The organism is Marinicellulosiphila megalodicopiae (genome assembly GCF_045862395.1).
In the GTDB taxonomy this organism is placed as follows: Bacteria; Pseudomonadota; Gammaproteobacteria; order Pseudomonadales; family Natronospirillaceae; genus Marinicellulosiphila; species Marinicellulosiphila megalodicopiae.
Map to the genome: position 1 here is coordinate 3,402,617 of NZ_AP023087.1, position 57,671 is coordinate 3,460,287.

The 57,671-nt window shown below is 36.0% G+C and carries 41 protein-coding genes and 1 tRNA gene (2 of these 42 running past the window's edge); 10 read left to right on the top strand and 32 right to left on the bottom strand.

Annotated elements, in window-relative coordinates; translation table 11 throughout:
* The 10 genes from TYM08_RS14555 to TYM08_RS14600 all read right to left on the bottom strand — a co-directional run.
* A protein-coding gene (locus TYM08_RS14555) for an McrB family protein (protein ID WP_422379876.1) crosses the window boundary here: on the bottom strand, window positions 1–1,057 show its start. It extends 1,388 nt beyond the left edge of the window; the window shows 1,057 of its 2,445 coding nt (coding positions 1–1,057); its start codon is at window positions 1,055–1,057; its stop codon lies off the left edge, out of view.
* A 14-nt stretch (window positions 1,058–1,071) separates the two neighbouring features.
* Window positions 1,072–1,980, bottom strand: coding sequence for a hypothetical protein (locus tag TYM08_RS14560; RefSeq protein ID WP_422379877.1), 909 nt, complete (start codon window positions 1,978–1,980; stop codon window positions 1,072–1,074).
* The gene (locus TYM08_RS14565) at window positions 1,980–3,671 is read right to left on the bottom strand and encodes an AAA family ATPase (protein WP_422379878.1); all 1,692 of its coding nucleotides are present in this window, start codon (window positions 3,669–3,671) and stop codon (window positions 1,980–1,982) included. Before TYM08_RS14565 ends, TYM08_RS14560 begins: the two co-directional genes overlap by 1 nt.
* A 3-nt stretch (window positions 3,672–3,674) precedes the next feature.
* Window positions 3,675–5,915, bottom strand: a complete 2,241-nt coding sequence (locus tag TYM08_RS14570) for an AAA family ATPase (protein ID WP_422379879.1) — start codon at window positions 5,913–5,915, stop codon at window positions 3,675–3,677.
* 74 nt (window positions 5,916–5,989) lie between these two features.
* A complete protein-coding gene (locus tag TYM08_RS14575; protein ID WP_422379880.1) occupies window positions 5,990–7,132 on the bottom strand; it encodes a restriction endonuclease subunit S in 1,143 nt (380 codons plus the stop codon).
* Window positions 7,133–7,219: 87 nt separating this feature from the next.
* Entirely contained in the window at window positions 7,220–8,293 is a 1,074-nt protein-coding gene (locus TYM08_RS14580) for a PDDEXK nuclease domain-containing protein (protein WP_422379881.1), read from the bottom strand.
* Window positions 8,293–9,870 carry a type I restriction-modification system subunit M gene (locus TYM08_RS14585; RefSeq protein ID WP_422379882.1) on the bottom strand — a complete coding sequence of 526 codons (1,578 nt, stop codon included), beginning with the start codon at window positions 9,868–9,870 and terminating at the stop codon, window positions 8,293–8,295. The genes TYM08_RS14580 and TYM08_RS14585 overlap by 1 nt, the downstream gene beginning before the upstream one ends.
* Window positions 9,871–9,916: 46 nt before the next feature.
* The gene (locus tag TYM08_RS14590; protein WP_422379883.1) at window positions 9,917–13,342 is read right to left on the bottom strand and encodes a DEAD/DEAH box helicase family protein; all 3,426 of its coding nucleotides are present in this window, start codon (window positions 13,340–13,342) and stop codon (window positions 9,917–9,919) included.
* A 49-nt stretch (window positions 13,343–13,391) separates the two neighbouring features.
* Window positions 13,392–14,852: a sigma-54 interaction domain-containing protein gene (locus tag TYM08_RS14595; RefSeq protein WP_422379884.1), complete on the bottom strand. Its 1,461-nt coding sequence runs from the start codon at window positions 14,850–14,852 to the stop codon at window positions 13,392–13,394.
* Window positions 14,853–15,738: 886 nt separating this feature from the next.
* Window positions 15,739–17,079, bottom strand: a complete 1,341-nt coding sequence (locus TYM08_RS14600; protein ID WP_422379885.1) for a hypothetical protein — start codon at window positions 17,077–17,079, stop codon at window positions 15,739–15,741.
* Window positions 17,080–17,210: 131 nt separating this feature from the next.
* Here TYM08_RS14600 and TYM08_RS14605 point away from each other — a divergent pair, with 131 nt between their 5' ends.
* Window positions 17,211–17,420, top strand: a complete 210-nt coding sequence (locus tag TYM08_RS14605; protein ID WP_422379886.1) for a helix-turn-helix domain-containing protein — start codon at window positions 17,211–17,213, stop codon at window positions 17,418–17,420.
* A gap of 70 nt (window positions 17,421–17,490) precedes the next feature.
* On the opposite strand, the gene TYM08_RS14610 is transcribed toward TYM08_RS14605, so the two are convergent.
* The 15 genes from TYM08_RS14610 to sdhC form a co-directional block, all read right to left on the bottom strand.
* On the bottom strand, window positions 17,491–17,787 hold the full coding sequence (locus TYM08_RS14610; protein WP_422379887.1) for a hypothetical protein: 297 nt from the start codon (window positions 17,785–17,787) through the stop codon (window positions 17,491–17,493).
* Window position 17,788: 1 nt separating this feature from the next.
* A complete protein-coding gene (locus TYM08_RS14615) occupies window positions 17,789–18,973 on the bottom strand; it encodes an Arm DNA-binding domain-containing protein (protein WP_422379888.1) in 1,185 nt (394 codons plus the stop codon).
* Window positions 18,974–18,983: 10 nt separating this feature from the next.
* The gene (locus TYM08_RS14620) at window positions 18,984–19,193 is read right to left on the bottom strand and encodes a hypothetical protein (protein WP_422379889.1); all 210 of its coding nucleotides are present in this window, start codon (window positions 19,191–19,193) and stop codon (window positions 18,984–18,986) included.
* 366 nt (window positions 19,194–19,559) lie between these two features.
* Window positions 19,560–20,387, bottom strand: coding sequence for a hypothetical protein (locus TYM08_RS14625; RefSeq protein ID WP_422379890.1), 828 nt, complete (start codon window positions 20,385–20,387; stop codon window positions 19,560–19,562).
* Window positions 20,387–25,327 carry a tyrosine-type recombinase/integrase gene (locus TYM08_RS14630; RefSeq protein WP_422379891.1) on the bottom strand — a complete coding sequence of 1,647 codons (4,941 nt, stop codon included), beginning with the start codon at window positions 25,325–25,327 and terminating at the stop codon, window positions 20,387–20,389. The genes TYM08_RS14625 and TYM08_RS14630 overlap by 1 nt, the downstream gene beginning before the upstream one ends.
* A gap of 327 nt (window positions 25,328–25,654) precedes the next feature.
* Entirely contained in the window at window positions 25,655–26,152 is a 498-nt protein-coding gene (locus TYM08_RS14635; RefSeq protein ID WP_422379892.1) for a chalcone isomerase family protein, read from the bottom strand.
* Between the two features lie 110 nt (window positions 26,153–26,262).
* Window positions 26,263–27,138 (bottom strand): succinate--CoA ligase subunit alpha, encoded by an 876-nt coding sequence (gene sucD, locus TYM08_RS14640; protein ID WP_422379893.1) that lies wholly within the window; start codon window positions 27,136–27,138, stop codon window positions 26,263–26,265.
* On the bottom strand, window positions 27,138–28,304 hold the full coding sequence (sucC, locus tag TYM08_RS14645) for an ADP-forming succinate--CoA ligase subunit beta (RefSeq protein ID WP_422379894.1): 1,167 nt from the start codon (window positions 28,302–28,304) through the stop codon (window positions 27,138–27,140). Before sucC ends, sucD begins: the two co-directional genes overlap by 1 nt.
* A gap of 89 nt (window positions 28,305–28,393) precedes the next feature.
* Window positions 28,394–29,833: a dihydrolipoyl dehydrogenase gene (lpdA, locus tag TYM08_RS14650; protein ID WP_422379895.1), complete on the bottom strand. Its 1,440-nt coding sequence runs from the start codon at window positions 29,831–29,833 to the stop codon at window positions 28,394–28,396.
* 108 nt (window positions 29,834–29,941) lie between these two features.
* Window positions 29,942–31,147, bottom strand: a complete 1,206-nt coding sequence (odhB, locus tag TYM08_RS14655) for a 2-oxoglutarate dehydrogenase complex dihydrolipoyllysine-residue succinyltransferase (protein ID WP_422379896.1) — start codon at window positions 31,145–31,147, stop codon at window positions 29,942–29,944.
* 9 nt (window positions 31,148–31,156) lie between these two features.
* Window positions 31,157–34,003: a 2-oxoglutarate dehydrogenase E1 component gene (locus TYM08_RS14660; protein WP_422379897.1), complete on the bottom strand. Its 2,847-nt coding sequence runs from the start codon at window positions 34,001–34,003 to the stop codon at window positions 31,157–31,159.
* Window positions 34,004–34,118: 115 nt separating this feature from the next.
* Complete coding sequence (locus TYM08_RS14665; protein ID WP_422379898.1) at window positions 34,119–34,823, bottom strand: succinate dehydrogenase iron-sulfur subunit; 705 nt, start codon at window positions 34,821–34,823, stop codon at window positions 34,119–34,121.
* Window positions 34,824–34,834: 11 nt separating this feature from the next.
* Window positions 34,835–36,607: a succinate dehydrogenase flavoprotein subunit gene (sdhA, locus tag TYM08_RS14670; RefSeq protein ID WP_422379899.1), complete on the bottom strand. Its 1,773-nt coding sequence runs from the start codon at window positions 36,605–36,607 to the stop codon at window positions 34,835–34,837.
* A gap of 2 nt (window positions 36,608–36,609) precedes the next feature.
* Window positions 36,610–36,960, bottom strand: a complete 351-nt coding sequence (gene sdhD, locus TYM08_RS14675) for a succinate dehydrogenase, hydrophobic membrane anchor protein (RefSeq protein ID WP_422379900.1) — start codon at window positions 36,958–36,960, stop codon at window positions 36,610–36,612.
* Window positions 36,950–37,336 carry a succinate dehydrogenase, cytochrome b556 subunit gene (sdhC, locus tag TYM08_RS14680; protein ID WP_422379901.1) on the bottom strand — a complete coding sequence of 129 codons (387 nt, stop codon included), beginning with the start codon at window positions 37,334–37,336 and terminating at the stop codon, window positions 36,950–36,952. The genes sdhD and sdhC overlap by 11 nt, the downstream gene beginning before the upstream one ends.
* A 441-nt stretch (window positions 37,337–37,777) precedes the next feature.
* On the opposite strand from sdhC, the gene TYM08_RS14685 reads away from it, so the two are divergent.
* The 4 genes from TYM08_RS14685 to TYM08_RS14700 all read left to right on the top strand — a co-directional run bounded on the left by TYM08_RS14685 (window position 37,778) and on the right by TYM08_RS14700 (window position 41,457).
* Complete coding sequence (locus TYM08_RS14685; RefSeq protein ID WP_422379902.1) at window positions 37,778–39,049, top strand: citrate synthase; 1,272 nt, start codon at window positions 37,778–37,780, stop codon at window positions 39,047–39,049.
* Window positions 39,050–39,102: 53 nt separating this feature from the next.
* On the top strand, window positions 39,103–39,921 hold the full coding sequence (locus tag TYM08_RS14690) for an MOSC domain-containing protein (RefSeq protein ID WP_422379903.1): 819 nt from the start codon (window positions 39,103–39,105) through the stop codon (window positions 39,919–39,921).
* 159 nt (window positions 39,922–40,080) lie between these two features.
* On the top strand, window positions 40,081–41,268 hold the full coding sequence (nhaA, locus tag TYM08_RS14695; protein WP_422379904.1) for a Na+/H+ antiporter NhaA: 1,188 nt from the start codon (window positions 40,081–40,083) through the stop codon (window positions 41,266–41,268).
* A gap of 113 nt (window positions 41,269–41,381) precedes the next feature.
* Window positions 41,382–41,457: transfer RNA gene (locus TYM08_RS14700), tRNA-Glu, on the top strand.
* 129 nt (window positions 41,458–41,586) lie between these two features.
* On the opposite strand, the gene TYM08_RS14705 is transcribed toward TYM08_RS14700, so the two are convergent.
* Entirely contained in the window at window positions 41,587–42,873 is a 1,287-nt protein-coding gene (locus tag TYM08_RS14705) for a hypothetical protein (RefSeq protein WP_422379905.1), read from the bottom strand.
* Between the two features lie 384 nt (window positions 42,874–43,257).
* Between TYM08_RS14705 and TYM08_RS14710 the strand changes: the two genes are divergently transcribed.
* From TYM08_RS14710 to TYM08_RS14720, 3 genes are all read left to right on the top strand, one after another.
* Window positions 43,258–45,591 carry a DUF1588 domain-containing protein gene (locus tag TYM08_RS14710; RefSeq protein WP_422379906.1) on the top strand — a complete coding sequence of 778 codons (2,334 nt, stop codon included), beginning with the start codon at window positions 43,258–43,260 and terminating at the stop codon, window positions 45,589–45,591.
* A 20-nt stretch (window positions 45,592–45,611) separates the two neighbouring features.
* A complete protein-coding gene (locus TYM08_RS14715) occupies window positions 45,612–46,967 on the top strand; it encodes a DUF1552 domain-containing protein (RefSeq protein ID WP_422379907.1) in 1,356 nt (451 codons plus the stop codon).
* A 71-nt stretch (window positions 46,968–47,038) separates the two neighbouring features.
* Complete coding sequence (locus tag TYM08_RS14720) at window positions 47,039–47,431, top strand: DoxX-like family protein (RefSeq protein WP_422379908.1); 393 nt, start codon at window positions 47,039–47,041, stop codon at window positions 47,429–47,431.
* Window positions 47,432–47,457: 26 nt separating this feature from the next.
* Here TYM08_RS14720 and TYM08_RS14725 read toward each other — a convergent pair whose 3' ends face one another.
* From TYM08_RS14725 to aroA, 4 genes are all read right to left on the bottom strand, one after another.
* A complete protein-coding gene (locus tag TYM08_RS14725; RefSeq protein WP_422379909.1) occupies window positions 47,458–48,444 on the bottom strand; it encodes an adenosine kinase in 987 nt (328 codons plus the stop codon).
* A gap of 164 nt (window positions 48,445–48,608) precedes the next feature.
* Complete coding sequence (gene ppa / locus TYM08_RS14730; protein WP_422379910.1) at window positions 48,609–49,136, bottom strand: inorganic diphosphatase; 528 nt, start codon at window positions 49,134–49,136, stop codon at window positions 48,609–48,611.
* 14 nt (window positions 49,137–49,150) lie between these two features.
* Entirely contained in the window at window positions 49,151–49,708 is a 558-nt protein-coding gene (locus TYM08_RS14735) for a DJ-1 family glyoxalase III (protein ID WP_422379911.1), read from the bottom strand.
* 56 nt (window positions 49,709–49,764) lie between these two features.
* Entirely contained in the window at window positions 49,765–51,063 is a 1,299-nt protein-coding gene (gene aroA, locus TYM08_RS14740; RefSeq protein ID WP_422379912.1) for a 3-phosphoshikimate 1-carboxyvinyltransferase, read from the bottom strand.
* A gap of 221 nt (window positions 51,064–51,284) precedes the next feature.
* On the opposite strand from aroA, the gene TYM08_RS14745 reads away from it, so the two are divergent.
* The gene (locus TYM08_RS14745) at window positions 51,285–52,709 is read left to right on the top strand and encodes a hypothetical protein (RefSeq protein WP_422379913.1); all 1,425 of its coding nucleotides are present in this window, start codon (window positions 51,285–51,287) and stop codon (window positions 52,707–52,709) included.
* Between the two features lie 43 nt (window positions 52,710–52,752).
* Here the strand turns inward: TYM08_RS14745 and TYM08_RS14750 are convergent, their stop codons facing one another.
* A complete protein-coding gene (locus TYM08_RS14750; RefSeq protein WP_422379914.1) occupies window positions 52,753–55,512 on the bottom strand; it encodes a CHASE domain-containing protein in 2,760 nt (919 codons plus the stop codon).
* 176 nt (window positions 55,513–55,688) lie between these two features.
* Here TYM08_RS14750 and TYM08_RS14755 point away from each other — a divergent pair, with 176 nt between their 5' ends.
* On the top strand, window positions 55,689–56,324 hold the full coding sequence (locus tag TYM08_RS14755) for a hypothetical protein (protein WP_422379915.1): 636 nt from the start codon (window positions 55,689–55,691) through the stop codon (window positions 56,322–56,324).
* 97 nt (window positions 56,325–56,421) lie between these two features.
* Here TYM08_RS14755 and thiI read toward each other — a convergent pair whose 3' ends face one another.
* Window positions 56,422–57,671, bottom strand: partial view of a tRNA uracil 4-sulfurtransferase ThiI gene (thiI, locus tag TYM08_RS14760; protein WP_422379916.1) — the 3' portion only. The gene runs 208 nt beyond the window's last position; 1,250 of the gene's 1,458 nt are visible here — the last part of the coding sequence; its start codon lies off the right edge, out of view — the gene reads right to left on this strand; it ends in the stop codon at window positions 56,422–56,424.

The window sequence follows — 57,671 nt, forward strand, 5'->3', positions numbered from 1 at the left end:
GGATTTGGTTGAGTGGCGAATTTTTCATCGAATGAATACCATTATTATTTTTAGTTTCAGAATCAATTAAGTTATCAGTTGATTCTTCATTTGTTATTTTTAACTTTTCATATAAATACCAAATAAAAGTATTAACTAATATTGGATCATTATTGGGTACACCATGTTCAGTTAACTCTCTCTTTAATGCTATATTTCTATCTATCCAATTACTTGATTGAGGAATATTTAATGAATAGCTATGATTTAGTTCATCAATAAATTTTCCCAATGCATCGTTATTTAATATTGTTGAAATTTCATCTGGATTTATTGCTGAAAAAACCCTGTTAATTACACTTCTTTTTATAGTTGTAAATTTACTGTCTTTTTTAGCTTGATTTGCCCATTTGTAAACATAACTTAAAGTTTCCGTTGTAGGTAACTCTAATATTCTTTTAGTAATATCAGGGAGTTCTGGCAATAATTTATTGTATTCTTTTTCACTTAAACTACCGGGGCTGACTGAAGAGACTCCGTTTTTAACTGTTTTCCATAAATTCTTTATAAACGGTAGGTCAAATTCTTCAGGCTGATTATTCTTATATTTTAAAACTTGTTCATAAACCTGATTATATTGTTTAATCCACTCTGAACTTGGGTTTTTTATATAAATTTCAAATAGTTCAATAAGACTTAAATCATCATTAACTTTATCAATTTTATATCCATATTTATCAACATAATTAATAAAAATATCAATATTATTTTTGCTCCATTGATTTGATACTAATACTTTATCTCCGCCATTGGTAGTTAAAATATCATCCGAATTTTCAAAAAATCGTTTTTTTGCATCATTACTATTGGTTTTTCTTATTTTATGCTGATCTTGGGAAATGAGACATTCATTATTAGAAAGCTTCTTTTTTGAAAACTCATTTAGTATCTCTTCTAATTTTGGATTATTATCTTCAATGTACTTCCTAATTACAGCTAAAACCAATTGACCTTTACCATACACTGCATTATTAAACTTATATTTTGAATTATCTTTACTATTAGATTGGTTTTTCATTTTTATTCCTGGTTTTATATATTTGTAGTTGATCGAGAAACCACTTCAAAAGTATTATTTTCTACAAATTGATCCCATTTTTTATAAAAAATTTCACTTTTCAATAATACAGCATCATCAGTTTTGAACTCCTCACCTTTAATGCCTATACCATGCCCTAACATAACACCTCCATGTTCAGTTAATACACACCTATTATGAAATTCATCACTATTATCATTCTCAGTTAATTCATAAACATCTATAGTAAAATTTTCAACACATTCACTAAGACCTTTAATAATTTCATCGCTTACGTAGTCTGCGTTTGGGTTATCTCCCTTTTTACTTTTTTGAAAATAAACAATTACTTTAGGTAATTCGTTATTAATCCTACCCATTTTAATATCATTAATAAGTATCTGGATTTGTTTAATGAAATCTGAAGTCCAGCCATATGGATCTATAATTACTATTTTCTTAGTTGATAAACTAAATAAATTTGAAATTACAGATGAAATCCCATCACTTGTTCTTTGTATACTTTTCTGATCTTTATGATGCCATAAGCTTTCTAGATCATACATTGAACTTAAAGTGACGCTTCTTTGAATCCCTAATGAGGTATTAGTTAGAACAACACCAAAGGGTTTTTGGTTACTTTCATGTACCACTTTTTTTACCCAATCTTTTTCATTTGAACAATTACCGCTTCGTAAAACTAATGATTTAATTAAATAATTCACCATTTCAATATAACGTTTGTTTTCATCTGGTCCATTTTCTAATAAATATGTTCTTAATTTATTAGGTTTCCCTTTAGGGAAACTGCTGAAAATTCTAGGGCTACCTAATCCATATTTATCAAAAAACTCACGAAAATCTCTTGTATTCTTAGACCATTCAATAATTATTTCAGGTTCAATTGCATATTCATAAATCATTACATCAACTCATCTCTGCGCTCTGAAAAAAACCCTTTTGGCCAACGATCTATAAACTCTCCATCATCATCAATTCTTAATTTTTTAACCTGCACACCATTTTCAGATGGATCTAAATAAACAATCGATACATCTTTTGTAGAAACTGGTTTAATTCCATCAGGTAACTCACCATCTGTTGTTTGGCGTATTCTTTTAAGTAGTCTTAATATTAGGTGTTCGCTGTGGGTTTCTATTAGAAATGATTTGTTGTTTCTGTTTTCTAGAAATAGATCTGCTAGCTCTACTTGTAAACGAGGGTGTATGTGTAATTCGGGTTGTTCTATGCTTACAAAATTTAGGTTGTCATATATGGATGCAACCAACAACGGGAGCATTTGAGATATTCCTGTGCCTAATTGATTTGAAAACAAATAATGTCCAGTTTGTTTTTCATAGAATCTTACTATTTGTTTGTTTAGCACATTATTATTTGTTGGTGTTTCTAAATTTATGCTTTTTGCCAAACTATCGGACTTTAATTCATAACCTGTTTTTAATTTATTTTCACCCAGCCAATGAGAGCACTTGGACAGTAATTGTTCTATTTTATTTTCTTTATTGGGTGATTTGTATATTAAATCCCATGCAGCTGTTCCATCAAACCATGCTTTTTGTTCAATGTTTGCATTAGGCAAAAAATTGCTATCAGGAATTATTCTTATTGGTCCAATCGCTGCATTTTTCTTGAGTATTTTTTTCAAATGATCGAAAGGTTTTAAACAGGTTAATGTAAATATATTATTTAACATTCGATAATTGACATATATTTCATTAGGCTCTAATTCTGAACCTTTAAAAGAGTTTGAAAAATCACATAATGTGTTTGGAATAGATCCAAAACCTTCACATTTTATAGGGATTGGTGGAATAAATAATTCAAATATTGAAGTGGTTTTATTTTCTTCAATGTCAATTTTAGTATTATTATCTGGTAACATTGCAAGTGAATGATTCTCAAGGGCTTGTTCAAATTCACTTAAATCAATTCCTAACTTCGTAAACTTATCAGCTTTACTTATTTTTGATTCCGGATAATCGAAAAAACTTTCTTTCATATCTGCCACTGTCCATTTACTCATGCTTTGTTCAAATTCATTTAGCAAAAGATTATGGCGTGTATTTAGTTCAATAATTTTAGTGTCTTTACCATTAGGTGAGGATTCAATACGAGCATAAAATTTATTATTCAACCAAATTCTAGCGTTTTTCACAAAAGCAGTTTCAGATTGTTTAGACCAAGCTATTTCTAGTTCGATTTCAAACGCATTAATATCAGCGGCCACATCATTAAGTTCAATTGTTTTTTCCACACCAAATAGTGATGATAAATAGTCATAATCTTCATCGTCCGCCCCAAAAATATCAATATTACTTAATTCTGCTTTTAAACTAATTCTTATAGTCTTATCAAGATCACCACCATTAACTAATGACTGGAATCCACCAATTCTATTATTCCCTGAAGCGTCCAAAGTCTGAGGGTCGCAATGGCCTTTTTCTAAAATCTGTTGTACGTAAGCCAAAGCCATCAAAATAGAACTTTTACCCACACTGTTTGGGCCTACCAATACAGTGACTTGGGATAGATCTATAGTTTGAGTGTCTTTGAATGATCTAAAGTTTGTTAATGATATTTTTGTTAGTTTCATTTTTTATATACCCAGCTCAGTAATTATTTCTTCATCTATACATTCGACCACACCTGCCATCATATTGTAATGTCCAATTTGACCCGCTTTATCGAAAATATCTTGAAAAACTTGAAGATATACTTCATTTGTTTGTGTACCTTGATTTATGTATAAATCATCATGTATCGAATGAGACCCATCGTTTGTCCATGAAAACAGGGATTGGCAAATAATTTTTTCGCGCCCATCAAAAAGATCACATATTTCATCTTTTTTCATCCCACCCCACATCGTAAAATAGTTTTCTAAAATTCTGCGTAATGTATTCTGTAGGTTAATACTTGATACATTTGATGATGCTACATCTTCCCACAACAATTCATATGCAGTTTGTATTGGATTGGTCTCGCAACGTAAAACTATTGAACCTTCACCTGTTTTTTTAACCTGCCAGAAACTCTCTTCACTTAAAAGATTTCCGGGTTTTCTTTTTTGATTAAAAGAAATTTCTTTATGAAAATACACATTATGCGTGAGAATGAATAACTGTTTAATCTGTGAGTTTTTATTCCTAACTTCTTCCATAACACCTTTTATTAAACTACTCACAATATATAGAATATCGCTATCTAATGATGAAATAGGATCATCAAATACCACTATGCGACTTGATGTTAAACCAGTTGATGACTGTGCACCTTTTATTAGATAGTAAAAATATAAAAATGAAATAAAAGTCTTTTCACCTTCACTGAGTGAATGACTTGCATCATCACCATTGGAGCGAATAATCCGATAGTGTTTGCTTTCATCAGTTTCACCAAGTGAAAATGAATGAAAACCAAACTTTCTCAATAAATCGTTAATGGCTTTTATCGTTGGTTGAATTGAAGTAGTTTGTTTTTCTAATTCTTTAACTTGATTTTGTAACAAAAGAAGTCTTCTTTCTGTATCTTCAAGGCCTTTTTCCATTCCAGAAATAGTTGCATCTAAGCGCTTTTTTGAGTTTGTGTATTGTTTCAAGTCTGCACTTAATTCATTTAGAATAAAGCTCCAAATCTGAGCAATTAACGTTTGTTTCTCACTCTTTATATTTGTTATTGTTGTATTATGAGTGTTGGTAGCTGTATTTGCTTCAGTTACAAATTTTTGTAATTTAGTTAATATTGGTTCAATTTTTTCTAATTCTATTTTTCTACTCGGTTCTTCTAGTTTTTTTGCCAATTTATCCTGGTTATTTTTTAAGCTTTGACGGAGTAATTGAACCTGAGAATCAAATAATTCTGAATTCAGAAATGTATTATTTAGATCTATATTTTTTTGTATATCTGTTATTAATTGATCATATGCACTTTGGTAATTTGATTGTAAATTTTTGATTATTTGAATGTCATCATCATATGCTTCGCTAAAGAATTCAGATAAATTATTAGCAAAGTGCTGATCCGTTGATTGCTGGCAAAATGGACAGGTATCTTGTTCATGATATTTAAGTCCTTGCTTCACCCAATCACTATTGCCTAATCGTTCAATTAATGAAGCAATGTCAACATCTTGATTTCCGACAATAACTTTTTGAAGTATTAAATTCGACTCAGTGTTAATAATTTCATCAGCACACAGCTCTTCAAGTAACGATTCAGAAGTAGCATTTTCTAAAAACACGGTTTGCGCTTTTTCTTTTATAGTCTCAAGATCGTGTAATTCAGCAGTATTGATTTCAACTTCGGATAATACTTTTAGTTTAAATCGTTCTTTATTACCACGTACACTTGATTCTGCAAATGCCTTTTCAAAATATGAGTCATGTAACTCTTTTTGTTTCCAGCATTTTTCTTTTAATACTGGCTCTAAGTCGGTTAACTCTTTTCGTTTGCCTAAAATACCATCATCACCGTCCAATTGAATATTTAAGCTAGTGATTTTTTCTTCTTCTTTTTCAATTTTAGGTTTTAATTGAGCAATTTTTCGTTCAGCTTCAACCTGATTTTCACCTAAAGTGAATACACCTTGCAAAGGCCCATCTTGATTAAAGTTACTATCTACAAAATCTTGGTTGTAAACCATCGTCTCAAGCTGGACTCCACCATTCCAAATTAACTGGCAATGCTCATGCCCCATCAGTTGGGCAATGACACGACTAATGGTTGTTTTTCCTGTGCCATTAGAGCCAAAAATATAATTGATGGCACGAAGATCGCTGAGTACTGCCATTTCCTGATACGTGGCAACAGGTGGGTTGATTTGAATTTCGCTAATCATAATATTCCCTTAGATACAGTTTGAAAAAATTTAGCAGGATTAAATTTCAACATCCTGATAAGAATACTGCCAGTTTAAAGCTCTCCTCGAAAGGCTTTTTGATTTAGGCAACTGAATAAACTTTCACTCTCATGAAGATCATTTTCAACTTTCCCTTTCATTACAATAATTGCTCTTACTATTTTTGAAAGCTTTTTTTGTCGACTGTATTCAGGAAGACAAAATTCAAAACTAGCCAATTCTGCTTGATTTAACTTCGGGATACTTGCTCTATCAGGAAGTGTTTTGGTGTAGGTTGTAAATATATTTGATAATAGAAGTAACCAAATAAATTCCCTAGTTGTTTTTCCTTCAATTGGTTTTATTGGATACATATCTGCAGAACAAAGACCAATACTATTAGCCAGAGCACATTTTTTTAAGTAAGGTCGTATTTTTGAATAAAGCACATAACTCTCATCAAATAGAAATTTTTTACTTATTAGCTTCTCCTCTCTTGCTGTTAGAGCAGGTAATAATCTACCCGTTCCTTTCTCAATTCGATCCGGCCCAAAATGTAGTAAATCAATATATTCTGGCCCTCTAGGGTCAACCATTTTTGCATCCAAAGTTACGACCTCACCAAATCTAGTCATTTTATCTTTTGATAAATCACCAAACATTTCCAAAAACACTGAGCGTAAAAAGTCGTCGGCTAGTTGAATGGCTTGCTGGCGTTTTCGGCGGATTGAATCTGCTTTGTCGAGAATGGCTGCGATTCTTTTTTGTTCGGCTAGTGGGGGGAATATTATTTTTGTTGATTTAATCATTCCTTGATTAATATTTGGTTGAGCACCGCCAAATGCATTGTTAATAAATTCAGGAACTTTATTTAACAATGCATAATATACATATTTAGGAAATGCTTTTTCTTCATCTGGAATAATATTGCATACTGCTTGATTAGTAGCGGCATCTATCCCTAGCAATGCCATTCGGCCAACAGTTGCGCCATACATTGCTAATAAAATCGCACCACTCTTTACTAATTTTGCACTGCTTTTTTCTATAGCTTCTGGAGTAATAAATTCCGATGCTTGAGTCACAACATTTTCTCTTAAATCACCAGACTTGATCCATGGAATCGACCCATTATAAAATTCACTTTTATTTCTAGAAGGAGTACCACCACTTCCTGTAGAACAGAACTCTTCAATAGCAACTAAAGGCCAACTCATAGCAAAACCTCCAATTCATCAATCCCATTCTTCAACCCCTGAATGTCCATTTCAAATTCCATCACCCCAATCAAACTATCTTTAAATTTATTGCTCATCTTCGTCCCCTAATTCTTTTGCTAATTCTTGTTCTATCACTTCAATACTCGGCAAGCTTGTTTTTAAATTGTCTGGTAGGGCTTGGGTGAGTTGGTATTCTGACACTCCGATGGGTGTCTCAATGCCTTTTAATGCATATTCGGCAACGAGCTTGTCTTTTTTACGGCAAAGCAATAAACCTACGGTGGCTTGGTCGTTGTCTTTTTTTAATTGGGCGTCTACTGCGTTGATGTAAAAGTTGAGTTTGCCCGCGTGCTCGGGTTCGAATTCGGTGGTTTTTAATTCGATTACCACGTAACAATGCAGCTGGGTATGGTAAAACAATAAATCTAGGTAGAAGTCTTTTTCTCCCACATTTACGGGTACCTGTCTGCCCATGTACGCAAAGCCAGCGCCTAATTCTAATAAGAATTGAGTGATGTGTTTGACCAACCCTTTTTCAAGTTCTCGCTCGTTGTAATTGTCCGTTAAACTTAAAAAGTCAAACACATAAGGGTCTTTAAGGCTTTGTTTGGCTAAATCCGATTGTAGCGGTGGTAAGGTTTGTTCAAAGTTGGTGATTGCATTTGCTTTACGCTGGTATAAACCCGATTCAATTTGATGAATTAATACGGTTCGACTCCAGCCTTGTTTTTGTGTGTTTGTGATATAAAAATGCGCTTCTTGATCGCTTTGGCATTTACTGATGATGGCGATATTGTGACCCCAAGGAATTTGACATAATTGGGCAACAGCTTGTTGCCCAATTAAAGGGGAGGCTGACCAAAATACACACCACTGGCGTATGTATTTTAAATTACGCACAGAAAAGCCTTTAATATCAGGGAATTCATGCATTAAATCTTGGCTGAGTTGGTTTAAAAATCCGTCGCCCCAGGTACTGCTTTGTTGTTTTTCAACAATTTGCTCACCTAACTGCCAATAGAATTGTAACAACTCTTGGTTCACTCGCACCGATGCTTGTAAACGTGTTTGCACAAACGTTTTTTTAAGTTGGGTTAACCAACTTTTATAGTCTTTGTCTTTTGTCAAATGTGAGGGGGTAATGTTTGATGAAGGCATTACAACATTGCCTCTAATTCATTCAAATCTTTTAAAATATCATTTTCCAATGCTTTTAATTTTTTCAAAATCACTTTAGGCGATTCAAATACTTCTTCTGTATAAACCACTTCTTTGTAGCGGTTAATCGAAAGATCGTATTTATTGCTGACGATGTCTTTTTTGTCGACTACAAAAGCCTGTTGTTGTTTGTCACCAAAGGCTTTGTTTATTTTATTGGCTGTCGCGTTGCTTTCTACTAACTTGCGATATTGTTTCCACTTTGAAATAGCGTCGGGTAAGTCGTTACTGTTTTCGCCTTTTAGTTCAGTTCTTTTATCGTCAAGAGAAAACCCATCGGCTTGTAAATCGTAAAACCAAACTCGCTCGGTGGTGCCACCTTTGGTGAATAACATGATGGCGGTGCTGACACCTGCATAAGGTTTGAAGACACCGCTAGGTAAACTGATGATGCCTTCGAGTTGGTTGTTTTCGATTAGCTCTTCTCGTAGTTGTTGATGGGCTTTTGATGAACCAAATAATACGCCGTCGGGTACGATGACTGCGGCGCGGCCACCAATTTTTAACATGCGTAATATTAATGCTGTGAATAATAATTCTGTTTTTTTGGTTTTAACGGTGCGTAATAATTCGGGTGCGACGTCTTCGTCGTCTAGGCTGCCTTTAAAAGGTGGGTTGGCTAAGATTAAATCAAACCCTTCTTTGGCTTCGTTTGGAAATTTTTCGCTAAAGCGCTGGCTTAGGGTGTCTTGATAATGAATGTCGGGTTCTGCTACGCCGTGCATGACTAAGTTCATGGCGGCTATTCGTAGCATGGTGGCATCAAAATCAAACCCGTGAAACATGTCGGTGTCTATGTGTTTGCGATGGGGAGTTAACAGGTCTCCTGTGTAGATGGTTTGTTTGGATTCTACGCCTTTGTCGTCTACTGTGGTTTCTTGAATGGTGCCGTCTTCAGAGCTGTATTTTTCGAGCATGAATTCGTACACAGTGCTTAAGAAACCAGCTGTACCACAGGCTGGGTCACAAATACGATCGGTTGCGCTTGGGTCCATTAAATCGACAATTGCACGGATGATGTGGCGTGGTGTACGAAATTGACCGTTGATGCCTGCGGTGGTTAATTTACTTAATAGGTATTCGTATAAATCGCCTTTGGTGTCGCTTTTGTCTAAGGGCAATTCGTTAATCATGCTTACGGCTTTGACCAAAAGTGAGGGTTTTTGCAACATGAATTGTGCGTCTTTCATGAATTCGCCAAATAACGAATCACTGGATGCGGTTTGTTTGAAGTATGGAAATAATTCGTCGCGTACCACTAAAAAAAGCTGATCGGCTGATTCAACATGTATCAGGTTCTGCCAGCGTAAATGTTGCTGGTCTTCTGTAAACCTAGAATTAAAAGATTGCTTTGTACGTGCTGCGCGTTTTTCGTCTGTGGTTTCGTTCATGTCTAATAAACGGGCATACATTAAAAACGTGACTTGCTCGATGACGGTTAATGGATTGGTGATACCACCGGTCCAGAACTCTTCCCATAATTTGTCGATTTTGCTTTTTAGTTGGCTTGTAATCATTTACTTCTCTTCTTTTTAATGTGGCTTAAATAAGCTTAATTTTAATTTAGTCGGTGACTTGAATGTTTGATTCTTTAGTGCCTGTTTTTACAGCAAATCCTGCTACAAAATCGGCGATTAAATGTGCGTGTTCGTCTTTAAACAAACCGTCGATACCATCTCTATGTAAGGTGGTAAATGGCGCTTCGTATAATCGGTGTATGCTGATTTGGCCAGTATCGCATATTTCGTTTTTTAGTAGGGCTAAAAAGCGTTGTTGAACTGAATTTAAGCCAATGTGATGCTTTTGAATAAAGTCCTGAAATTTCAAATCAATTGCGGTGCTGTCTAAACCTACTATTGTGCGTAATAATTGATCGACATCCGCAATGGATTGAGGAAAAAACTGTTTAAGCATGGATAAATCAATTTGAGCGTTTTGCATGTGAAGCAACGAGTTTAACTGATCAAGTTCTGCTTGGGTCACTGGGTCGCCTGCTCGAATTTTTTGTAAAACTGGGCTGTCAGCAAATAAGGGTTGAAGTGTTTTTTCAACTTGCTGTCTGTATATTTCATAATCAACATTACGAATATTACTTTGCTTTTCTTTGATTTCGAATTCGTGTTCATTCTCTGGAATGTCGATTATTTTTTCTAGGTAATCGATATTGATGGTGTCTTTTTCTCGAAGATGAATGATGTCTCTTAGTGCAATTCTTGTTAGTTCTATTGTTTGGAAGTCTGCGGTTTCCCAAAATTCATCTTGTTGTACTTTTTCGATTGTTTGCGCTTTTTGTCTGACTTGATTTAAGTGCATGGACATTTTGCTGAGTTTATTTTTTGCTAGTGTAGTTAACTCATTGTATTGATCTTTATTTTGAAGCTGGGCTAATTGTGTCTGGGTCATTTCAATGTCCCACTTAATGGCTTCGGATTTACCCTGTACATTACTCCAACGCATTAGAGGTGCGACGTCTTCTAATAATGCTTTTTTAGTTGATGGGGCGAATTGTTTAAGTAATTCTATATTTTGATAGTTTTGTTTTATGCGCCAGTTGTCTTTAATGGCAATGCAATTATCATCAAGGGCGTCGATGTCGTTTTTGATTAAATCGATGACTGCATAAAACTCTTTTAATTTTGCTTTATGTAACGCAACATCGGCAAAGTTAACCCTTGCTTCAAATAATTTTTGGCTGATTGATTTAACGGGTCTTGCATCGTCGTCTTCGTGATCTAATGCAAAGTAATCGAAATTATTCCAGTGATCAAAAATTAAGAATTTCTCTTTGTCTTTTCCTGGGCCAAATAAATCTTTGCATAAACGTGTTCCACGACCTACCATTTGCCAAAATTTCACTTTTGATTTGATGGGTTTTGCGAACACTAAGTTCAACGCCTCTGGTACATCGATACCGGTGTCTAACATGTCAACGGATACCGCGATGGTGACTTTTTTAGGGCTGTCTTCTGTTAATTTAAAATCATCAATTAATTCTTCGGCACGTTCAAATTTTGAGTGAATGACCTGACAAAAATTACTGCCGTATTCTGGGTACATTTCTGAAAATAATTTGGCAAGAATTTCTGCGTGTTTGATGTTTCTTGCAAAAATAATGGTTTTGCCTAACGTTTGGCCGTCTGCCATGCATAAACCGCGAGTCATTAGATTTTTTAGAATTTCGCGGTTTGTGCCTTTGTTGTATACAGCTTCGTCAATTGTTTTTGCATCAAACTCTAAGTCGTTTGGATCGATGCCTTGATCTTCTAATGCGGCGATTTGCTCATCGTTTAATGATTTACCATTTATACCGTCACGTAAAAATTGCGTGGTAAAACTTACGACTTTAAAAGGGACTAAGTTTTTGTCGGCTACTGCTTGGTCTAATGGGTAGTTAGCGGTTGGCATTTTGTAGTCACAACCAAATAACTCAGTTGTAGAGCGGCTGACCATTTCAACGGGAGTTGCGGTTAACCCTACTTGAATAGCATCAAAATATTTGAAGATGTCGCCAAACACATTATAAATTGAGCGATGAGATTCATCGGCAATGATTAAATCAAAATAACCCGGGTCAAATTTTTGCATTATTTTTAGCATACCCGGATAGGTTGCTATGTAGATTCTTGCATTATGCATGTCGTGTTTTTTAGATTTACCGACCACATAGACTGGTTCTGAAAGAAATTCTTTATAAGCGTTGCCTGCTTGCTTGCGTAATTCTTTGCGGTCACATAAAAACAATATGCGTTTTGTCCAACCTGCGTCTAACATACGTTTGGTTAGTGCGATGGATACACGGGTTTTACCTGTTCCGGTTGCTTGCACTACTAAGGCTTTGCGGTGATTGTTTGTGAATCTTTCACAGACACGGGTGATGGTTTCTATTTGGTAATCACGCCCTGCAATTTCTGTGTTGATTGGAGTTGTGAGTAAGTCTTTACGGTGCTGTCTTTGGCGAATTAAATATTGCAAACTGTCTTTGCTATAAAAACCATAAAGTTTTCTTGAACCGTATTCTTGCGCGTCATCTAAAATGTAGATTTCTTTGCCGTTTGTATAAAATACAACTGGACGTTGACCACATTGTTTTTCTAGTGCGTCGGCGTAAATTACGGCTTGTTGGCGGCCTTTTTCTGCGCTTTCTCTTGTGCGCTTTGCTTCAATTACGGCTAATGGTTTTCCGTTGTCGTCCCATAGAACGTAATCGCAATAACCGATGCCTGAAGGTGTGGGTTGGTCGCTTACTTTATATTCTCTACTGACTTGCTCTGTACTGGCTTCGCTATTAATTAAGTCGATATCCCAACCTGCGCTGTGTAAGTCGGTATCAATTAATTTACGACGTGTTTCAGCTTCATTTAATTCTAAATGACTGATGGCTTGCTGGCTGACATGTTGGTTATTTTTAAGATTGGCTTGTTGCTCAAGTTCACTTAATTGCTGTTTGAGTTTTGAGTTCTCCAATGCCGCTTTTTGCTGAGCCTTTTTGATGGAATCAAGTTCAACTAAAGCACTTTTTAAACGCTTATTATGCTCGGCGTCTTGAGTGTCTGTGTTTTTTGGTTGATCTTGTAAGGGAGTAACAAATGGCTTTAAGTCGGCTGCTGTGCCTTTTTGCGTGGTTAATAATAACCAGCAACTTAATATGTGTGCTTCTTTAAGTAACCACAAAGGATCACCTTGCGTGATTTTACCTTCATGTGCTGCTCGGTTGCCTCTTTTTCGAATAGCGTGAAGTTTGTCTAAAATAGCGCGATCGCCAACTGATGCTTCAAAGTCATTACTTTGCAAACGATCTATAAAATTTTTACCTGGCACTAGTGGCAAATTAAATAATGTATACACTTCACCAACTAATTGCTCAGCAAAGCAGCGCAATTTAATTAGTGCACTTTGAGGGTCACTATTTACATACGATTCTGCATGGCCACATAAATTTGCCAAGTCTTCCCAGTGAGGTCGTATGTGTTCGAAGTTTATTGATTTCATAAATTTTATTCTTTTCATATCCGCCCTATTGCTAGGACTGTGCCAAAGTTTATTTTACTTCGTATTTTTCAATCCAATTGCCCAGTGTCTGGTAGTTTGGAAGTCCTAATAATTTTGCTGCTTTTGTTTTGTTTTCGTTTGATATTGCCATTGCGCGGGGAATATAGTGTTTGACTACTTCGCCCATTACGCTATGTAAATCAAGGCCTTCAGCTATTTCACGTCCTAAAATATCCGATGGTTTGTCTTGTATGATCAACATTGCATTTTCAATGTCTTTTAATGATATTTCTTTGGTTTGCGACCATAGTGCTGCTCGCATTAATGTTGATTGTAACTCTCGTACATTACCACGCCAATACTGTTTTAGGATAAAATTTCTTGCTTTAACAGAAATTTTCTTACTATTGTGATTGTGCATTGTTGAGTAGATATCGGCCAAGAGTTTATCGGCTAATAACGTGAGGTCGCCTTTGCGCTCTCTAATAGGTGGTAATTTTAATACACCTACAGCAACTCGATAGAATAAATCTTCACGGAATCGGCCTTGTGCGACTTCTTGCATTAAGTCTTTATTGGTTGCAGCAATGATTCTGACTTTTACTTTTTCTGTTTTATTATCGCCAACTTTAGTTAACTCGCCCGATTGTAACACTCGCAGTAATCGAACTTGTACGGATTCGGGTAATTCTCCAAATTCGTCTAAAAATAATGTTCCGCCATTTGCTTGCTGGAAAAACCCTTGTTTGTCGGCAATTGCCCCTGTAAACGCGCCTTTTTTGTGTCCAAATAATAGAGAGTCAATTAACTCTTCGGGGATGGCTCCGCAGTTTACTGTGATTAGGTTTTTGACGTTACGGTTACTTGCGTTGTGGATGGCGGTTGCGAATAACTCTTTACCAGTGCCGGACTCACCATATATTAATACTGGAAAATCAGTACCGGCTAGAATGGCGGCTTTTTCTTTGAGCTCTATTAACTGTGCATTTTGCGTCACAATGGCATCAAAGGCCGATAATCGATCGACTTCACCAAAAGCTTGTTTGGATAATGTACTGAGGGTTTTGGGAATGAATTCGGCAGAAATCTCAAAAGGTACTTCAACTTGCTCGATGCCTTGCTCTCTGCTGACTTGATAAAAGGTGACATCGTATTTGGTTTTACCTAACAAAATCCAAATTGCCTGCATCGCTGGAGTGCCTGGGCTTAATAAAACCGCGATTTCTTCATTGGCTTCACTTAATTGAGATAACAATTTGTCAGCGGCTAAGTAAATATCGTTAAAGTCAGTAGGTGTCTTTAACTTAGCTTGTTTGATGTTTAATTTGGATTGAGTGTTAGCTGCAAGCCATTCTTTATATGGCTTGGTTTGTTCTGGGGGGTAGTTAACCAGTAGATTCAAATGAGTAAATTGCATATTAGCAATCAACTTACCGATAGGCCCTGCTTGATCTAGGTCTTCGGTCATAAATCTTAGATCTGTTGCGCCAATCCAACTTACCAATTGCATACTCAGTCCCTATGCGAATTCATTGTTTTTTAGGAGGGGGATTGTAGCAAAGTGGATTGATAGAACATAGTGTTAGTAATAAGTTGAACTTTATCCAAGATTTAATGAAGTACTTACTTTGGCATTCAAATTAAGTCAGAAACGTTACTAAAATACATAACAAACCCGTCACATACATGTTTAATGTGTGAGTCAAATTATGTTTTGTCGGGTGTTCTAATCACTCCAAAAATTAATATTTTATTAATCATCTTCAACACCTCAAACATTATTGAAAAATTAAAACATCAACTATATTTAAACCGCCTCAAGGCGAGGCTAGTTTAAATTTTAGAAGAACGTTATGGACAAGGTAAATTCACTATTATATTTTTTTAAAGGCAGCCGTATACAAGAAGGTGAGCGAGTTATTGAGTCAGCAGATTTTAATAACCGGTTATTCGGTAAAAAGAAATTTTGTACTGGTGACAAATAAACATGTAATACTTTACCCAACAGGCAGTGCTACTAATGAAATTCAAATTCCCTGTAAAGCCATTACAAACTAGTATTTTGAAGAACGTAAAAATATCGATTTCATTAAAGTTGAGTTTAATGGTGAATTAATTGTATTTGAAACTAAAAATCAGAAGCTTGTTTAGAGTTACTAAACGCGATTGAGGTATATCGTCAAAACCGGGAAACAAAGCGATTCCGATGTTGCCCTAAGAAGATGCAATTCCAGCTTAAGGTTATGATTAAACTTTGGCAGAGTACGACATTGAATGATGCGGAGTATGCTATTGAGCGTGAGGGGATTTTGAGTTGTGTTTAGTTTGAATTTAGATCTTGGATGGATATGAATAGAACAGCCTTAAATAAAGGCTGTTCATTTTAAACTTTTGATTTACTCAATAAATGTCAAAGTACTATCTGGTGCGTATATTTGAAAATAAACTTCAGGATATGCAGTATCATCTTCGAGTGTTATTTCAATGTTATAAGTACCTGACTCAAGGAGGCTTGCTCTAATATAATCATGAAATTCTCCAGATGTTCCAGAATATGAATATGCATCACCTGTAATACTAACTGAGTAATAACTTTCCAAATTTTGAATAATAAAAGTTGCTTCAAAAGTATCGACGGAAGATTCAAGGTTTAATTCATAGTTTAATGTTTTTCTATTTTCATTAAAAAACATTGATTCCTCATGAGTTATGTTACTTAAACATTTACTTATATCGGGCGCTTTCTTTAGAAACGTAGCACCAGAAGTAATATCAAGCAATGGCTCTTGATCATTAAATGTATATTTAATTTCTAGATAATAATCGCATTGGCTAGTGTTTTTTAAATGAAAGTCCAAAGCTTCAACTGTAAAAATATCATTATTTTTCATAACTGAATAACCCATGTTATCAATTAATTGCACTAAATAAACATCTGAATTTTCTAATTCAATTTTATAACTGATTGCTTCACCCTCATTAGTTACCAGTTCAATCACAAACCCCTCACCTGAAGCACTATCAACATTCAGAGTGTAGATTTCCTCACCTGTAATAGAATTAATCGCTATATCATAGCTATGCTGTCCATATACTGAAAAACAGGATTTAAATTCTATTGAACTGTCGTCACTATCAGTGTAATTAGTTGTGTATGTACCAGAAATAGTGCATTCATAAGTAACAAAGACAGTATCTACACCATCAATTACTCTAATCTCATCTGATAAATAATTCTCATCCTGTTTATATGTTTCAACTGGTATTTCTGAACTTGTATCTGTATCTGATTGTACTGGAGTATCAAATCGTTCTGGAGAAAACGCATTAGATTGATCTAATTTTTCTTGGAGAAGAGTAAGGAATTCTTCTTCAATATCCTTCATGTCACTAACCGTCATAAATTTTGAATTTTGCTCTCCAAAATCTACAATCAACGAAAACTCATCAAAATATTGGCCATCATAAACCGTCAAAGTCACTTTGTGCTCGCCATAAATTTCAACATCTGAAATAAGTAATTCATTTCCAGTTCCGATTTCATCCCCATCAATTGACCAGCTAAAAGAAAGTTCTGCTATTGCAGTATTCGTATCAGATGAAGTGGAAAGCAGTCGACTACTTTGAATTGAAAAACTGGCACTTGGTGGCAGATTTTCTAGTGATTCGTCTGAGTTGTTAAATTCATCTAAACAGCTGGTTTGAGTTAGTAATATCCCTGTGAATATTGCTGCCATTTTTATATTTTTTAATTTCATTGTTTGTATCTCCTATTTTTAAAATTCCAATGCCATAAATGGGTAATATATGCCGTGGAATGATATGCGTTTACTGATGATAGTTCTACCTTTTTTTGAGGTATAACTAAATGATTGATGAACGTATCAAGTTGTTTGGACAAAAAGTCCGTGAAGCTCGTAAGTCACAAGGATTATCACAAGAGGCTTTTGCACATTTAAGTGGAATAGATCGGAGTTATATGGGAAAAATTGAACGCGGTGAGAATAATATTACCTTGGCGAGAGCCTATGAAATTAGTGACGCCCTCAATGTCACTCTAAATATGTTGATCGAATAAGTCCTCACCTTAAACACAGTAACAATAGATTGTAAAACGCACTCCGTACGCTTTACAGCCTTAGTGCCCATCAGCTACCAATCAACCATGGCATCTCAAGTTTATGAGCATTGCTGGTAAGTAGCTGCTTTAATTCATCCACTAATTCATTTAAAAACTGATCTTGTACTTCAATTGTTTCTATCAACCAAAAATCAATTAACCACTTTGAAACTGCATTAATGAGAGTTGTATCTGAATAGCCGACTAAATAACACGATAGTGGTGAGTCGACAATTTCTACGCGAGCAATTAATTTAATAGCTGTTTCTTTTACAATTCGACGATTTTTCATTTTTGATTCAATTATGATATTTGAAATATACATATTATTTCCCCTCACCCAAGCTGTTTTTGATGTTAGCTTCAATTAATTTGTTAAATGCCTGTCCGTCTGTTCTTAGTGCATTTGGCACGTAACGCGAATAGATTCGAAATAACATTTCAGTTGTACTGTGCCCTAGCTGTCTTGCTATCCATTCTGGGCTTTCACCAGATGCAAGCCATAATGAAGCGGCTGTGTGTCTGGTTTGATAAAGTCTTCTAGGTGAGTACCCAAGTAACTTTAATGTTGGCAACCAAATTCTATTGTGGATATTGGTATTTGATATAGGGGTATCGATACTTGTACAAAATACAAAATCATCAAATTTCTTCATTGTTTTTTTATGATTGAGTAATGCCTCATAAACTAAGTCGCACATATGAATTTCACGAAACGCATGTTCATTTTTTGGATCGCCTACCCCATATACACCTAACGCTTGCTCTACAATGATTTGCCTATTTTCAAAATCAATATGCTTCCATTGCAGGCCGTTAACTTCACCTGATCGCATCCCTGTAAAGAAGCGTGTTATGAAATAATCTTTAAAATCAGGTCTTACGATTTCAAGAAACTTCGTAATATCTGATAAAGACAACGGCTGGATATCCGGCTTTACTCCCTTTAAAGGCTTTACCGATGTTAAGTTAAATTTAAAATTAAAACGCTCTGCTGCTTCCGTCATAATTGACTTCATCAACGTAATGTTTTTATTTATAGTCGCAGCAGCCAAAGGTACCCCAGACTTATTAGGCATTTGAGTCAGTTTATTTCTGTACATGAGCACATCAGTTTTTGCAATTTGATCTAAGTGCATGTCACCAAATTCTGGAATTAAATATTTATAAAAATTCCCATTAACTGTGCCGACATAAGTTCTTCTCCAGCTTGGCGACATTTCGAATATCCATTGCTCTGAAAACTCTTTGAACGTTGGTATTTCATTGGATGATTTCTTTGCTAATTGCAAAGATTTAGCCTCCAATTTATCGGCCATTTTCGATTTAGGAAAATATTTTTTATAATCAAAGGTTTCCAAGGTAATTTCAGCGTCTATTTTTTTCAAAATAGATTCTGCTCTTTTTTTATTAGCAGGTGTACTTTCTAACTTTGTTAACTCGCGACAGCGTTGGTTTTGAAAGTTAAAATCAAATACTAATCGCCCGTTTCTTTCAGTGATTTTAGACATTACAAACTCCTTATTGAAGACCAGCAATTAAATCGCTAACAGTGTTTCCGGCTAACATTGTTTCTTCAACCTTCTCCCAGATATAAAGCGTTTTACGGCCACCAAAAGGGCGTATATAATGAACGCCTTCTATTAGTACAGAATCCTTCAAAGTACTGCGAATGGTTCTTGGTTCGTATTTTATTTTTTCGGACAGTTCGTTTGTTGTTAAATAAGTCATACATGCTCCAATAAAGTTAAGTTATATTTAAGCTCTTTAATGTTGTTTTAAGCTTGTATATAAGAATATATGGAGATTAATGGTTATTACAGAACTCAATTTTTGAGGGTTTTGGAGCGGAAATTTTGCAAGCTTTCAATGTGATTTCTGAAATTATCTTTCTAAAATTTGTTAACTATAATATTTTTTCTGAAAAGAATTCTTTTGAGGAGTAAGTATTTATTGTGAAAAAAGCGTTAATTATCAGGAAATTTTAAGTGTGAATGGCTCGCACTTTAGTGATTGGGATTTAAGTGTGAATGATTCACACTCTAGTGAAAAGTGAGTGCGTGGTTCAATAAAATTAAAGGATGCGCTCTGTAGTATTTAGTATATGATTGTATTTTGCTCATTCACTATTGATGATTTGTGAAATTTAATTAGTTCACACATACCATCACTTTTTTGTATGTAATAAATATCTAAAAGGCAATCTTCAATACCAGAAGTCAGAAATTTCTTATAATCACTCTTGGAAACCCTTAAATCCTTTTTCTGAGGTGTTAATAAATGGAGTCTACAATCAGAATTTCTCGTACCATCAAATGTTGCTCCAAGTATTTTTTGGACAACTGAATCAATATCTTTGGTTTTGTCATATAGTATTGCATGTTTCTTTTCAGTTGCAGTTATTACATTTTTTTCATTATCACTATTGAATACAGTTATAGTGTTTTCATGAATATAAGTCTGAAGTTTAGAAACTTGTTTTTTACCTATTTTTGTTATTATTTCAGTTTCTATATCTGAACAATCAATTTTAGATTTTAGATTATGTTCTCTTTTTTCCAAACTAAGTAAAATTTTATAAAAATCATCTATAACTGTATTAAAAAAAGATTTTAATGTAACTGCTTCTTTCGAGACAATAGGAAGGTTTTTGTTATTTTGTTCGTCATCAATAATAAATGCAAAGAATACCGTAATAGAGCCATTATCTCTTATATGGTAAGACATAATATTGAATTTTGAATAAAATGTTCTTTTTAAATTGTGCAGCTTAATATACTTCATGATTTCAGCGTCAAAGAAATCATGAAAGTTTGAGCATATCTTATGTTTCTTTTCTTCTTCAGTGCGGTTTAACATGCCATCAGGGATATTAAGGTCTTCAATTGTAGTGAAACTAACAAGGTTTTTTCTAACAATTTCCATTAAATACTTCCTATTGATTCTTTATGACTAAAAAATAGTAAAATTAAAAAATTAAGTTCCTTGAGTGTATCAACAGAAAACACAGGTGTCACCTCTGTTTCAACTTGTATTGCAGACCTAGGGCGTACATTATTGTACAATGATTTTTCACCACCAATTTTTCTAATTTCACAATTTAAGTTTTTACTCCATTTTTTAATCTCATTATCGGTAAATGCCCTAGGTTGGAATATTATAAACCTTGGTTCATCTGAATGAATCTTTTGTATATATTGAATAAATTCAATTGAATGATCAATACTTTCAAAGTGCCATTTTCCATCTTTACGTAAACATAACTGCCAAATACTACGCAATTCTTTTAGTTCACGATCTGATAATTCAGTTAGATTTCTTAGAACTGGTGTATAAATTGATTTAGAAATATTAAAATTAATGTTGATTTTAGTTGTTGCACTATTGTTTTTCATGAATTTTATAAAATTGGTCAGTAGTTCAAGTGAAAAACCGGTAATATGATGAATTAAGTCTACAGAGTAAGCTTTATTTATTAACTCATTTACTTTAATAGCTGAAATTAAATCAAACTTTAATTCAAAATTAGATATTGAATTATTGAATTGAATATCTTTATATTTAGACTCATGCCAATTATCAAAGCAACGGATAAATAAATCTAAACTTGATAGGTCTGGATTAACATTTTTATCCCTTCTACGCCATTGTCGAATTAACGGCTCATTAACTTTTAATAGAAATGCAATTTTTTTGTCAGAAATCTTATGATAAACAACCTTGTCAAATACTCCATGACTATAAGTTTTCAATGTAATTAATGGCGATTTATGACCAAAAAAAGAAGAGGTTTCCCAAATATCTTTAGGTGTTTTGGCCATTGCTATTTTTTTAGTGATTGCATAATGCCTAAACATGTGGAGATGTACATTACATGCTAAAAATAAAGAACATTGATTAGTAAAGTTGATCAATAAGGGCTCAATTTCCTTACCCATGATTGAGAAAAATGGAGTTATTTTTTTTGAAGGTGGCCCATTTATTAATGATATTTCCTTTAATGATTGTATGCATTTTGTTGTTAGGTTTTCAAAGTTTATAAATCGATTTGACTGCGTGGTTTTTACCTTTTTCAACTTATTGTAGCGAATATGAATTAATTCATTTTCAAAATCAATATCTTGTTTTGAAAGATTAATTAGTTCATTGCTTCGCATTCCAGTTTCACAAAGCAATAGAGTAAATGCAGTAAAAACACTACTATTCTTAAACTTCTCTTGTAATATTTTAATTTGACTTGTAAAGAGAGTATCAATTTTTACATCTTTTGATATAGAAGCGGTATTAAAATCAAAATTTATATCTACACAATAAAATTCTTTTTTATAAAATTTATGAAATTCTCTAAGAATTAAAGAAGAATCATTTAATTTTGAACGTTGCAGTATATCTTCATATCCATCCTCAATACTTTCTGCATTTAAATTCGATATTGCTTTAAACTGAAAAACCTCTGTTATATTTTTATAATGAAAAAGGAGGTAAGTTATAATTCTTCCAATGCTTTTAGTTTGTACGGTACCATTTTGTAGAAGTTCTAATCCCCAATATGAAAATACACTTGGCCAATAACTTCGCTTGTTAGCTTTAAATTCTTCGAATACATCCCTTAATTTATTTTTTTTATCAACATCTTCGATTTTTAAACGATTTATTTCTTTTACCTTCAAAAAAAAGACAAGGTTGTCTTGGGCCAATATATTTTCTACTGATTCTAATGGTTTACTTTGGTTATGCTCACTCTGATTAAATTCATTATTTTCAAATAGGCATTGTTTCGAAAATTGTCTAATCCAACCAATTGTTTTTACATCTTTAATTGTCGTCCCCTTTAAATACGACTGGTACATCCCTGACTTTCTGTAGAGAATTCCGTTACTAACAGTTTGTTTAAGTTCTTTTATTGAGCGAGGTAGGTTTAAATTTACAAATTTTGATTGATAATGAAGCCAGGTTCGAATTGAATTTGAAATTTGCTCTAATGATACATCCACTAACAATGGATATAAGTAATAATAATGCAATAGCCACCCTTCTGAAGGTGACCATCTAAATTTTTTAGATTCAAAAAAAACGTTATTCTCGATAATTTCAGGTCGCTTTAAAATCATTTTTTTAAATGAGGTAATATCAATTTCTTTTATTCCATGAACCAATGCTGAAATATAAATAAAACTCCAGGCTTGAGCGGTACTTTTAATTTTTTCGATATTGTCTATTCGGTTAATTGCTTCTTCAATAATTACATAATTTTGAACAAAATATGAGCTATTTAGCGATATAAGTGAACGGGTCCTTGAAGATGCTTCATATCCTAAAGTTGGCAAGTCTAGGTTCCACCCTCGTTGATTAGAGAATCGTTTTAGCAATTTTTTTAAAGAGATTGAAAGCCTGTGTTGATTATCGTAATTACTACAATTATCAAAGCACTTTTTAACTTGGGACGCCTTGGGTTGTTGCTTATTTGTTATATTATTAGAATTCAGAATTATTTTTAAATTTAATTTTCTCTCTTTTTCCTTTTTTTTGTAGAGTGAAAGTCTTAATTTAGGACCAAACTTTTTATTAAATGGGATATGTTTGGTTTGATTTGATGATACCTCAAGGATACTTTGGTTAGCCCTGCAACCTACTGTAGCTCTAAGGCTAATATCTTTAACAAATTTATTTAATATCGGTTTAATTATAAGGGTTAACTGTTCAATACTTAACGGCGAAAATTCCGAAATTGGGCCAGTATCATTGCTATAATGGCCAAGTTGAAAATTTACATATAATCTATCTAATCCTTCTTTTATCAAATATGAAGACAAAATATGGCGTGAGATATTTGAAGCCACACTTACTCTAGCGAAGTACTCATCAACTTTCTTTTTAGGTATTTCACAAATATTAAAAGTATTATCAAACATAAAAAATTGAGGGATGTTACAAAACTCAAGATTCATCGAAGATCTGATTTCATCTGCAAGATCTTTTTTGATTAAGCCAATTCGCGCTGTTAAATTGTCGAGATGATTATCGTAAGCTTTACGTATCTTGGTAGTAATATCGGGTAATGCAACTACCCTGGAAACATGGCTTGCATCAACAATTTTATCACAAATGAATAAAGCATTATCTTCAATAAAATCGATCCTTCTAGCGAACATACTATTAACAGGTCTATGCCCACTAATGAGTGAAAGTTGCATAATAGTAAATAGACTATATTCAAGATGGTACTCACTTAAATCACTCGCATTTTTAATTTGTTTGGCTTTCGTATTTAACTCACCTCTTAACTTAGAAATCCACTCACTCACTTGTTTAGTATCATTGTTCTTTTTGGAGCCTACTATTGAATTTAAATGATCGGATAATTCAACTGATGTATTAAATTCTGTAAGCTCATTCATTACCTGTTGAGATCTTTTGTAGATATGTTTATTTTCAAAGCTGGCGTAATAAATACCATCATGAATTTGAAATCTATGAAAAGGTGTTACGTGGTACGAAAAAATCTCATCCTTAAATAGATGTAAATGTCGATAAAACTGGTAATCTCTGATGGTGCTTAATGTTGGAAATCTATCTATTTTAAGACTTATCTTAGCTATTTCATTATTTAGCTGTTTTTGTTCAATATTTAATTGATCACTTAAACTCTTTTGTAAGTCAGTATTTAAATGGCATTGTAATAAATCAATGAATTCCCATGGCACACATCTTAATACCCTAGAATATGACTTGCCTAACTTTGAGTAATGTACAAAATACCTATCCATGCAGATATATGCATTTTCATAAGTATTGGCAGGTATCTCAACTATAGATGATACAAAATAAAGCTTGTCATAATCCCTGATATCCACTCCTGTTAGCAAAGAAACTAATATTGCTAGCTTTTCTTTGGTTGGGTCTTCGACAAGGTAATCAAACAATAGCTTGGCATAAGCTAATGGCAGTGTATGTCTATGGCAATCGGGCTGAAATAGTTGAATGGGCTCAAGTAGGTTACCTCCTTTAAATACTGAAAAGTCTCTTTTTGAGGTTGTTTTTGAATTGCCATCGTCGTTAGGCGTGTGAGAACTGGTATTGCTTCCATTGTCGACGATTATTTGGCTTATTTCCTCTGCATTATTCGGCGCTTTTCTCTGCGGGGTAAAATCGTTATTACTTCGTTTTTTTGGAGTTTGATTTTTAGATTTGTCATCAAATTTAGGCGCAATTGATGGTGTCAGCTTTTTTCCCATCAAATATTGGTTTATTGAAACCAGATCAATGAAGTTAATTGCCCAAGATTTAATATCCTTATCATTACTCTTTTTTTTGATATTGTTCAATAATTCACATAGTTCAATACAAGACAAACTTCCATCTGATTTTTTACTGCATTCTGTTAGTAATAATTTCCCTTCCAATGAGTTAGTGGTAGTACGTAATCGCCTCAATAATTCTGCGAAATTTTCTCTTCTTTTAGCATTAAATAATTTGGTGGTTTCTGATTGAATTTCATCGATATAAATACAAGGAAAAATCAAATGACTCAACAATGCAATGTAAACATCTTCTTGAGAAACCTTAGCTCCTTTTGTAAGAAATTCTAAAGTATAAAAGAAAGCATCATAGACCACTGAGTTTTTTACTATGACTTTTTTAGCGTTTATATAACCTGATATATTTATGGCAACTAACTCTTCTTTAAGTAGAAGAATATGTTCACTATTACTTGTTGATTTCTCAATCAATACATCAAAAACATTAATTAAAACACTTTTGAAATCTTCAAAATTAGGTACATCGGAAGGTGCATCCATTAAGTTAAAAAAGTTAATTAGATTAGGGCCAGCCGTATCGTTGTTAATGTAAAATGTCTTTGTCATGGAATCCTTGGTGACTATTAATTGATCAAATCGTAATGAATTTATATCACGCCGAAGGGGATTGTGCATTAATTATTTGTGACAGAATTTCTCTGTCGTGACAAAACTAATGCACATTATTGTCACGTAAATAATATAGTAGTTAATTAGTTGAATCCTTGATATTAAAGGCCTTAATTAGGTTGTTGTGCATTTAGGTGGATTAGCGGATATTAATGCATTTTGGTATAAATCTCCTTCGGAGGGGCGTATTCTATCCAAATGAACTAAGGGTGGGCGGCAGGATTATAGGCAGTTTCTGGTTTGATTTAAAGCGAATAAGTTGTTTTATTTTTGACTGATTAATTTTTGTCTTAATTTGGGCTCACTAGTATTACTAGACAGCCATATACTTAAGAATGCATCACTGAATTGTGTGTCGTTTATTTCGCCAATTAATTTACCATTATAATAAAACGATCCAATTCCTGTTTGTTGTTTATGAAAGGATAAATTATCGTTTTTGTTTATTTCTGGCAGGATTGTTTCAATTTTTTCACGCCACTTTGATATGGATTTTTGATCAAAATTTAGATGCTCCCACTGATTCACTGTGGCATCTACAATTCGATGTTTTGGTATATTTCGCAAATACGTAATGGATAATGTTAGCTCTTGATTGAGCGATTCAAATTTTTTATTTTTAGTAAATAAGCTACTATCGTAGACTTTCCAAAATAAATATTTAAACCTTGCCTCACCTACTTTATATTTATCTTCAGATAGTGGTGCTGAAAATGCAGTTGTTGACATTAGAAATAACAGTGTAAAGATTAGCTTTTTCATTTTTATATCTCATGGTTTTTAAATGTATACGAGACAATGGTAAAAGCAGATTTTGAAAACAAAAAAAAACCCGCAAAGCGGGTTTTAATTTAATTCATTTTAATTATGAATTATTTCCAGCCAGTAATCTCAGCTAATGCACTTCCGATTTCTGCTAAAGAACGTACAGTTTTAACACCAGCGTCTTCTAATGCAGCGAATTTCTCGTCTGCAGTACCCGCACCACCAGAGATGATTGCGCCAGCATGACCCATACGCTTACCTTCAGGTGCAGTTACACCAGCAATGTAAGATACAACAGGTTTAGTTACGTTTGCTTTGATGTAAGCTGCTGCTTCCTCTTCAGCTGTTCCGCCGATTTCACCAATCATTACGATTGCTTCAGTTTTAGGGTCTTTTTCAAACAACGCTAAAATATCGATGAAGTTAGAACCAGGAATTGGATCACCACCAATACCCACACAGGTAGACTGACCAAAACCGTGATCGGTTGTTTGTTTAACGGCTTCATACGTTAAAGTACCCGAGCGAGAAACAATACCAACTTTACCCGGTAAGTGAATGTGACCTGGCATAATACCAATTTTACATTCGCCTGGAGTAATTACACCTGGACAGTTAGGACCGATTAACGTCACACCTAAGTTATCACATACTACTTTAGCTTCTAACATGTCTAACGTTGGGATACCTTCAGTGATACATACGATTAACTCTAATCCTGAGTTAGCTGCTTCTAAGATGGAATCTTTACAAAATGGAGCAGGTACATAGATTACAGATGCTTGCGCGCCTGTTGCTTCTACTGCTTCAGCTACTGTATTAAACACAGGAAGGCCTAAATGCGTTTGACCACCTTTACCAGGTGTTACACCGCCGACCATTTTTGTGCCGTATTCGATTGCTTGTTCAGAGTGAAAAGTACCCTGAGCACCAGTGAAACCTTGACAGATTACTTTAGTGTCTTTGTTGATTAAAATACTCATTACTTAGCTCCTGATGCTTTAACAACTTGTTCAGCAGCGTCGCTTAGGCTTGTTGCTGCGATAATATCTAGACCAGATTCAGCTAGTACTTTTGAACCTAACTCAGCATTGTTACCTTCTAAACGTACAACTACAGGTACGTTTACGCCTACTTCTTTAACCGCGCCGATAATACCTTCAGCGATTAAATCACAACGCACGATACCACCAAAGATGTTCACTAATACTGCGTTCACTTTGTCATCTGACAAGATGATTTTGAAAGCTTCAGTCACACGCTCTTTTGTTGCTCCGCCGCCAACATCTAAGAAGTTAGCTGGCTTGCCGCCGTGTAATTGCACGATATCCATTGTACCCATTGCAAGACCAGCGCCGTTTACTAAACAGCCAATTGTTCCGTCTAATGCAACGTAGTTTAATTCCCAAGATGCCGCATGCGCTTCACGCTCGTCTTCTTGTGATGGATCTTGTAATGCTTTGATTTTTGGTAAACGATACAATGCGTTTGCATCGATGTTGATTTTGCCGTCCAACGCCATTAAATCACCTTCTTTAGTCGTGATTAACGGGTTAATTTCTAGCAATGCTAAATCAGCATCGTGGAAGAATTTACTTAAACCTAAGAAGATTTTAGTAAACTGTTTTATTTGGTTACCTTCAAGGCCAAGTTTAAACGCTAAGTCGCGTGCTTGGTAAGGTTGAGCACCAACTAAAGGATCAATCGTTGCTTTTAAGATTTTCTCTGGCGTTGCGTGTGCAACGTCTTCGATGTTCATTCCGCCTTCTGTTGATGCCATAAATACAACACGACGTGTTGCACGGTCAACTACTGCACCTAAGTACAATTCGCGATCAATGTTTGATGCTTCTTCAACTAAAATTTTGTTTACTGGTTGGCCATCAGCATCTGTTTGGAACGTTACTAGGTTTGTACCTAATAAACGATCACAGAATGCTTGAATTTGTTCATCAGAGTCAACTAACTCAACACCACCTGCTTTACCACGGCCACCTGCATGTACCTGTGCTTTAATTACAACTTTACCGCCGCCAAGCTTTTTAGCTGCTTCAATTGCTTCTGCTGCGTTATCGCAAGCATACCCATTTGGCACTGCAATGCCGTACTGTCTAAACAGTTCTTTTGCTTGATACTCGTGTAAGTTCATCTTGTTTCCACGTTTTAAAAAAGACCAAAGGTCAGGTTGATTACATAACAAAGCCGCGATTTCGCGGCTTTGATATTATGTTTAATTATTTATCTTTTCTTTCGGTTTGCAATTGCAAGTGCCATGTTATCAGCAGCTAAACATGCTTCACGAACCGTTTCAGATAACGTTGGATGCGCGTAACACATCATTTGGATATCTTCAGCACTTGATCCGAATTCTAATGCGATTAAGCCTTGCTGTACTAATTCAGAAGCGTGTAAACCAAAAATATGCATCCCTAGTAAACGATCAGTTTCTTCGTCAACTAATACTTTAACTGAACCCGTTGTGTCGTTTGCAGCCATTGCACGGCCGTTAGCAGCAAAAGGTACTTGACCTACTTTATATTTTACACCAGCAGATTTAAGTTCTTCTTCAGTTTTACCAACCCATGCGATTTCAGGGTGTGTATAAATAACTGAAGGAATTGCGTCGTAGTTCATTTGAACGTGAGTGTCACCGTGAATGATTTCAGCAACCATTACGCCTTCTTCTTCGCCTTTGTGCGCAAGCATAGGACCACGAACCAAATCACCAATTGCGTAAACACCAGGAACGGTTGTTTTACATTGATCATCAACGTGAACAAATCCACGTTCGTCAAGTTGAATACCTGAATCATCAGCAAAACAGCCGTCTGTTACTGGCTTACGACCTACACATACGATTAATTTATCAAATACTTCTGATTTTTCACCTTCTTTGTCAGTGAAATTAACCGTTACTTTTTTGCCTTTCACTTCAGAACCTGTAACACGAGATCCTAAACGAATGTCTAACCCTTGTTTGGTGAATGCTTTTAAAGCGTCTTTTGCAATTTTTTGATCGGCTGCTGGCAAGAACGTATCTACTGCTTCTAAAATAACAACTTCAGAACCTAAACGTCGCCAAACTGAACCTAACTCTAGACCGATTACACCAGCTCCAATCACACCTAAACGCTTAGGTACTTTATCAAATGCTAATGCCCCAGTTGAATCCACAATGGTGTCACCATTGTTTGGCGTCGGTGGAATATCAACAGGGATTGAACCCATTGCTAATATGACGTTTTTCGCTTCAACTGTTGACACTTCACCTTTGTTTGAAGTGACTTCAACGACTTTATTTGCAAGCAATTTACCCATGCCTTCAATTGAAGTCACGCCGTTTGCTTTGAACAAACCAGCAATACCACCAGTTAAGTTGCCGATGATTGTATTTTTACGCTTCATCATGCCTTCGATATCAATTTTTACATCTTTAACCGTGATACCGTGATCTTTAAATTCATGTTGAGACGCTTCAAAACGCTCAGAGGATTCTAATAATGCTTTTGATGGGATACAGCCAACATTCAAACATGTTCCGCCGTTTACCACTTTCCCTTCATCACTTACCCACTTTTCAACACAAGCAGTTTTCAAACCCAATTGTGCGGCTTTAATTGCAGCAATATAACCTGCTGGGCCAGAACCAATTACAACAACATCAAATTGCTCAGACATCTGTATTTACCTTTTTATTTGGAAGCAAACTTAAATGCGCTTGCTTCTTTATGATTATATTTTGTTTAGTTTTCTAAACCTGATCAAACCCGTAACACTTAAAAACAATTACACTTCTAATAAAATACGCGCTGGATCTTCTAATAAATCTTTTATGGCTACCAAAAATTGAACCGCTTCTTTGCCATCGATCAAACGGTGATCGTATGATAATGCTAAATACATCATTGGTAAGATTTCAACTTGACCGTTAACTGCCATTGGGCGCTCTTGAATTTTATGCATTCCCAATATTGCTGTTTGTGGCGGGTTTAATAAAGGTGTTGAAAGCAATGATCCAAATACACCACCGTTAGTGATTGTAAATGTACCACCTTGCATTTCGTCCATACCTAAACCGCCAGATTGTGCACGCATACCGTAGTCACGGATGGTTGATTCAACATCAGCCAGACTCATAGTATCAGTGTCACGTAAAACAGGAACGAATAAACCTTTTGGAGATGAAACCGCTACCGAAATATCTTGGTAACCGTGATAAACAATATCATCACCGTCAATTGATGCGTTTACAGCTGGAAAACGTTTTAACGCTTCAGTTGCTGCTTTAACAAAAAATGACATAAAACCTAAACGCGTACCGTTATGAGTTTTTTCAAATAAGTCTTTATACTGCTTACGAAGCTCCATTACTGGCTTCATGTTAACTTCGTTGAATGTCGTTAACATTGCTGCATTTTGTTGAGCTTCAACTAAACGCTTAGCAACGACTTTACGTAAACGAGTCATTGGAACGCGTTTTTCTACTTTTTCACCAGGGGCAACATTAATCGTTGCAGCAGCTGGTTTTTCTGCAGCTTTAACTGGTGCAGCAGCTGGCTTATTAGCCACAAAGTTTACAACGTCTTCTTTAGTTACACGACCGCCTTTACCTGTTGCAGGAATTGTCGCTGCATCCAGTTTGTGCTCATCAACTAAACGACGTGCTGCTGGTGACATAACAACGTTTCCAACTTTTACGTCTTCTTCTGAATCAGCAGGAGCTGCACTTGCCGTTGGTGCTGCACTTGCTGCTGCGCCGGCTTCAAAGTAACCAATCACTTCTTCAGAAAGCACAACATCGCCTTCATTTTTTTCGATCGATTTAATCACACCATCAGCGGGTGCTAAAATTTCTAATACTACTTTGTCAGTTTCAATCTCGACAATTAATTCGTCACGTTCTACTGCTTCACCTGGTTGTTTTGCCCAAGCTGCGATACTGCCATCTGCAACAGATTCTGGAAACTGGGGAGCTTTAATTTCAATAGCCATATCTTTTTCCTATTTGTTAATCACTAAAGCATCATTAAGAAGTTGCTCTAACTGTTCTAAGTGTAATTTCAAGTAACCAGCAGCTGCTGCTGCTGATGCTTCGCGACCTGCATAAGCCAAGGTTAATTTTGGATTATATTGATGCAACACATGACGAATGTGATGCTGACTTGAGTACCAAGCACCTTGATTAACTGGCTCTTCTTGACACCAAGTAACTTCAGTTACTGATTTGTACTGATTTAATACTTCAAGCAATGCCACTTCAGGAAATGGATACAGCTGCTCGATTCTTACTAATGCCACATCAGTAATTTCATCACGTTCACGACGCTCTAATAAGTCGTAATAAACTCGACCCGAACATAAAACGATACGTTTTACTTTTGATGCTTTGATGTTTTCGTCTGTTTCAGCTAATACGGTTTGGAATTGACCTTCAGCTAATTCTTCTAAAGTTGAAGTTGCTGCTTTATGACGTAACAAACTCTTAGGCGTCATAACAATTAACGGCTTACGTAAATTACGTAGCTGTTGACGGCGAATCATATGGAAGATTTGGGCAGGCGTAGTAGGCATACAAACTTGAATATTGTGCTCAGCACATAATTGCAAATAACGCTCTAATCTTGCTGAACTGTGCTCAGGACCTTGACCTTCGTAACCGTGAGGTAAGAACATACAAAGACCACATAAACGACCCCATTTATGTTCACCCGAGGTAATAAATTGATCAATTACAACCTGTGCGCCGTTAGCAAAATCACCAAACTGCGCTTCCCAGATAACCAATGAGTCAGGTGACGTGGTTGCATATCCGTATTCAAAACCTAATACAGCAAACTCTGAAAGAAAAGAATCATGGATCGTTAATCGACCCTGCTTATCATTCAAATGTTGCATTGGAATATGCAAAGATGCGTCGTTTTGATTATGCAATACAGCATGGCGATGAGAGAATGTGCCACGCCCCACATCTTGACCTGTAATTCGAACGTGTTCACCAGCTTCTAATAAAGTAGCAAAACCTAGAGATTCAGCAAACCCCCAGTTAATTGGCATTGCCCCTTGAGCCATTTTTGCTCGATCTTCGTAAATCTTTTGCACTTGACGCTGTATTGGGAAATCTGCTGGAACATTACTCATGCGCATTGCAATGTCTTGCATTGTGCTTAAATCAATGGATGAATCAAATTCATCAACCACTTCTTGATTAATAAACGGCGTCCAATCAACAAAGAATTCACGTTGAGATTTAGTCACCAATGCACGGGCTACGTGCTTGCCATTATCAAGTGCACTGCGGTATTCATTTGCAATTGATTTTTGCTGATCTTGTGTGATCAAACCTTCTGCAATCAATTTTTGGCAATACAATTCCCAAGTAGTTTTTTGTTTTTTGATTGCACTGTACATAAGTGGCTGTGTGCCAGATGGCTCATCTGCTTCATTATGTCCACGACGACGGTAACAAACTAAATCTATCACGACATCTTTATTAAATTGCTGACGGAAATCAACAGCCATTTGCGTAACAAATATTACCGCTTCTAGATCGTCTGCATTCACGTGGAAAATTGGCGCTTGGACCATTTTTGCAATATCAGTACAGTATTCAGTTGAACGTACATCTTCACGCTTGTTTGTGGTAAAACCTACTTGGTTATTAATCACAATGTGGAATGTACCGCCCGTACCATAAGCACGAGTTTGCGACGCCTGGAAGGTTTCCATTACCACGCCCTGGCCACAAAAAGCTGCATCACCATGTATGGAAACAGGTACCACTTCTTTACGTTCAGTATCGCCGCGACGATCTTGACGAGCGCGAACGCTACCTTCAATTACAGGGGAAACAATTTCTAAATGCGATGGGTTAAACGCCATTGCCAAATGCACTTCACCGCCTTCGGTTTCTACATTTGAAGAAAAACCTTGATGGTATTTTACATCACCTGATTTTTCATAAATCGCTTTGCCTTCAAATTCATCAAATAATTCGCGTGGGTTTTTACCTAAAACATTAATTAGCATATTTAAGCGACCACGGTGAGCCATGCCAATTACGATTTCTTTTGCGCCATATGAGCCAAAACGCTGAATCATTTCATCCATTAATGGAATAAATGCTTCACCACCTTCAAGACCAAAACGCTTAGTACCTGGATAACGTGAGCCTAGATATTTCTCTAAGCCTTCTGCTGCAGTTAATCGTTCTAAAATATGTAATTTTGATTCGTCAGAAAAATCGGGCTTTGAACGCGTGGATTCCATTCTCGCTTCAACCCAACGACGTTCTTTAGTGTCAGTGATATGAGTAAACTCAGCACCAATGCTAGAACAATAAGTAGCTTCTAGTGCTTCTACTACTTCTTTAAGGGTTGCATTATCTTTACCTAAGAATAAATTACTGCAATCAAAGATTGTGTCTTCATCAGCCTTACTTAGTTCATGATAATGTAAATCTAAGTCAGGAACGTCTTTTCGACTAATCAACGATAATGGATCCAAAATCGCTTTTTGGTGCCCACGCATACGGTATGCACCAGTTAGTCTTTGAAACTTAGCCTGTTTATGATTAACCGTGTTATTCATCTCAGGTGCGTTAGAAGTACCCGAGCCTAAGCGCTTACGGTCTTTGGCATATTGGGCAAAATGCTCACGTACAGTTGAGTGAGGAACATCTATTGAAACTTGGTCGTTAACATTGGGTAATTTGTTAAACGTATCTCTCCAGTTCTCAGGTACTGAGTTCGGATCGATTAAATAAGCTTCGTACAACTCTTCAAGGAAAGCGGAATTCCCGCCTGCCAAGTGGGACGAACTCCAAAGTTCATCCATCGATGTATCTTGCATCTTTGTTATCCTATTAAGGAATCCCGAATCAAAAGTGAAGGTTACGGGGGTTATTACCTTCACCCATTACATACGACAAAACCCATTTCTGGGTTTGTCTGCTAATTTCGATATATTAAGTAGCGCTATTTAATAGCATAGAACGAATATGACCAATTGCCTTAGTTGGGTTTAACCCTTTTGGACAAACTGCCACACAGTTCATGATGCCACGACAACGGAACACACTAAATGGATCATCTAAATCCGTTAAGCGTTCTTCAGTCGCTTCATCACGGCTATCGACTAAAAAGCGATACGCTTGTAATAATCCTGATGGCCCGATGAATTTATCAGGGTTCCACCAAAATGAAGGACAAGCGGTTGAACAACATGCGCATAAAATACATTCATATAAACCGTCTAACTTTTCACGTTCTTCAGGTGATTGTAGACGTTCGATTGCAGGTTTTGGCGAATTGTTGATCAAATATGGCTTGATTTTTTCATATTGAGCATAGAATTGAGACATATCGATGACTAAATCACGAATCACTGGTAAACCAGGTAACGGTCTTAGTTCTAATTTTTTAGCACTGCCTTTTACTTCTGATAATGCAGTGACACATGCCAGACCATTTTTGCCATTCATGTTCATGCCATCTGATCCACACACCCCTTCACGACATGAACGTCGGTAAGAGATGGTAGGGTCTTGTGCTTTTAATGCTTCTAAAACGTCCAATACCATCACATCTTTTCCACCTAGATCAAGATCGTAATCTTGCATATAAGGTTTCTTGTCTGTTTCAGGGTTATAACGATAAATACTGACTTTCATGATAATCCCTCTTAGTAAACACGTTTTTTAGGTTCGAATGTAGGAACCGTTTTTGGTTTAAAGTTAACTGCACGTTTTCTGATTGATTTATCAGCTGGGAAGTACATTGAGTGGCACAACCAGTTTTCATCATCACGCTCAGGGTAATCGTCACGAGCATGGGCACCACGAGATTCTGTACGAATCTCAGCAGCAATCGCCGTCGCTTCAGCTACTTCTAATAAGTTTTGCAATTCTAATGCTTCAATACGCGCAGTATTAAATGCATTTGATTTGTCAGGTAAGTAAACATTTTCAACACGATTACGAATATCAGCAAGTTTAACCTTGCCCTCTTCCATTGATTTACCTTCACGGAACACACCAAAGTGTAATTGCATGCAGCTTTGTAAATCTTTACGAATCGTTGCCGCTTGCTCGCCTTCTGTAGAACCGTTCATGCGATCCAAACGCGCCATTGCATTTTCAATGTCTGCCTGAGTTGCTGCGTCAGTCTCATAACCTTCTCTCAAAGATTTTTCAATTTGAATACCAGCAGAACGACCAAATACAACTAAGTCTAATAATGAGTTACCACCTAAGCGGTTAGCACCATGAACCGATACACAAGCCGCTTCACCACATGCATATAAACCACCAACGATACTTTCAACACCTTCAGAGTCTTGAGTAATGACTTGACCACCAATATTTGTTGCTAATCCACCCATCATATAATGACAAGTGGGTACAACAGGAATTGGCTCTTTAACGGGATCAACATGAGCAAAAGTTTTCGCTAATTCCATGATACCCGGTAATTTTTTGTTTAATTCTTCTTCACCTAAGTGCTCTAGATGCAAATAAACATAATCGCCATTAGGACCCGCGCCGCGACCATCAAGAATTTCTAGAATCATTGAACGTGCTACCACGTCACGACCGGCTAGATCTTTAGCAGAAGGTGCATAACGCTCCATGAAACGCTCACCTTTGGAGTTTCTAAGTACCCCACCCTCTCCACGACAACCTTCAGTTACCAAAACACCTGCACCGGCAATACCGGTTGGGTGGAACTGCCACATTTCCATATCTTGTACAGGAAAACCTGCACGTAGCGCCATACCAATACCGTCGCCGGTATTAATTAATGCGTTGGTAGTTGATTGATAAATACGACCTGCGCCGCCAGTAGCAATAACGACAGCTTTAGATTTGATATAAACCGTCTCGCCAGTTTCAATGCAAATTGCGATTACACCAACAACCGAGCCTTTCGCGTTTTTAACTAAATCTACGGCATACCATTCGTTTAAGAATGTTGTGCCTGCTTTTAAATTACCTTGGTATAACGTATGTAGTAATGCATGACCTGTTCTGTCTGCTGCTGCACAAGTACGTGCTGCTTGCCCGCCTTCACCAAAGTTTTTAGATTGACCACCAAAAGGACGTTGATAAATACGACCTTCTTCTGTACGCGAAAACGGCATCCCCATGTGATCTAATTCGTAAACAGCTTGTGGGCCAATTTCACACATATATTCAATTGCGTCTTGGTCACCAATGTAGTCCGACCCTTTTACGGTATCGTACATGTGCCAGCGCCAATCATCGTTTGGATCATCAGAAGCGATTGCGCAGGTAATACCACCTTGCGCAGAAACAGTATGAGAGCGTGTTGGGAATACTTTTGTACAAACCGCGGTATTAACACCGGACTCAGCTAATTGTAATGCAGCACGCATGCCTGCACCGCCACCACCAACAACAATGGCGTCATAGGATAAAACTCTTAACGTAGCCATGATTAAACCGCCCAAACGGCAAGAACCGCTGTAAAGAAATAAAAGAATAAAATGACAAACAAACCTATCTGTAAAAATGCACGAACAGCGGTTGATTTCACATAATCAGTAAACACTGTCCACATTCCAATCCATGCATGGGCAACAATTGAAAATACAGTTAAAAGTGTAAATACTTTCACCCATAAGTTTGAAAACAAACCAGTCCATGATGCATAGGTTACATCAACCGAACACATAAAAAATGCCATAATAAATAATGTATACGCAGCCAAGATAACGGCAGAGACACGTTGAACGATCCAATCTGTCAACCCATTACGGGTTAAGTTTGTACTGTGTCTAACTCGCATAGAACCATACTCCTGCACCAATGATTAGCAACGTGCTAATAATCAACGTTGCGGTTGCCATAATACGACCACCTTGTAATGTTTCGCCGACGCCTGTATCCATAATCAAATGCTTAACACCAGCAACAAGATGATACAAAAAGCTAGAAACGATTCCCCAAGCAATAAATTTCGCAAATGGATGCGTCATTACAGAAGCGACATGATCGAAGCCAGCTTGAGATTGAAGGCTGATATAAAGAGCCCATAATAAAAATGCCAAACCAACTAGCATCATAATGCCAGTGATTCTGTGAAGGATTGAAGCTAGGGCTGGTATAGGAAAATATCGGATCAGATTTCCTATTGATAGATTAGTGGGTCGATTGTCTTTCACGAATTAGTTTCCACGGTTGATTATTAGTGTGAGCTCATGAAGCGCCTATGAGGCGATAAAAACTTAGCTTTTATGTGTCATTATTTCTTCATTTGACTTATGGATAGCAACTGAAAATAAGCACGTCAAGAGCGGCGGCGATTATAGTGAGTTTGTAACAAAATTACAAATATTAACAGGCAACAAATTTTCGCCGAAATTGCAATAAAAACGCCCTATTATGGCGAGAACGAAACAAACATAGCACCACAAATGTGCTCTTTCAATAATATAGTCAAATCTTCCTTTGTAACAATAGGTTAAAATTGACAATTTGCTCAAAAACTCTATGATTGGCCGCAATTTTTTGTATTTCATCCATTTACGCGAATATATTCACTATACTGTACTTTCATAACTGTACTTTCATATTTGTGATCATCGCCTATTTTAGGAGGCCGCATGGCTGACAAAATCGCCAAACTAACTATTAACGATCAAGAAATCGAACTGCCCATTTTATCTGGATCTATTGGACCAGACGTTGTACAAGTCGCTGCATTAACTAAGCAAGGCTGTTTTACCTATGACCCAGGCTTTGTATCAACCGCCTCTTGTGAATCTAAAATCACTTTTATTGATGGCGGCAAAGGGGTGCTATTACACCGTGGCTACCCAATTGATGAATTAGCTGAGCACTCAGATCACCTAGAAACTTGCTTTTTATTATTGAACGGTGAACTCCCAACTTCTGAACAAAAAACAGAGTTTGTTAATGAAATCATGAGCCACACTCAAGTTGATGATTTATTAGCTTATACACTAAAAGGCTTTAAACAAGATGCCCATCCAATGGCCATTTTGTGTGGATTATTAAGCTCTCTTGCTGCGTTTTATCACACAGATATAGACAACAACTCACAAGAAGACCGCACGTTAGTGGCCAAACAAGTGATTGCAAAGATTCCAACAATTACTGCAATGATTTACAAACACGGCATTGGTGAAGATTTTATTCAAGCAGACAGCACCCGAAGCTATGCTGAGAACTTCCTATACATGATGTTTTCTAAAGGTGAAAAAGATTACAAGGTAAGCCCTGTTCTTACTCGCGCAATGGATAAAATCTTTTTATTGCACGCCGATCATGAACAAAATGCTTCAACATCAACTGTACGACTATCAGGCTCTACAGGCACAAACCCGTTTGCTGCTGTATGCGCCGGCGCAACTGCGTTATGGGGACCATCCCACGGCGGTGCCAATGAAGCTGTATTAACAATGCTTGAAGAAATTGGTGACGTTAGCCGCATTGATGAATTTGTTGCTAAAGCAAAAGACAAAGCGGATCCGTTTCGCTTAATGGGTTTTGGTCATCGTGTTTATAAAAACTTCGATCCTCGCGCTAAAGTCATGAAAGAAGCTTGCGATGAAGTACTTGCTGAGCTTGGGCTTTCAGATCACCCACTTCTTAAAATTGCTAAACGTTTAGAGCAAATTGCTTTAGAAGATCCTTATTTTGTACAACGTAAATTGTATCCAAATGTTGATTTCTATTCTGGCATTATTTTAAAGTCTGTTGGCATTCCAACTTCTTTATTTACTGTGATTTTCGCCCTTGGTCGTACACCAGGCTGGATTGCACACTGGGATGAAATGCTAAGCAGCCCACTTAAAATTGGTCGCCCACGCCAACTTTATACAGGCTCAGTTAAACGCAGCTACCCTAAGTAACCAATTTACAACCAAAACCAGCCTAGGCTGGTTTTTTTATATGTGAAATTTATATGATCAAAATTCAATCATTATATATTTATCCAGTTAAATCCCTATCTGGAATTAAAATACAAACAATGGAATTTGATGAGCTAGGCCCAAAACACGACCGTCGCTATATGCTAATTGACAACAATAATTTGATGATGACACAGCGCAACCATCCAATACTTGCTCGATTCAACACTCAATTACTCAAAAACAATTTAATCATTAGCTATCTTGATGATAGCATCAACATAGATTTAGCCAGTAATACCAATAAAAAAGTTAAAAGTGCACTTTGGGACGATGAAGTATTCGGTCTTGAAGTCAGCCAAGAAATCTCAGATTGGTTTTCAAAGAAACTGGAATCAAATGTCAAATTCATAAAATATGACAACCGACACCCAAGAACAATGGACAGCAAGTATGTAAACACCCGCAAGCAAGTCGGATTTGCAGATGGATTTCAAATATTAATCACCCAACAATCCTCACTTGAAGCATTAGGGCTTGAAGAAAATGAAGATATGGAACGATTTAGACCTAACATAGTATTAGAAGGGGGACATCCATTTTCAGAAGATTACTGGCGCCAAATTAAAATCAACGAATTACTCATTGATATCGTTAAACCCTGTGCCAGATGCTCAATGCCAGCAGTCAATCCTCTTGATGGAAGCAGACAACCCATCGTGATTCGTAAACTCGCTCAAACGCGACTTTTTAATAAAGAGATATACTTTGGACAAAACGCTTTCTTATCCATGACTTTTCGCTCATCCATAAGCACAGGGGATTCAATTATAATTACCAAGCAATCTAGTACCTCTAATATCACTTACTAATATCACTTAAAATTTAAAAAAGAAAAAAAGTTTACGCACCAATTTTGAACACTAAATTTCACAATATAATGAAAAAAATCTAATTTTCACACAATTTAAGCTTCATTTTTGGCTTATTAAAACTAAACTCTAAATATAATATTGATAAATAGGATAAAAATGCTATCTACATTTTTCACTTTTGCCTCAAAACTAAAATTATCTAGTGGCCTTGTATTAATGCTTGCCACAGTATTTGCAATTATTTGCGCAAATTCCCCATTAAGGGATTATTACTCATTACTTTTATCTACTCCATTGGGTGTCACTGTAGGCGATTTAGTCATCATCAAACCTTTATTACTGTGGATCAATGATGGATTAATGGCCGTTTTCTTTTTCTTAGTTGGACTTGAATTAAAAAGAGAATTAATGGAAGGAGAGCTTGCTGATAAACGCAATATCATCTTGCCTGCTGTTGGGGCAATTGGTGGCATGATAGTCCCAGCGATAATTTACTTATACTTTAACATCAATGACCCTATTGCAATTAATGGCTGGGCAATCCCCGCTGCAACTGACATTGCATTTGCGTTAGCGGTGTTAGCAGTTCTAGGCTCAAGAGTCCCATTAGCACTAAAATTATTTCTTACCTCATTAGCAATTTTTGATGACATTGGCGCCATTGTGATCATTGCTTTGTTTTACACTTCTAATATCTCTGTCACTGCTTTAATTGTTGTTTCAATCTGCTTACCGGTTTTATTTATATTAAACAAACGAAATATCATTACCTACACCCCTTATTTGCTCATTGGCATCATCATGTGGACAGCAACACTAAAATCTGGAGTACATGCTACATTAGCTGGAGTCGTGCTTGCTATGTTCATTCCTCTACGATCAAAAAAAGATCCGTCGATCTCACCACTAAAAGCGTTAGAGCATGACCTGCATCATTCAGTAAATTATTTAGTTCTTCCGATTTTTGCCTTTGCAAATGCAGGTCTAAATCTTTCTGGAGTTGGAGTCGACCAATTATTACATCCTGTTCCAATTGGTATTGCTTTAGGTTTATTCTTAGGTAAACAGCTTGGTATTTTTACTATCTGCTGGATATTTATAAAACTTAAAATCACTCAATTACCTAAAGGGATGAACTGGCTAAGTTTATATGGCACTTCTGCACTTTGCGGAATTGGTTTTACTATGAGCTTATTCATAGGGTCATTAGCATTCCAGCACACAGGTGTAGACTCTAGTTTTGATGAGCGATTAGGTATTATTTTAGGGTCACTGGCTTCTGGAATATTTGGTTATATCATTTTGAGAATAAGCTTTAGGCAAAAAGAAACGAGTAAAATATAAACATTTTCAAATTAATTTAAGTTTTTTCCTTTAAAAATCAAAAACTTACTTGACAGTTTTTCAAATGTACGTAAAATGCGCACCAATTCAAAGGCAAACGCATTTGAGTTTGTGTCCCCTTCGTCTAGTGGCCTAGGACACCGCCCTTTCACGGCGGTAACAGGAGTTCGAGTCTCCTAGGGGATGCCATTTTATTTCTAAATTAAATTCCCTACTGGGAATTTTTTTTTGCCCTAAATTTATTCCCACTTTTTCAAAAAAAAACGCACCACTTATCAATAAAGCGTGCGTCTTCGAAAAACATAGACCTATTTTAAATCAATACCCCAATTGGTTACGACTCATCCTAAATGCAGCAGCTACACCTAAAATTAAAAACAGCCAGTCTATTGGGTCAAACTCTACTTTAATAATTTCAAAACTTGAAAAATTTCGTATCCAACCTTCAAGATAGCCTGGAATCTCTGCACGCCATTGCTCAAATGAAGGTTTAGAAAACTCCATTTCAATTATGTATGGCATGACATGCTCTTCAAGATATTCAAATAAATAATCATCAATTAATGGAATAAATTCATCCGCCCCTTGGGATTTCGCATAATGAATCAATACCTGTTTAATTTGAGCATGATCATCCATCATTGCTTTAAATTCTGGTATTTCTGCTTCCATTTGATTATATGAAGCTCTAAGCATTTCAGTTGGTACCGCATCAAGCTCCGCATTCATCTCTTCAATTATGTAATTTTTAACTCCTTCCACATATAAAAGTTTCCCCCCCATAATTGAGCAGACAGTTAACACACAGCACATAACAGCCAAATCTTTTCGATTTTTATTAAACGTTGAAGCAGCCAATCCAATTGCACCACCAATAATGATCGCTACCCAAGCTATTTCAAATTCCGCCTTTAAAGCAATCAACATCCAAACAAACGCACCAATTAAAGCTGTACCTGCTGCAGCTAGATACGGCAACACGCTACTTGACACCCCCTGTGAAACATCCGATTCTTTTTTATAAGACTGGTAGGGATTAAACTTACTTTCTTGCTCTGTTTGCTCTGCTTGTTGATTGATAAATTTATGGATATAAACGCCACACCCAGCACATTGACTTGCCTTTTTTTGTTCTAATTGACACTTTGGACATTTTATTAAACCTTCAGCCAAGATTTTCCCTGAGGCCTTTTTCTCTTTATCTGTCTGCTCTATGCCAACAATAGACCAATCAGTAGCCGAGCCAGATCTTATTTTAGAAACTGACGAATCAGGCAACGAATGAATTCCGCTGGATTTCGCCCCAAAAACGCCTCCTTTATTTTCGTTTTCATCAGCGGTTAATTCAACCTCTAGCATCATTGAGGAAAATGCTCGCGCTTCTTTTTCTAATCTAATAATCATTCCAATACGCTCTAGCTGTATTTTATAAGCTTGGGCGCGTTGATAGGAAATACCTTCTTTGATTACTTTGTTTGGCACTAAATAATTGGCAGCTCTTTCGAGGTTAATTTTGAATAATTGAGAAAATCCTTCCTCTACTTTGCCCAGATTAAAATCATCATGAACTTCACCCGAATAAATAACGCGATACTTCTCTTCCATTGTTTACTTCCTAATGTTTAATATTTTAAAACGAGCACATTTTTTGCTCTGTATTCTAAGCTTTTGAGTGCCCATTCAAATTAAACCTCGCCTTCGTTTAATTCAAATTGTTCATACTCAAATGTCTTTTTATTGATTATTTACACTTAATTAAAGTAACCAAACTTATTATTACATTATCCAACATAGTGTTACATCATTTTGTTAAACAGTTCCGTAATATTGAATATCTTTATGGAATTACTGAAACAATACCAATAATACCTACTAAACTTACTTTACCTTTGGGCGATGGTTATTTTTTTACAGGATGTTAGGTGTTTTTCGGATAAAAATAACCATCGCCCACTGGGGCATTACCCCTTTAGCATTTAGGTATTGGCTATGAGTATTCGAATTTATTTATGCATCGGTTTTTTATCATTATTCAGTTTTATTAGCTGCCAAGTTGAGCCGACATTAATTACTGATGATCAAGCCAAAACAGATTCCAACTCTTCAACATCTACTTCAACATCTACTTCAACTTCAACATCAACTTCAACTTCAACATCAACATCGACATCGACATCGACATCGACATCGACAATAATTGACTTAAACAGTGATAATCCAGAACCACCTGCAGATAATTTAACCGCACTAGAAATTATTGATCAGCATTGCAGTAATTGTCACCAAGGCAACCATAACCCATGGCGAAATTTAGCAGATACTCAATGGATTGATTTGCAGGGCACCCAACAACCACTCATAAATACTACCGACCCTCTAAACTCACTTCTTCTACAACGCATTAAATTTTATATGGGCGAAAGCTCTAATATGCCTCCAGTAAATAGTAATTCAACTGAAGCATTCACTTTAAAGCATTACCAAACTTTACAACAATGGGCCCAACAGATATCCAGTCAACATATTGGATCGACAACTGGGTCAGTTTCTTTTATATCAAATACCTTTAATGAATCAACACTGGTAATTGAATATGATTGTATTGAGCAGCACACATATACAATTAAAATTCTTGATGCAGAAAACTTAGAATCTCCCCCATTAGAAACTCAACTATTAAATTGTTTGGACAATAACATAAGCATTAACAATATCTGGGATACTCAACGCATTAGAGTTGATATCACTTACAATCAATTATTAGCTGCAAGCCAGTTTATTGAAATCACTTATTCATCTGCAGCAAGCTGTTTAGTACAAAAACAATTATTACCTGCAAAAATCCGCCGCCTTTCTCAAAGCCAACTTGAAAACAGCCTAACTTATATTTATGGGAATATTTTTGATAGCGAAACATTTATCGATTTAGAAGATGGTGCAAAGTTAATCGGCATGAATGATACTGCGGCTAAATTATCGATAGATAATTTAAACTTTGAACGAATCTTTGAAATATCAACCTCTGTCACAAAACAAATACTAGAAAATCACATAGACTTTAATGCATGTACATCAGCACAAACTGTAGATTGCGTAATCAACTTAAAACAACAATTCGCACCATTGTTATGGCGAAGACCCTTAACAAACAGTGAAAATGAATTATTAAACAGCTCCATTAATGAACTTCCTGACAATCAAGCTCGACTTGAATTTTTACTTCATTCATTAACATTAAGCTCAAACTTTTTATTTAGAAGTGAAATAGGCACTTTAATTGAAGGAGTATCTGCACTTACTAACTATGAAGTTATTAGCTTGGTTTCCTTTGCAATACTTAACAGAGCTCCTGATCAAGCATTATTAAATTTAGCTGAACAACCTTCTCCCTTAACGGTTGTGCAAATTTCTGAACAAATAACAAGATTGATTGACGACGATGCATTTGATTCTGCCATGATGCAAATGTTTCAAGATTTCTTAAAGTTAGAATTAGTTTTAAGTCGACCTAAAGACAGCAGCTTGGAATTTAACGATACTGTGCGTCGTGATATTTTATCAAGCGCTCAATTAAGCTTATTAGATAACATCAACATCAATGCAGGCATCAACGAAGTATTAGCTGGCAACCGGTTTTATATTAATAATCAAACAGATTATTTATTCGAAATAGAATCCAGCGAATCGCAGTTAACATTAAATACAAATCCAACTGAACAACGCGAAGGGCTATTAAATCACCCGGCATTTTTATCTGTACATTCCACTTTAGCAAAATCAGGTATTGTTAAACGCGGCGTATTTACCTTAGAACAATTACTTTGCCAAGAACTACCAGATCCTCCTGCAAGCGTAGAACCAATTGACCCTCCTGAAGACATCGATCCAGATCAAACCAGTGAACGTAACTTATTACAAATTACGCACTCTTCACAACCCAGCTGCTTTGGGTGTCATGAAACAATTGACCCAGCAGGGTTTGGTTTTGAAAATTTTGATAGTATTGGGCGCTATCGTGAAACAGAAAAACAAAATGTAATGATTGATGCTTCTGGAGTATTAGATATTCAAAAAATGGATGGGACCTTGGAGCGGTTAACTTTTAATAACTCGAAAGAATTTTCAATCGCACTGATGCAATCAGAACAATTACAAAGCTGTTTATCCCATCGTTTTTTGGAACATTTTTTAGGGGATGATTTACATTTAAATGAATGCGAAGCGCAAAAATATAGACAAGCTCTAGTAAGTACTGATCACACTCTTGCAGATTTAATCTACCAATTAATTCAATTAGAAAGCATTTATCAACGCGCTCAATAATAGTTTTAGAAGGGTTTAATATGAAACAATTAAGTCGACGTCACCTTTTAAAAGGATTATTTGGAACCGGGTTATTATCAACCACACAGATACAAAAATTATTAGCCGCACAAGAAAGCAGTGCGCCAGTAAGAGTATTATTTGTAGCCATTCAACATGGCTGGGGATTATCTGAAAACTCAAACAGGGCCATGACAGGCAGTGGTAGTGACTACGCTTTTCCTGATGGATTAGATCCGTTTAATGCAATTCGAGATAAAGCGACAGTCATTAATGGTTTATTAACTTTAGGTGAATGGGGGAACAATCACGATTTATCTTATTCAGACATGCTAACAGCTGGGGTTTTAACCGAATCGTCAGGTTCAGGATTTGATCCGCACATGCCCTACCCTGAAAATGCATCATTAGATTACTTACTTGAAGAAAACTCGGGTTTAGCTACCTTTCGATTTAGCGCAGGATATCGCTCTTGGGGAGTGCAATATCACCCCCTAAGTTTTGATCATAACTCTAATGTATTGCCTTTTTTCAGCACAGCACAATCTGCATATCAAAGTTTATTTGCAGGACAATCAGATAATTCAAGCGATGTCATAAGCGCAGATGACCAACGTGAAGCAGAAATTCTAAATCGTGTATTTAGTGCAATCAAACAACCGGCAACCACTCAACGTCCAACTTTATCAGCACAAGAACAACAAAAACTCGATAGATATTTGTTAGCAGTGGATCACGTACAAAACAAACAAACCACACAAACAGGATTTTCCGGTTCGCAATCGGTACAAAACATTCCTTCTTCCGAACAATCATCCTTTGATGATATTGACAGTTATTTAGAAATGATCAAAGTTGGTTTTGCAAATAACATGACAACCAGTGCAGTCTTAGGAATTGGTGACGTCATTCAAATTGAGGATTTCCATCATACCCACGCCCATAACAATACAGTTCAATGGTGGGATACAAGACGCGTTTATGCACAAAAAATCGTAAACTTCATCAATGATTTAGACAGCATTACCGATGTCGATGGCAATACATTATTAGATAATACGTTTGTAGTATTAACTGGCGAAGTGGGTGATGGTAATCATGGTATTTTAGAAAAAGGACACATATGTTTTGGTGGCGCAGGCGGTGCAGTGCAAATGGGTCAACTGGTGCAACCTTTTATAGAAACCGACAGAAACAAAGCCAAAGCGTATCAGCGAGAAGATATTTATGGTGAGTTACAAACTCAAATTCGCTGGAGCTCACAGGGCAGCAGCCGAACCAATGCCGATTTGTTACGTGAAATTGGCAATATTGCAGGTTTAGATTTAGCTGAATTTGGATTAGCTTCACAAAATAGAGGAAATATACTGCTTTAGTATTTTGAACTGTTTCATAAAGCATTATTTCGTTATAGTTATTCATTAATTTATATTACTGAATAACTATCATGCATCACACTCAATTAAACCCCATACAAATCGCCAGATTCATCATTAGTTTTAGTTGGATTTATCATGGATTATTTCCAAAACTGATTCATATCGCTCCATTAGAAAAACTGATGACAGCCAGTTTAGGGTTTTCAGATGAATTATCGATTTGGATTACAAGAAGTGCCGGAGTAGGAGAAATAATATTTGGAATTATATTATTTATATTTTATCAATCTAAGTTAATTGTTGCTTTAAATATCTTCGCTTTAATTATGTTATTAATGTTTGTTTGTGTGTTTCAACCGATGGTTTTAATTGAGGCATTTAACCCTGTCACCACCAACCTTCCTATTATTGCTTTTAGTTTGATTCTTTTAAACAATATTAAAAACAAACAGAATGACTGATTGTCATTCTGTTTAATTATTTCGATTTATAAAAAAGTCTTATAAACATCTGCACTCAAACGAGCACCAAAGTTTTCAACCAAATACGCACAAGATTTAGACGCTAAATCACCTGATTGCTTTGCTGTTAAACCATTGGTTATGCCATATAAATATGCACCTGCAAATAAATCACCCGCGCCATTTGTATCCACAGCTTTTGCGGATACTGGATCAATGTTAATCATTTCGTTGTTATCAAAAATCATTGCGCCTTTTGAGCCTAATGTAATCACAAAGCTTTTAGCAATGGTTTTTAATTTTGCAATTGCCACATTTAAATCGGCTGTATCAAAAAAGGCTAAGGCCTCTGCTTCGTTACAGAAAATTAAATCCATGCCGTCGCCAACAATGTCGTTTAGTCCGTCTTTAAAGAACTGAACCATAGCAGGGTCAGAAAACGTAAACGCTAATTTAACATCGTGTTCTTTCGCGCATTTTTTTGCCACTTCAATGGTTTGACGTGCCGATTCGCTGGTTACCAAATACCCTTCTATATACAGGTATTCGCTGTTAGCAATAGCAGTTAAGTCCAATTCGTTTGCCGTTAATACTTCACTGATACCCAAATAAGTATTCATGGTGCGCTCTGCATCATCACTTACCATCACTACGCATTGACCCGTGATTTGATCACCAGCAGACTCAACGTTTTTATTGGTGGTGACACCGACGCTTTCTAAATCATTCAAGTAAAATTCACCGCTTTCATCAGCGGCTACTTTACAAGAGTAAAAACCTGTACCGCCAAAACACTGCACTGCAAATACGGTGTTAGTAGCAGAGCCACCTGCACAACGTTTTACCATTGTGTATTGGCTGTCTAGTTTTTCTAAAGTTTTTAATTGTTGATCGCGATCAACTAATGTCATGACGCCTTTTTCTACGCCCACTTCTTTGAAAAAAGCATCGTTTACTTGATACTCAACATCCACTAAAGCGTTACCTAAACCGTATACGTTAAACTGTTTCATTTTATTCTCTTTAAAATATAGCATCCAATATCTTATTATCATTGAATGAATCGCGTAGGTTCGACTTTAGTCGATCTTCATAAATTAAGAGACGCGCAAAAGCACGACCTACAAATAAAAAAGCCACATCATAGTGTGGCTTTTAAAATCAACTATTAAAGCAATTAACCTTTGTAGTTATCTGCAGATTCTTGGATCAATTTTTTCGCAGCAGCTGCATCTTCCCAACCGTCGATTTTAACCCACTTGCCTTTTTCTAATGTTTTGTAGTTTTCGAAAAAGTGCTGAATCTGTTCTTTTAATAATTCAGGTAAATCTGAAATTTCATTTACGTCATCATAAAGGCTAGTTAATTTTTGGTGTGGAACCGCTACCACTTTAACGTCTTCGCCACCGTCATCCGTCATGTTTAATACGCCAATTGGACGCGCACGAATAACTGAACCCGGTACAACAGGATGTGGCGTAACAACTAATACATCAATTGGGTCGCCGTCGCCTGCTAATGTGTTATTTACATAACCGTAGTTTGCAGGGTAAAACATAGGTGCCGCCATAAAACGGTCAACAAACAATGCGTCTGCTTCTTTATCAATTTCGTATTTGATAGGTGAAGCGTTTGCAGGAATTTCAATGACAACGTTAATGTCGTTTGGTAAATCTTTACCAGCTGGAATGTTTTGGTAGCTCATAATGTTCTCCGAGGTTATCGTACTAATTTAGTTTCTACATCTAATCGATGCGAAAGAGTTGTTAATTTTTCAATGACATATAACGCAAAGTCCATGGCAGTGCCTGGGCCTCTTGAAGTAATTACATGTCCATTTTGCACAATCGGTAAATTCAATTGCTGACTACCTAAGTGCGTAAATTCATTTTGGCTATTTGGAAACGCAGTAAAGCTTTGCGACTCAATTATGCCGTGCTGTATTAATACTTTTGGCGCCGCACAAATAGCACCAATTAATTTTTCAGCATTGTGTTGTTTTAATAACAACGTCTTTAAACTGTGATTGTCACGAAGATGATCCGCACCTGGTAGTCCACCTGGCAAAATAATCGCATCAAAGTCTTGATCAATCACATCGTCAATATGCGTGTGAGCAACTACATTTAAGCCACGCGCACCTTGAACGTTTTTCTTGTTGGTTGCCGCTAATACTACTTCAAATCCTGCTCGTACACACAAATCTTGAATCGAAACCATTTCTAGTTCTTCAAAACCCGGCGCCAATGGAATCAAGACAGTCATATTAGTCGACATATTTTATTTCTCTGTTTTTACTTTTCTGTTTTATTTTTCTGTTTTATTTTTCTGTTTTATTTTTCAATAGTCACTTGCTTGAACAATTCAAAATACGTTGGAAACGTTTTTGACGTACAACCCGGATCATTAATAATAATGTCACTGTTGCCAAATGCCGCCAATGAAAAACACATCGCAATGCGGTGATCATCATAAGTATCAATCGCTGCGGATTGAATTTCAGCAGGTGGTGTTACTTCAATGTAATCATTACCTTCAACAACCGTTGCGCCTAATTTAGTCAGCTCAGTTGCCATCGCATTTAAGCGATCGGTTTCTTTTACACGCCAGTTATAAATATTGGTGATTTTGGTTGTGCCTGTCGCAAACAATGCAGTGGTTGCTATTGTCATCGCGGCATCTGGGATGTGGTTTAAATCCACATCAACTGCCTGTAACTTAGCGCCATTTTCAGGGGCTTCCGCTTGAATCCAAAAATCACTCCAGGTAATTTTTGCACCCATTTGCTCTAATACTTTTGCGTATTGCGCATCGCCTTGAATACTGGCTAGGCCTGTTCCGTGTACTCGAACCGGTCCACCACCCAGTGCGCCTAACGATAAAAAGTAACTTGCAGATGACGCATCGCCTTCAACCATAATCGTTTCAGGTGCGCTATAGGTTTGATTGCCTTTTATAGTAAAACGTTGGTAGTTGTCGTTTTCAACGGTAATACCAAAACGCGCCATGCAATCAAGGGTGATATCAATATATGGCTTTGATACTAACTCGCCATCCATCACAATCGTTAAATCGCCTTTCGCCATAGGTGCTGCCATTAACAAAGCGGTTAAAAATTGGCTTGAAATATTGCCTTTAATTTTAACTTCGCCGCCATTAATGCCTGTCGCTTTAATTTTTAGTGGTGGATAGTCTTTATCACCTAAATACTCAACATTGGCACCTAATGGTAAAAGCGCATCAATTAAATCACCAATTGGACGCTCATACATACGAGGCTCGCCAGTTAATGTAAACTCGCCTTCGCCTAAACATAATGCCGCAGCTAATGGACGCATGGCAGTACCGGCATTACCTAAAAACAACTCTAATGCTTTCTCTGACTTTAAAGGACCTGCTTGGCCTGTTACTTTACAAGTGGTTTTATCATCTGACAATTCGAACTGTACGCCTATAGAATCAAGGGATTCAAGCATACGACGGATATCATCAGAGTCTAATAAGTTAGTAATCGTGGTCACGCCCTTTGCTTGGGCGGCCAATAATAAAATACGGTTTGATAGGCTTTTAGAACCAGGTAACTGGATTTCGCCTTTGGCGCTTTTAAGTGGGTGCAGTGTAAGAGAATTCATAGTATTTAGGGCATTAAAAAAGGCGCTATTGTAATGGAAGCAAGGTGGTTATGACAAATGAGTTTTCATTCATTTGTTTTTATTCTACATATTGAGACACGACTTATTACTCATTTGTTATTTGATACCTATCACACTATGGTCGAATTCAAAAAAACACAGTACAATTAGCCGCGAAAAATTACTCTATCTGTAATTTATTTCTAACTAGGAATTTATAAATGAAATACTCACTATTATTTGGATCCATTTTGGCCGTATCGGCATCAACCAATGCTTTTTCAGAAGAAATGGAATCATTTCAAAATATCACAAGTAATAACGCTTATAGTGCGAACAATACTGTTTCTAAAAGGTCTATCGATTTAAACTCAATCTGGTACAATCCCGCATTAGTTATAAATAATGGACAGCAAGCAAATTTAAATATTGTTGGTGCAAATACAGGCAGCTTCTTTATAAATGTAGAAGAACAATTTTTCGGATTACATATTGGCAGAGATGCAGTTGATGAATTTGGCCTATCAACAACAGATAACAATGCATATGATGTTTTTTGGGCGAAAGAAGGTGATGACCAAAACATGGGCGCTCATGTTTACTGGTCAACAAATACAATTAAAAATCCTTCAACCAACCAAATTTCAACTACCTCTGGTGCCAATTTTGATATTTTAAGTAATAGTTACACCATTCAAGATGACCCTGAAGATGATGACAATAAGTTCAAAGCTTCCATTGATAAAAATAAACAAGGTTCTTTTGTTTACGATTTTGGCGCTGAATTTGGAATTTATTCTGATTCATCTCAAATGGTAGCTAGCCTTCAAGCTTTCGATTCAGAAGGTGATTATAATAACTTCAAAGCAAACTGGACCAATACAGTTGCCGGTGTAGATACTGAAGAATCACATGAAGTTGTTACTAAAAACACACAAAAACATTTAATTCTAACTGGTGATTACGTTCAAGTTAAAACCGAAGAATTAAGCTTTTTAGCTCAAGGCCAAATAGTTTTAAGTAACAACAGAACAAATTCATTAAGCGACGTAGATAATGGAACATCAAGAACATATTTATTAACTGACACCTCAACTAAAACAAATGACATTCGTTTAAGTGCTGGTGTGGATTATACGATTCGCACTTCTGATAAAGTTAGCTTCAACATTCAACAAATTGCGAGTTTTAATTTAGATTTAAACAGCGACACTAACACTACTGAAACAAGTTACATTACAGTAGGCGAGACTAAAACTGAATCGCCAACAGGTGTTACTTCTAAAACCACTCAAAATGGATACACATTTGATGCACCTGTTTCAATAACTATGAATATGCAAGCCACCAAGAAATTTGGATTAATTGCATCTATTGCTACAAACGCTTTGAGTGTTACCAGTACTAAATCGAAAAATATCGAAATGATTTTGAATACCGAAGGTACTAAATATATTGAAGGCATTACAAGTATTACTGGCGATGAAATTTATTCAGACACAAGCGACTCAGTTGCATTAGACTGGGGCTTTAGCTATCAAATAAATAACAATTTAGTTTTAGATTTTGTATCTAAAAACGATATTATTGTAAATGGCATCACAAGCGGAATTTCAAACCACTTAACAATGACTTACAAATTCTAATATTTATTAGCAACAAAAAAGACAAGCATTGCTTGTCTTTTTTTTATTTTCTATTTACATATTTCAATATTGTTTTCAGCATTACCTTTTCATCTATTGGCTTACTAATATGATCATGCATGCCCGCCTCTTTGCATTTTTGAATATCACTTTGCATAGCATTTGCCGTCATTGCAATGATAGGTATATGATCAAATTCTGATTTTTCTTTTATTTTTTTACAAGATTCATATCCATCCATCACTGGCATTTGTAAATCCATTAACACCACATTTAATGAAACTTTCATTTTATCCAATGCAATTTGTCCATTATCCGCTATATCTACAAATGCACCTAATTGCTCCAGCATCTCTTGAGCAATCATTTGGTTAACCATAACGTCTTCTACTAATAATATATTGATGCCTTTTAATGGTTGTTTATTAAGATTTAAATCATCTTCTTTTTTCTCAGTTGCAGGTGTATTTTGATCAAATAATACATAAGAATAATTACTAGCTGTTATCATATTTAATTCAATAATAAATTTGCTACCAATATGCATTTCACTTTCTAATGTAATTTTTCCTTGCATGGTTTCAATTATTTTTTTACTGATTGACAAACCTAACCCTGTTCCACCAAATTTTCTTGATGTTGAACTATCTGCTTGTTTAAAAGGCTGGAACAAAATAGCTTGCTGCTCTTGATCGATACCAATTCCCGTATCTTCAATGCTTATTATTAAATTGTGTTTATTTTCTATTTGATGAGCACTGACAGTAACTGTCACCCCACCTTGGTCGGTAAATTTAATTGCGTTACCACATAAATTGATTAATACCTGCTCTAGCCTTAAGGAATCCCCTATCAATTTATCTGGAATCACATTGTCACAAATAATTCTAAAATTCACATTCTTTTGATTAGCATGTATATTAAATATTGCATAAATTTTCTTTAGCACATCTATAAAATCAAATTCTACAGATTCAATTTCAAGCTGTCCTGCTTCAATTTTAGAGTAGTCTAACGTATGATTTATTAATGAAAGCAAAGTTTGTGAAGCCAAATCAGCCTTATCTAAATAGTTGGTTTGCTGCTCATCCAGCTTGGTTTTTTGACACAAATGAATCAATCCTAAAATTGCATTTAAAGGTGTCCTTAATTCATGACTCATATTTGCTAGAAAATCACTCTTGGCATTGTTAGCAAATTCCGCCTCTTTAACAGATATTTTAAGCGCCTGTGTTTTTTTCGCTACTTCTTTTATAACGATATCATTTTGTCTAATTATGACAAAAATAAATCCTTGTAATAGGGATGTTATCAGCATACCAAAGGTTAAAATAATCCAACTATTCCAATCTTTATTGGTTTTTTTAAATTCAGAATTTGCAGCTACTTTAATTTCAAACACCCTTCCAGAAAATTTAAATAATTCTGTTACTGGAGTATAATTTTCATTAACCGTTTGCGTTTTATTTTCAATTAGCCATTTAGGTGTAGTTTGATCGGTTACATCACTAATGGTTACTATTAACGAATCTCTACTGCCTTGGAGTAACACATCACCAATAACTGAATTAACTTTTAAAATACCACTTATATATCCGACAAAATCACCTGAATTATGTTGAATATCAAAAATAGGTAAATACACAATAATGGCTTTATTTTTGATTGCTTTATTTTCATCTTGAGCTAAATCAATTGGGGCGGTGCTAAAGGCAACACCTGTTAATCTAGCTAAATCTAAAGTTTTTTTTCTTTCAATGTTTGACGCCAAATCTAAACCAAAGGCGGCCTGATTTTCTTTAAATGGATAAATTGCCAATACAGGATAATACTCTTCTCGCACCACTGCTTTGACCAATCCATCCTGCGAAAATTGTTTAAATTCAAAATCTTTAAAACCCTCTTTTTTAATTCTGGACTCTAAATCTTCTCTGTTTTCGTGTTTGATTATTTGAGTCCAGCCAATTCCTTGAAATAAACCCGAATTTTTTAATAACTCGGCGGAAAACTGATTAAATTCTTTGCGGGTTACTGAATCGGTTGAGTTATAGTATGCCGAATAGGCATCAAGATTGTTTAGCGCAATCGTAAAATTTTGCTTTATTTGCTCGAAATAACGACTGGCGTGCTCATTTATTTCCAATTGATGATTATGTTTTTGCACCTCAAGTGAACTAAAAAATAAAAGTAATACGCCAGTGAATAAAATCAAGGTTGGAATTACTGATTGAATTCTATTTTTAACGGATTTAAAAAACCAATTTGAACATAAGACCAAAATTAACGGTGTAAATAAAAGAACGCCAATATAGTCACCAAACCACCATGTTGCCCATGTAAATCCTACATTTCCTATTGGAACAATTTGCATATAAAACAATAAACTCACTGCAACAGAAGGCGCGACGAAACAGCCTATTGGGACAGCCATCAACATCAGCAGTACTATAAATTTAGCATTTCCAAATTTCTTATTTCGCGTAAATAAAAAATTAAATAATTGAGAAGTTAGATACGCTTGCAAAGTTGATCCAATGGCAATTCCCAAAGGTACAACACATTGTGAAAAGGATATATTCGAAAACGAAGGATTAATCACTGAAAAATTAATTAAAAACGATCCTAAAAACACCCCAATTAAAACGGATCTATTTTTAAAAATCACCATCAAGGCAAACGCCAAACCCGATGCAGGCCACACAGCAGAAGCAAATCCAGGTGGAATGGCTAACATTAATCCCAGCTTACCAGCAATTATGTAACCTACCAGCGCGACCATTATAATTTTCAAGTTATTCGACATATTTTGAGCTTCATTTTCAAATCACATACAAATTAACGATAGCTCAAACACAGCACATTGTAGTAATTCTTTATCTTATCAATGTACTTATAAATTATTTCGAACAATGTTTGATTGATGATTATCTTAATTAAAAATATCAGGTACACTGCTTTTTTACATTAATTGAGAACGATATGAGAAATACAGCATCTTTAGTTTGTTTGTCTTTAATTACCCTAAGCTGCCAAACAACAGGGGCTAATCACAGTTCAAATGATGATTTAATTCAAGCCAAACCCATTCAAACGCCTTCAACATCGGTGGAACCAGTAACCGAAGTTGCTTTTTTGGAAAATGATTGCCCAGGTGATACTGAGTTACCCGCGCATTTAATGGGTCAATTTGAGCCAATCGATGATCAAGAATTATTGCAATCAGTATTGGGTAAACCAAATAAAGGGGCCCTTTGCCAAGGTAAGGTTTATCAATCCGTTTCTCCAAGTTCAATCACTGTTTATCGAGCATGGAATAGCACAAACACTCACAGTGAAATGGGCACATGGTGGGCAGGCGAAATTCCAGCAGGATTAACCGCCCAGTATCGAACTGATTATGAAATATGCTACCAATGGTCACCTCTAGACAAAATGACTCAATGCACTTTAAAAGCAGGAGCTAAGGTTGTCATCGGCACTGGACAAAGCGCAATGTGTTCTGAATATTTAACGTATCCAGCCTCGCCTGAAAAACAAATCTACATTCAAAATGCCTCTGACGTTTTAGAAGATTGTGAACAATATGATGCGGTCTTTGACTGGCAGTCTCAATAAAATCTAAATCAAACAAAAAGCCACCTTGATTTCTCAAGATGGCTTAAATATGTTTCATATCGATCAAATTTAGGTGAGAGCTAAATAGCTTCCAATTTTAACTTTTTACAACCACCACATTCGTTGCACCTTCATCTAATAAGTACATTGCATGTAATTTGCTCATCACACCTTTATCGCAATACAAAGCATAATTTACTGAAGAATCTAATTCCAAAAACTCACGCTTTAAGCTATAGAACGGCACTTCGATTACTTCGTAACCGTCAACGGTATAAGGTTTTTCATCTGTCTCGTCTGGATGACGCACATCCACAATAACGTAGTCAGCAGGTAAGTCTTTTAATTCAAAAGAAGTTAATTCTACTTCTTCTGTACTCTCAACCATTTGATCGATATTTTCATGTACGGCATCGGCCACTGCTTTTTCTAAAACCGCAAAGTCAAAGTTACCTTCTTCTCTTTCAATTTTATCAAAACGCGCTTTGGTGGTTGGATTTTTAGAAATCACACCACAATATTCAGGCATGGTTTCAGCAAATTTGTCTGTACCGATTTTACGCGCATCATCAATAATGTCTTGTTTGTCACTGACAACCAACGGTCTTAATACTAATTTGTCTGTCACTGAATCAATGACATTTAGATTTTGTAACGTTTGTGACGATACTTGACCGATTGCTTCACCGGTAACAAAACAAGGAATATCGTATTCATCACAAATTTTATCCGCAGCGCGATACATCATACGCTTTAGAATCACACCCATTTGCGAGTTATCCACATTGGTAAGAATTTCTTCCACAACGCCTTCAAATGGCACTGCAATAAATTTACAACGGTGAGAGCTTGAGTATTCATCCCAAATATATTTTGAAACTTGTTTAACACCAATTTCGTGTGCGCGTCCGCCTAAGTTAAAAAACAAAAAGTGAGTACGCATTCCTCGAGACAACATTTTGTATGCTGCAACGCCCGAGTCAAATCCGCCTGAGATCAATGTCATTACTGCATCTTGGCAACCTAAAGGATACCCGCCCAAACCAGGCACTTGGTCTGTAACTACATAAAACTTGTCGTCTTTAATTTCCAACAGCACAACTACATCGGGCTTTTTAAGTTTAACACCTGCGGTTTCGCAGTTTTGATTTAAACCACCACCTACATAACGTTCAACATCTAGCGAACTGAAGTCATGCTTACCCACTCGCTTACATTTCACCCTAAAGGTTTTGCCTTTTAGTTGTTTTTCGTAATGCACTTTTGTGTGCTCAAACGCTTCGTGCATGCCCTCCCATACAAATTCTTGTACGTAGTTAAAGTGCACAATGCCTTGAATTTTTGATA

Excerpts from the sequence above, each read along its gene's own strand:
- TYM08_RS14560 (WP_422379877.1), bottom strand. The coding sequence starts at position 1,980 with ATGATTTATGAATATGCAATTGAACCTGAAATAATTATTGAATGGTCT.
- TYM08_RS14565 (WP_422379878.1), bottom strand. The coding sequence starts at position 3,671 with ATGAAACTAACAAAAATATCATTAACAAACTTTAGATCATTCAAAGAC.
- TYM08_RS14570 (WP_422379879.1), bottom strand. The coding sequence starts at position 5,915 with ATGATTAGCGAAATTCAAATCAACCCACCTGTTGCCACGTATCAGGAA.
- TYM08_RS14575 (WP_422379880.1), bottom strand. The coding sequence starts at position 7,132 with ATGAGTTGGCCTTTAGTTGCTATTGAAGAGTTCTGTTCTACAGGAAGT.
- TYM08_RS14580 (WP_422379881.1), bottom strand. The coding sequence starts at position 8,293 with ATGCCTTCATCAAACATTACCCCCTCACATTTGACAAAAGACAAAGAC.
- TYM08_RS14585 (WP_422379882.1), bottom strand. The coding sequence starts at position 9,870 with ATGATTACAAGCCAACTAAAAAGCAAAATCGACAAATTATGGGAAGAG.
- TYM08_RS14590 (WP_422379883.1), bottom strand. The coding sequence starts at position 13,342 with ATGAAATCAATAAACTTCGAACACATACGACCTCACTGGGAAGACTTG.
- TYM08_RS14595 (WP_422379884.1), bottom strand. The coding sequence starts at position 14,852 with ATGCAATTGGTAAGTTGGATTGGCGCAACAGATCTAAGATTTATGACC.
- TYM08_RS14600 (WP_422379885.1), bottom strand. The coding sequence starts at position 17,079 with ATGGCAGCAATATTCACAGGGATATTACTAACTCAAACCAGCTGTTTA.
- TYM08_RS14605 (WP_422379886.1), top strand. The coding sequence starts at position 17,211 with ATGATTGATGAACGTATCAAGTTGTTTGGACAAAAAGTCCGTGAAGCT.
- TYM08_RS14610 (WP_422379887.1), bottom strand. The coding sequence starts at position 17,787 with ATGTATATTTCAAATATCATAATTGAATCAAAAATGAAAAATCGTCGA.
- TYM08_RS14615 (WP_422379888.1), bottom strand. The coding sequence starts at position 18,973 with ATGTCTAAAATCACTGAAAGAAACGGGCGATTAGTATTTGATTTTAAC.
- TYM08_RS14620 (WP_422379889.1), bottom strand. The coding sequence starts at position 19,193 with ATGACTTATTTAACAACAAACGAACTGTCCGAAAAAATAAAATACGAA.
- TYM08_RS14625 (WP_422379890.1), bottom strand. The coding sequence starts at position 20,387 with ATGGAAATTGTTAGAAAAAACCTTGTTAGTTTCACTACAATTGAAGAC.
- TYM08_RS14630 (WP_422379891.1), bottom strand. The coding sequence starts at position 25,327 with ATGACAAAGACATTTTACATTAACAACGATACGGCTGGCCCTAATCTA.
- TYM08_RS14635 (WP_422379892.1), bottom strand. The coding sequence starts at position 26,152 with ATGAAAAAGCTAATCTTTACACTGTTATTTCTAATGTCAACAACTGCA.
- sucD (WP_422379893.1), bottom strand. The coding sequence starts at position 27,138 with ATGAGTATTTTAATCAACAAAGACACTAAAGTAATCTGTCAAGGTTTC.
- sucC (WP_422379894.1), bottom strand. The coding sequence starts at position 28,304 with ATGAACTTACACGAGTATCAAGCAAAAGAACTGTTTAGACAGTACGGC.
- lpdA (WP_422379895.1), bottom strand. The coding sequence starts at position 29,833 with ATGTCTGAGCAATTTGATGTTGTTGTAATTGGTTCTGGCCCAGCAGGT.
- odhB (WP_422379896.1), bottom strand. The coding sequence starts at position 31,147 with ATGGCTATTGAAATTAAAGCTCCCCAGTTTCCAGAATCTGTTGCAGAT.
- TYM08_RS14660 (WP_422379897.1), bottom strand. The coding sequence starts at position 34,003 with ATGCAAGATACATCGATGGATGAACTTTGGAGTTCGTCCCACTTGGCA.
- TYM08_RS14665 (WP_422379898.1), bottom strand. The coding sequence starts at position 34,823 with ATGAAAGTCAGTATTTATCGTTATAACCCTGAAACAGACAAGAAACCT.
- sdhA (WP_422379899.1), bottom strand. The coding sequence starts at position 36,607 with ATGGCTACGTTAAGAGTTTTATCCTATGACGCCATTGTTGTTGGTGGT.
- sdhD (WP_422379900.1), bottom strand. The coding sequence starts at position 36,960 with ATGCGAGTTAGACACAGTACAAACTTAACCCGTAATGGGTTGACAGAT.
- TYM08_RS14685 (WP_422379902.1), top strand. The coding sequence starts at position 37,778 with ATGGCTGACAAAATCGCCAAACTAACTATTAACGATCAAGAAATCGAA.
- TYM08_RS14690 (WP_422379903.1), top strand. The coding sequence starts at position 39,103 with ATGATCAAAATTCAATCATTATATATTTATCCAGTTAAATCCCTATCT.
- nhaA (WP_422379904.1), top strand. The coding sequence starts at position 40,081 with ATGCTATCTACATTTTTCACTTTTGCCTCAAAACTAAAATTATCTAGT.
- TYM08_RS14705 (WP_422379905.1), bottom strand. The coding sequence starts at position 42,873 with ATGGAAGAGAAGTATCGCGTTATTTATTCGGGTGAAGTTCATGATGAT.
- TYM08_RS14710 (WP_422379906.1), top strand. The coding sequence starts at position 43,258 with ATGAGTATTCGAATTTATTTATGCATCGGTTTTTTATCATTATTCAGT.
- TYM08_RS14715 (WP_422379907.1), top strand. The coding sequence starts at position 45,612 with ATGAAACAATTAAGTCGACGTCACCTTTTAAAAGGATTATTTGGAACC.
- TYM08_RS14720 (WP_422379908.1), top strand. The coding sequence starts at position 47,039 with ATGCATCACACTCAATTAAACCCCATACAAATCGCCAGATTCATCATT.
- TYM08_RS14725 (WP_422379909.1), bottom strand. The coding sequence starts at position 48,444 with ATGAAACAGTTTAACGTATACGGTTTAGGTAACGCTTTAGTGGATGTT.
- ppa (WP_422379910.1), bottom strand. The coding sequence starts at position 49,136 with ATGAGCTACCAAAACATTCCAGCTGGTAAAGATTTACCAAACGACATT.
- TYM08_RS14735 (WP_422379911.1), bottom strand. The coding sequence starts at position 49,708 with ATGTCGACTAATATGACTGTCTTGATTCCATTGGCGCCGGGTTTTGAA.
- aroA (WP_422379912.1), bottom strand. The coding sequence starts at position 51,063 with ATGAATTCTCTTACACTGCACCCACTTAAAAGCGCCAAAGGCGAAATC.
- TYM08_RS14745 (WP_422379913.1), top strand. The coding sequence starts at position 51,285 with ATGAAATACTCACTATTATTTGGATCCATTTTGGCCGTATCGGCATCA.
- TYM08_RS14750 (WP_422379914.1), bottom strand. The coding sequence starts at position 55,512 with ATGTCGAATAACTTGAAAATTATAATGGTCGCGCTGGTAGGTTACATA.
- TYM08_RS14755 (WP_422379915.1), top strand. The coding sequence starts at position 55,689 with ATGAGAAATACAGCATCTTTAGTTTGTTTGTCTTTAATTACCCTAAGC.